The sequence below is a fragment of the Desulfosporosinus sp. FKB genome, from assembly GCF_002196705.1.
GTDB lineage: Bacteria > Bacillota > Desulfitobacteriia > Desulfitobacteriales > Desulfitobacteriaceae > Desulfosporosinus.
Genome location: NZ_NADJ01000006.1, coordinates 1 through 42070, shown reverse-complemented (window position 1 = coordinate 42070; position 42070 = coordinate 1). Strand labels below are relative to the sequence as shown.

Below are 42070 nucleotides of genomic sequence, written 5' to 3'. Positions count from 1 at the left end.
CCGAGATAGGATTTCTCTTCGACCAGATAGACCTCACTTCCCGCTTCGGAAGCTTCTACTGCGGCGGTAAGTCCGCTGATTCCCCCTCCAACCACCAGAATACTCTTATAAGCCATCCTTTTACCTCCCTTAATATGCCAGTAAAATCTCGACGAACGTCGAGCCAGTCAGTCTGGTTTCCCGGACCAACCATATAGCACTCCTCCAAGATGATTATGGAGGTATTTGCTTTCTTCTATAGCGAATTCGGTTTATATTGTAAATATAATATAAATTTAGATTATTAAGATTATTTACGCGTTAAATCTAATCCCCTGGATGGTTAATATCAACCACAGGGAATATGAATACTTTCACATATAGAACTAAAAAAAATAAGTAGACCAGTAAGGCCCCTCTTCTAAGCAGAATAATATAAGTTCAAAAATTAATATACAATTTTTAATGTTTTACCTGTTTGTTTACATATTTAAGATTAGCACTGAGGTTACTAGAAGTCAATATTACTATAATTAATATATTATATAGTGAATTAATTAAATAGATAATTCTATTGGGAATTCAAATAGCAAATTTCCAAAATAAATTAATGTCCAAATTTATTTGTCGAGCTGGGTCGAATCCTGGATGTATTATAATAATAGGGTTGCATTTGGGGATTAATATTCACATGCATCTGCGCGCAAATTAACACATCTAAAATGGCCATATGAATAATGAATTATGGAATTAACAAACCAATGTTGTGAAAGATAAAAGACCACGAAGGAACGTAAGATTAGAATTCCTCCATGGTCCTTATCAATAGTTCTTAATAACTAATTTGTCCGCTTTAGCAACATATAATAATTATTGGTTAACGACTGATGACAAAGAAGTATATAACTTATAGAGACTTTGTGTGCCGCTGTTTTCTTCACCAGCTGCAGCCAATTTGTCATATAAGGATTTTGCAAGCTTCAGGCCCGGAGTCAATAACCCCATTTCATCAGCTGCATTCAAGGCAATTGTCATGTCCTTAATAAAATGCTTGACATAAAATCCGGGAGCAAAATCATTTGCTAGCATACGAGGCGCTAAGTTGCTTAATGACCAGCTTCCGGCGGCGCCTGAAGCGATGCTTTTAAGAACCGTATCAGGATCTAAGCCGGATTTAGAAGCATAGGCCATTGCTTCACACACGCCAATCATATTAGACGCAATAGCAATTTGATTGCACATTTTAGTATGTTGACCCGCTCCAGCTTTTCCCTGATAGACAATATTCTTCCCCAAATAACTCAAAATAGGAAGTAGAACGTTAAAGGCTTCTTCATCACCACCGACCATAATAGCCAGACGTGCTTCCTTAGCACCCACATCCCCTCCGGAAACCGGAGCATCTAACGCAAACATTCCCTTAGCGTGCGCTTCTTTATATAGTTTTTTAGCTAATGATGGCGACGAAGTTGTCATATCTATTAGATAACTTCCGCTTTGAGCATGATTAACAATTCCATGTTCTCCTAAATAGATTTCTTCAACATCTTTAGGATAGCCCACCATAGTAATGATTATATCACTATTTTGAGCTAGCTTTTCAACGGTTTCTTGCCAAACGGCTCCTGCAGATAGGAGAGATTCTGCTTTACTTTTAGTTCTGGTGTAAATATTCACTTCATAGCCTGCTGTTAATAAATGTCCTGCCATGCTTTTGCCCATAACCCCTGTGCCAACAAAGCCAATCTTAGAATTTTGTTTTAATGTTAACAAGATCGTCATACTCCTTCCTATTTCCAAGCTTTAATCTTTCTGCAGAGCGTTAAGCTAGCGAACTCGTATGGGAACCACTCCCACTTGTAAAAGAGGTAGTCTTACGCTTTGATCAAAAATTCACCTCGTTAGAAGTGAGTCAGCTCCTCCTTTTGATTAGACATAACCTACCGTGTTATACAGTATTCTCTAATAATCGGGAATTTCCTTCTCTAAAATAGTTTCTCCTTTATTCTTTAGAGTCCTTTAAACACTAAGCTTGTTCAGCCAAAGCCGAACATTGGGGCCTTGATGGACAACTCTATAAGAGCGGAGAAAACAAACGAGCACTTGATTCTTTCAGACGATTGGAGAAAGGACGATTTTTATAGTCCTCAAGAACTATTTCCTTGCTATCCTGAAGATCTTGATAAAAGTCCTTTTCTAAGCGATGAGCCAAAGGTTCATCATATATAAAAGCACTAATTTCAAAATTCAAACTAAAACTTCGAATATCAAAATTAGTCGAGCCAACAACTCCAATTTCTCCATCCAGAATTAAGATTTTGGCGTGAAGAACTCCTTTTCTATATTGATATATCCGGACTCCAGCTTCTAATAACTCTTCAACGTAGGAAAGAGAGGCCCAATAGGTAATTTTATGATCAGGCACTCCTTGCAGGATAACCCGCACATCTAAGCCACTTAAAGCTGCGGTTTTTAAAGCCATTATTGAACCTTCATCGGGTATAAAATAAGGTGTTTCAATAAAAATCGTTTGTTCAGCACTGGTCAAAGCTACAAAGAAAATTTCCAGCATCGAACCCCAATCAGAATCGGGACCGGTTGCGGCGATTTGCGTCATTTGAACATTCATTGGTTCGGCCTCAGGAAAGTACTCAACATCGAATAGTTTCTGTCGAGTGGTTCCGTTCCAGTCATTTAAAAATACTGCTTGCAGAAAATTAACGGAATCCCCCTCGAGTTTTAGAAAAGTGTCCCGCCAAAAACCAATTCGTTGATTAAGTGATAAATATTCATCTCCGACGTTTAACCCGCCCAGAAAACCAATTCGGCCATCAATAACAACAATTTTACGATGATTGCGCAAATTTAGACGCCGCGATAAAAAAGGAAAGCGGACCGGATAAAACACTTCTGCTTCAACACCTGCTGCTCGTAATTCGCCAAAATGTTTTCGCAAAGAACGATTAACTAAACCATCGACCAGAACTCGGACTTTGACACCTTCAGATACTTTGCGTATCAGTAAATTCAGGAAATCCCGTCCAATGCTATCATTGTGAAATATAAAAAATTCCAGATGAATATGATTCTTGGCGCCTTCGATGGCTTCAAAGATTGCTTTGAAGGTGTCGATACCATTGGTAAGCACTTGTGAACGATTATTAAAGGTTATGGGGGCTGAAGCATCATTCATTAAAATATTTGCAAGTTTGCGATTAATTGTAATGTTTGTGGTCTGATCATCGTCGTCCCCAGCTTGTTTTACCTGTCGTTCCATTAAAATTTCTTCCGTGGGTCCCTGCAAAAGCTGAGTATGATGAGAAAGTTGATGTTTGCGTACCAATCTGCCGAGCATGAGATATATTAGAGCACCTAAAATAGGTAAAGCACCAAGAATTAATAACCAAATAATAGTTTTTGTCGGATCTCTGTTTTCTAAAAATACAACGGACCCGAGAATAATCAATTGGGCTATGGTAATTAAGGCTATGGTTATTACTAGGATGGAAATAGGCAGAACCCTCCTTAAAAAACATCTTTAGCAATTTTTTGCAAGTCATCCGCTGAACGGCAACGATAAGCTTTTCTGAAGAAAGGTTGATAATCTTTCATGATATTATCCGGATCATTCCACTCCTCAACATTTAAAGGATTCAGCCAGAAGATCTGTTTAACTCGTTCAGAAATTTGCGCGACATACTCTTTTTGTGGTGAACGATAATTATTCTTACCATCACCTAGTATAACAATCGTCCCTCTGGCAGACATGTTGCTTAAATAATTTTCGGCGAGTTCTTTAAAAGCCGCTCCATAATCTGAGAACCCAAGACTAATCTTATGTCCCCAACTGGTTATCTTTTGCCTGATATTCTCAAAGTCTTCATCCCAAATGAAATCCGAAACATCCCAAACCGTTTCAATAAAAAAATAAACTCGGATTTTTCGATAACGCTGTTTAAAACAAGAAATTAAAAAGATAAGAAATTCCACAAAAGGTGCCATTGAATTTGAAACGTCACAGAGAACGATTAACTCAGGAGCACGAGGGATCCGCTGGTGATAACTTATCTTAAAAATTAGTCCTTTACACTGAACGCTTTGACGTACAATTCGGGCAATGTCGATTAGCCCTCTCCTCGTACTTGACTTCCAGCGTTGTCCAAGTCGTACGGCTAATTTTCGCGTCCATTTTCGAATACTCGATTTAACTAAATTCTTTTCTACATCTGTTAGATTGCTCAGTGATTTGAAGAGAAAATGTTGCCGAGCTAAAGGCTGCCAGCAGTTTTCTTGATGCACTTGAAGTGCTAATACCTGATGTCTGATTTCAGCAATTATCGATGTGCGAAGGTTTAAATGAGCGTACCATTCCTCTTCGGTCAGTGTTCCTCGTTGGTAAGCCAAATCATAGGAGTTAATCCAAGTATAATAGTTCATATCCGCTAAAACAGTTTTAACTAGCTCTTCAAATGCCTCTTTCTTGTTCATTAATGCTTCAAGTTTCGCTGGATTAATTTTTAGAGCAAGATCTTTAGAACCATTATACCCCTCTGAATTCGATAGACTAATTCCGCCGAACCCTCGACCGACTCCTTGTCCGCCTATACCGGGACTGTTCTTATCCTCAACGTTAATAATCCTGGTTGAACTTTCAGCATCATCAGCCTTACCCAACAAATTTGCGTCAAATATGATTCTCCAAACACTTTCAAACATAATTAGGTCTTGAGGTCTGCGAATTAAAAGAGCCTTCATTATCTGTTTTTCCGCTATCATCGGAAATCGATCAAAACAGATTTGAACATCACGAACGTCTTCAGAAGATATCATAATCGAAGCTTGTCTCAGACCATTAATAACCCTAAGAAAATCCCACCCGTTCATCGTTTAGTCCATCCTAACCTTAAGCTCAGAATCCCACTTTTTTAGGCGTTCCTCCAACTTGACGATGTCCTTAGGGTATTTCAACAATACATTAAGTAACCCCATTAAGTCACCATAATTAACTTTGTCTTTCTGAAGTGCTTTTAAAGCACAGGCAAAATCGATGGATTCTGAAACACTCGGTGACTTTTGCAAGGGGAGCTTGCGAACTTTAGCAACAAATTCGCAGACCTCTAGAACGAGTTGTTCAGAAAGCTCAGGAACCTGTGAGCTTAAGATGGAGATTTCTCGTTCAAGAGATGGATATGTCAGGTAGATATGGATACATCGCCTTCTTAAAGCGTCGCTGAAATCCCGACTATTGTTACTTGTTAAAATTACAATAGGATTGGCTTTTGAAGTTATGGTCCCTAATTCCGGAATTGTAACTTGCTGCTCAGCAAGCAACTCTAAAAGAAAACTTTCGAATTCTTCATCACTTTTATCCAGTTCATCAATTAATAACAGGACAGGTTCCTCAGAACGAATAGATTCCAGAAGTGGACGGGCCAGTAAAAATTCCTCAGAAAACAAATCCAGCTTAATTTCTTCCCAATCGTCTGCTTTAGCAAGCTGAAGACGTAAAAGCTGCTTCGCATAATTCCAATCATAAAGTGCTTTTGTGATATCCAATCCTTCATAGCATTGCAGCCGTATCAATTTTCGGCGTTCTGCCTTTGCCAAGGCTATAGCTAGATGCGTTTTTCCAACACCGGCTGGTCCTTCAATAAGGCAAGGTTTTTTTAAATAAAGGCTTAAGAATAACGTTGTTGCTGTTTCTTCGTCAAGCAAATATCCTTCTTGTTTTAAAGCCTGGGCTAATTCACGTGGAGATGTATGCATTGCTTACCTCCTAAATAAAAGTCTTGCCATAGTCCCATATAATTTATAACTATTGAGTACTCTCTATGCTCACAGAAAATTATATCAATCGTCATTTATATGTACAAAGACCTTTATAAAACCGAAGTAGATCTCAGACCCAAACAAAAATAGTCTATAGTTTATCTTGGATTTTTGGTTCGGGTTTTTGCTCTCCCATAAAATTGCCTTTTCTGCGGATCAGCAATTTTCCCAAAGGCCATCTCTTTAGGATTAATGTTAATTCCATAAACATTTTCCAACTTTTTCAGGTAGGAAATTTCCGATTTCGTAACAAGAGATATAGCTTTTCCGCCTTCCCCTGCCCTGCCGGCCCGCCCCACCCTATGAAGGTAAACTTGATGATCTTCCGGTAAATCAAGATTAAAAATATGACTTATACCTTGTATGTCTAAACCCCGAGATGCTAAATCGGAAGCTACCAAGATGCGTAGTTTCCCCGACCTAAATTCATCCATTGCTTTGTGACGATTTGTTTTGCTTGCTCCCCCATAAATTCCTTCTGCTTCTATTCCATGATATTTAAGTTTCTCAACGGTTTTTTCAATTTCCTCGCTTTTATTGACAAAGATTAGGGCTCTTGTTGGAGATATAATACGGATGAGCTTTCTTAAAACTTCAAATTTATCTCTTTGTTCTGCAACAATATAGTCATGAGAAATTGTCGGGTTAATCTTTATTGTCTTAGTAACTCGCAAAACTTGAGGATTTTTCAAAAACTTCATAGCTCGCTGGATCGTTGTTTCCGGAAGCGTCGCCGAAAATAAAAGAAATTGGGTATCCCTCAAAGCAGTTTTAATAACAGCCGTAACGTCGTGGACATTATCATCATCCAATAAACGATCTGCTTCATCAAGAACAATTGTTTTAATACTCTGAGCCGATATTTTTCTTTTTTTAATGAGCTCCAAAATTCGACCACTTGAGCCTACAAGAATATGTGGTTTTTCTTTTAACTTTTCAATTTGCCTAGTGATATTCACGTTCCCAATTATAGCAGCCGAAGTAACTGGCAGGCCGGAATTTTTAGCAAGTATCCCTATCTCACTGTTAATTTGCAACGCTAATTCATGAGTCGGAGTGAGAATTAAGGCTTGATTCTCTCTTTTTAAACGATCTATTTTCTGAAAAATTGGCAGCAAATAGGCCAAGGTTTTACCTGTTCCTGTTTCAGATTGCCCTACAACATCATGGCGATCTAAAACTAAAGGGATTGCTTGTTCTTGAATAGCAGTTGGCTCATTGATTCCTTGTTGATTCAGGGCAAAAACTAACCTTTCTTCTAATCCGAGTTGGGCAAAGGATGTTGGCATTTTGTTCTCCGTCCTATCCGCTAATATTTCCCTAGCTTAAGCAAAAGACAGTATTTTTTACGACAATTATAGTTGCTTTATTGTTCAAACTCAAATTTCAATTTACCTTCTTCTGGTTTGTCCCAAACCAAATAGGCTGAAAACTTTTTACCGGTATTTGATTTAAAACCTTTGATGAGTGGAGTCCTGCCCTTTTTAAGCAGGCTTTTGACTTGATTTGGAGTTATGGTTTTCCCACAGAGCTGTTTCTTCCAAATTACAAAGTGACATCCATTTTTCCAATTTGAACAGCCGAACCCTTTCTGACCTTCGATCACCTCGTGACCGCACCTTGGACATTTGCCGAGTAAAGTCAATCCTTCGTCCGCCTTTTTAGGTCCTGATTTATCGGTCTTATCCAGTGATCTATGGTCAACTCCCTGTGGAGATTTCGGTGCCAATGGTTTAGAACCTACTGCTATAGGCATCTTCCCATTAGTTTGTTCAAACGTACGCAGCTCCTCAATGATCTGACGGATAGCTATTTCAACCTCTGAAATATAAGCTTCCAAGGTTAATTTACCTTTTTCTACTTTAGAAAGGTTGAATTCCATTTGTCCTGTCATTTCGGCGCTTATCAAAAGCTGAGCTTTGGCAAGGCGTTTCTTAATAAGTTGGATAAGTTCGGTTCCCTTGACAGTAGGTTTCAACACCTTCTGTTCTTGATAAATGTACCCACGATCAATTAAGCTTTCGATAATTGCCGGCCGGGTGGCAACGGTACCCAACCCTTTTCCTTTTAATTGCTGCCGAAGTATCTCATCGTCAACTTGTTTTCCTGCTCCTTCCATTGCTTTGAGTAGGTCTCCCTGAGAATAGCGTTTAGGGGGCTTCGTTGTTTTTTCCTCAATTGAAAGAGCCTTCGTTTCAACCTCTTGACCCTGCTTCAGAGGTGGCAAGACAGTTGTCGTTCCATCCTCGATTTCTTCCTTATCGTAATTGTAAACAGCCTTCCAACCAGAGTTCTCCAGTACCTTTCCCTTTGCAGTAAAATGCTCTCGTTCGATTACTGTGTCCACGTCTGTCTGGCTATACTTCGCCGGAGGATACCATACGGCGATGAAACGTCGTACGATCAAATCATAAAGATTTTGTTCATCTCGTGTAAGTCTATCTTGGGCGGTCTTTTCGGTTGTTGGGATTATGGCATGGTGCGCGGTAATTGTATTGATCACCCTTTTCCCTTTAGGTACTCCGAAACGAATCGCTTCAGTCACTAATTTTCGGTAGGGTTCTTGGTTGACCGCCTCCAAATGATGCGCCAGCTTAGGGATCAGGTCTTTGGAAAGGTATGGACAATCAGTACGAGGATAGGTAATCCCCTTTTTTTCATAAAGAGATTGGGCAATCTTTAACACCTTCTCGGCACTAAATCCATATTTTTTAGATGCAGCAACGGTTAGAGAGGTTAAATCAAAGAGCAAAGGCGGCGGTTCTTGAAGGCCCTTTTTCGTAAGTTTCTCAATAAAAGCGGGTTTTCCCTGAATTCTTTTAATAATTTCCTCAGCCTCTTCGCGCTTTGCTATTCGTTTGGTTTCATTGGTTATATCGTACCATCTACCGATATAGTTCCCCTTGCTTGCTGCAAACTCGGCCCGTATTTCAAAGAACGGCTGAGGGATAAAGGAATGTATTTCCCATTCCCTCTCAACGATGAGAGCTAGGGTCGGGGTTTGGACTCGTCCAATAGATATAACATTTGGCTTTTTTCTTAACGTATCATAACTTCCAAAAAGAGACGTAAATCCTTCGGTTAAATTCATACCAAAATCCCAATCAGCATAAGCTCTTCCATGACCAGCAGCTGCTAAACCTGCCACGGCTTGGGCCGGTTGAAGGTTATTCATGCCTTCCAGAATTGAGGCCACAGTTAAGGATGAGATCCAAAGTCGTTTTAAAGGTTTTTGGCATTTGGAAGCCTCCCAAACTTCCTGGAAAAGCAGCTGTCCTTCTCGATCAGCGTCTGTACCACAAATCACCTCTGCAATCTCTGAGGATCTGAGCAAATGCAAGACAATCTGGTACTGTTTTTCGGCCCCCGCTTTCACAACTCTCCGAAATTCCGCCGCCTTGGGAAGTACAGGTAAACGTTTTAAGCTCCACCGTTTACCAACACGAGCTAAATCCATATAGGTCTCAGGTCGTTCTAATTCTAATAAATGGCCATAACACCAGGTAATTATATACTCCTCATTTTCCAGATAACCATCTGCTCTGCTTTTAACACCTAAGGCATTAGCATATTCACGAGCTTGAGAAGGTTTTTCCGCAATAATGAGTCTTCTTCCCACACCTTAGCCTCCTACTAAATGATTTTAAAAAAACACCGTTTCGTAAACGGTGTTTTCGTTTAGTCGCTGGGCAATTGTTTCAAGTTAATCGGCTTCAGGACTCCAAGAAGCGAGATAAGTCCGTTGTTCTTGGGTCAAAGTGTCAATGGATAAACCTAAAGACTGAAGCTTTAACTGAGCCACCTTTTCATCAATCTCAGAATTCACTTGGTAAACCCCAGGTGCCAATTTATTGTGATTTACCGCCACGTATTCCAGGGACAAAGCTTGGAGAGCAAAGGTCATATCCATAACTTCTGCGGGATGGCCATCTCCGGCAGCCAGATTTACCAGACGCCCTTCTGCTAACAGGTAAAGCTTTTGACCTGTCGGCAATGTGTATTCAGTAATATTATTGCGAGCAGTTCTTTCTGAGAGTGCAATCTCTTTAAGTTGGGCAACATTAACCTCCACATCAAAATGACCTGCATTGCAAAGAATAGCTCCAGACTTCATTTGCCCAAAATGTTCCTTGTTAATGATATTGGTATTCCCGGTAACAGTTATAAAAAAGTCCCCAAACTTTGCTGCCTCGATCATAGGCATGACCTCAAAACCATCCATTAAGGCTTCATTAGCTTTGATAGGATTTATTTCGCAGATAATAACTTTTGCGCCCAGACCTTTAGCCCTCATGGCAACACCCTTGCCACACCAGCCATATCCTGCGATTACAGCTGTCTTTCCGGCAACGACTAAATTTGTTGTCCGCATAATACCATCCCAAACCGATTGACCAGTCCCATAGCGATTATCAAATAAATACTTACATTGAGCGTCATTGACAGCGATCATTGGAAACTTGAGCACTCCGTCCTTCGCCATTGAATGCAGCCGTAAAACGCCAGTCGTTGTTTCTTCTGCCCCGCCTTTGACTTTTTTTAATAATTCTGGCCGGGTAGTATGAATGGTTGAGACAAGATCCCCGCCATCATCTATGATAAAATCAGGCTCTGTATCAAGAGCCAACTGGAGATGATGTTTATATTCCTCATCGGTGGCATTATACCAGGCATGAGCTTGGATTCCTTGTTGAACGAGGGCCGCAACGACATCATCCTGCGTAGAAAGTGGATTGCTGGCAACTACTGTTACATTAGCGCCACCTGCTCGAACCACATGAGCAAGATAGGCGGTTTTAGCTTCTAAATGAAGACAAATAACAACATTCTTACCGGCAAAAGGCTGAGTTTTTTCAAACTCCTGACGAACAATATTAAGGACTTGCATTCTTGGTGCGACCCAATCAATTTTGCTCTGTCCTAAAAGTGCTAAGGATATATCACGAATCGTTGATTTCATAAACTGATACCTTCTTTCTCTTTCTAGAGTTTAATTATACACTAATTCCTGAACTTTTCTCCATAGCTGATCTATAATCGTAAATTATCTCTGCCCATAGCTGTGAAGATAGAAATTCCGCATTCCCTCGACGTCCGTTGGCGACAATTCTACAACTCCGCCCATGAGCTGAGCAACGATTATTATTTCAGCGGCTTTCTCAACAATCTGACAGACTTTAAGTGCCTCATCTAAGGAACTTCCCACACCCAACATGCCATGATTAGCCAGCAATACGGCATTTCGATCTTCAAGTGCCTTTAAGGTATTAAGGCCCAATTGCTCGGTTCCTGGCAGGGCGTACTCGTTAACCCGAACATTTCCTCCCACGATCTGAACCAAGTCTTCAACAGCGCCCGGAATTTCTTTGCGCGCGGCAGCCATGGCAGTGGCATAAGTGCTATGGGTGTGGATGATTGCTTGTACATCCTGCCGACCACGATAGACCGCTAAATGAAGCGGTAATTCAATAGATGGTAAGCGTGCTCCCTTAACGCATACTCCATGATTGTCAAGAACGACAATATCATCAGGAACCAATGTGTCATAGCTCATTCCCGTAGGTGTAATCGCAAACCAATCAGTTTCCGGTACGCGGCAACTAATATTTCCCCATGTTCCAATGGTAAGTTTTGACGCAAGGATTTCTTTTCCTTTAGCAACAACGTTTTGACGGGATATTGATATTTGTTCCATTACCCGTTCGTTTATCATGTCCATGTTTTCCTCCATTAAGCTACGAAAATTAAAATCATCCTATTATTTCTTTAAATAGCCTTTATTGATAGAGTCTTCGATAATTTCTTTTGCTAAGTCCCATAGTTGTGGAACCGGATTCTCGAGAACGGAATTTCGTTTCAGCACTTTTTCACTCGTTACACCAGGTTTTTTCCAGGTATGTCCATTCGTATTATAGTTCAATAGTAAGGGTTGAAGTCGATCTAAACTGGCTGCAAATTTTGACTCAGGTGTTTCCATAGCCTCAAATTCATGCCATAAATTCATAATCTCTTCAGCCTGGTCAGAAGGCAGGAGATTAAACAATTGATTAGCAGACTTTTGTTCACGCTCAAACTTATCAATATTTCCTTTTTCATCATAGCAAAATGTATCACCGGCATGTATCTCAACGAGATCGTGGATAAGAATCATTTTTAGAACTCTTAAGATATTAATTTCCTCTGAGGCATATTCAGACAATAGTATTGCCATAACTGCCATATGCCAAGAATGCTCGGCATCATTTTCCTGTTCAGTCGTACCTATCACAACATTCTGTCTAAAAATTCTTTTTAAACGATCTATCTCCACAATAAACTTAATTTGATCTTCTAACCGTTTATCTTTCATATATAACTCCCCTTTACTGACTTCAAAAACACGTTGATATCTATTTCTTCTATCTTTCTTTGTTTGCATTTTTTATAAATCAGGCCATGTCTTAGAGGAAATTAATTAACTTACTTATTCAAATGCGAAATAAGCAGAATTCCTTTTACCATTGTATGTGTTCTACGTCAAATTTTCAAATTCCTGCCTATACTTTTGGGCTGCAAAATGGAAAGGAGCCGATCATTAACGATCGGCTCCAAACTCCTGAACTCATTATAACCCTGGGGCAGAGAAACTGGCTTAAGCAGTTCTTACACGCAACCAGTCGGTTTCGGTAAGCCAGCAATTTTGCAAGCTCCCTTTCCAGGGCCAGCTGGGAATAATTCATAGATTTTCTTTTGGTCAAAACCTGTGTCTTTGCACATTTTACGAACCATTGGAGCAACACCGAATTGATCATAGTATTCTCTGAGATAATTGATCATTTTCCAGTGCTCTTCACCTAATTCTTCGATTTCTTCAGTTTTGGCAAGGAAATTTGCTACGTCAACGGTCCATTGTTTATGATCCTCTAAGAAACCGTCTTCATCCAATTCTACGACTAAATCCCCCACAGTAATTTGTGACATTTTAAATATCCTCCTTTTATGAGTTTATAAAATTGATATTGATGAGTTTATTTTAATGTTTAACTCAATCATTATCAACAAAAATAACATAAACAAATAACTAAATCCTATGCCTGCTGTTGTTCACGAACAGAGATAGCAACTTTATACAGAACTGTTACGATTAATGCTCCTACCGCATAAACAGCAAGGACAATTGATATTTCATTAGCAGTAGGAATATAATCTACAACTCTATCAAACGAATTAGGAACAAATCCTGCAAGAATCAGAACAACGCCTTTATCGATCCAGTTAGCGAAGTAGATGGATAATAGGGCAATTGGTAATAAAACCGGATTTTTCCTGGTTGGGAAGACCAGCAAAGCAATACCGAGGAACGCTAGAAATGCTGCTGTCCACATCCAAGGCACTAGTGTAGCATGTCCGTCAATTCCAACGAATATATACTTGAATGAAGCCATTTCCTCTGGAACATTACTATAAAATGCAGTAAATACTTCGCAAAGATAGAAAAACACGTTGGCGATCATTGCGTAGCGAATAATTTTAACAAGAGATGGTATTGCATTGCGATCCGGATCAGGATCAAATTTACTAACTTTACGCACAATTAAAGCCAAGATGATTAAAAGAGACGGACCAGCTGCAAAAGCGGAGGCCAAGAAGCGGGCAGCCATAATTGCACTCATCCAGAAACTCCTGCCAGGCAAACCAGCATATAAGAAAGCTGTTACTGTGTGAATGCTAAATGCCCACGGGATTGAGAGATAAATGATCGGCTTAACCCAGTTCGGATAATGAACTCCTTTGCGTTCTGCACCTAAAGTAGTCCAGCCTACGATTAAGTTAATTGCCAGGTAACCACACAAAACACACATATCATAAAACATAACTGAGTGCAACTGTGGGTACAACAACACGTTAAGAATACGCATTGGCTGACCAACGTCAACAAAGATGAATAAGATACACATGATCACGGCGCCAATAGCCAGAAATTCGGCTAAGATAACCATTTTGCCAAAACGTTTGAAATCGTGTAGATAGTAAGGTGTGACTAGCATAACAGCAGCAGCTGCTACACCAACGAGAAAGGTAAACTGGGCTATATACAAACCCCAGGAAACATCACGGCTCATACCTGTGAGTCCGAGACCGTAATTAAACTGTCTCATATAAGAGAAGAAACCAACGGCGATGACAGCTAGCAGAAAAATAATCCAGGCCCAATATTTTTTACTGCCTGATAAAGCTTTTTCAAGCACGGTCCCCACCTCCTACCAGATAATAGACATTCGGTTGGGTTCCAAATTGTGTCTTACGGCGAATCGTAAATTTTGTACTGACAATTTTATAAACCTCAGAATTTTGATCACTTAAATCGCCGAAAATTAATCCTCCATTCGAAGCCTCAGCACAAGCAGGTTGTTCCCCATTTTCCAATCTCTCATAACAACCCAAACATTTTTCCACAACCCCTTGGGTCCTGGTTGGAAAATTCGGGTTGAAATCTTTGATGAAAGGTCTGGGATCTCTAAAATTAAAGCTTCTGGCACCGAAAGGACATGCGCCCATACAGAAACGACAGCCGATGCAGCGATGAAAATCCATCGTTACTATACCATCTTCTCGTTTAAAAGTCGCACCTGTCGGACATGCACGAACACATGCTGGATTTTCACAATGATTACACATCACAATAAATGGCATTTTTTTCATAGTTTCATCGAGATACTCATTCTCAGAATCTGCGAACGTATGCTCATAATCATCGTACCAAATCCATTTGATTTCATCCTTAGAATTGTCCATTTGTGGTATATTATGAATCTTGTCACATGATTGGATAACTCTATTAATATCTTCCTCGGTTTTAAACTTACTCATGTCGACGACCATGGCCCAATGTTTGATTTTATCAGCGTTAGGTGCTTCCTCATACTCCGAAGCAGCTGAAGCCAAACGATCACCGATTCCTATGGTTGCAAATGAACCTCCAAGACCGAGGGCGGTCACAGCCCCGGCTCTTTTTAAGAATTGACGTCTATTGATGCTCATTGATTCGCCCCCTCTGGTAAATTATGGCAACTCCAGCAGGTCGGCTCTACTGATGCATAATTATGACATGTGACACAGAATTGATCAGACGGATTGACTACGGAGTTACTCGCTTCAGTAGTATTAACCGCAGGGTTACTTGCTCCAGTCGTGCTCACCGCCGGGTGACTTACAGCAGTTGCGCTAGTCGTTGACGAATTAGAATAGTGACACTGGAGACAGGTGTCGATATTAATGTTAAATGATTTACCTTGACTGTTTACATACACCGTCTTACCTTGACGCACATATTCATCTCTCCATTGATTGAGCAGCTGCATATGGTTTGCTCTCATATAAGCTACTGGCTCAACACACTGACTGCCTGTTGGGACGTTGATGACAGGACCAGCGTTTGCTTTACCTAAATTATAGAAGAAAGGAAATGCAAGAATAGCAACAAAAACTACCAGCGAAGCAATAATTCTTCCGCCTTTATACATTATTCATTGCCCTCCTTCCCCGGCAAATCCTCACCGCGCAAATTAGTTGTCCGTTCTTTTTCACCCGTCATAACTAAAGCATTGGCTACTAACTCGTGAGTACCTGTAACACCTACGCCTGGAACCCAGTAATCCATAAGTGCCGGGAAAGCAGCTCTGTCTACAGCACAAATATTAGCCAACATGTTCACACCATGTTTATCATGGACATATTTTACAGCGTTGGCGCGGGGGAAACCACCCCTCATACGTTCTTCCATATTTTCCGTTGCATTTAACCCCGAACCACTGCCGCAGCAAAAGGTTTTTTCACGAATTGTATTTTCTGGCATCTCAAAGAAATTATTGCAGACTGATTTGATTACGTATCTCGGCTCTTCAAATAACCCCATACCACGAGCTGGATTACAAGAATCATGGAAAGTCACTCTCAAATGATCATTTCTGGTTGGATCTAATTTGAGTTTATTGTGTTTAATTAAATCAGCTGTAAATTCAGTAATGTGAACCATCTTGGTAGATTTTGCGTTTTCAAATCTCGTACCGGTGATTGGGGAAACTGGCACTTCAAGGAAATCGGCAGGACCATTCCAAGTATCCATATATTGGTTCAAAACACGCCACATATGGCCGCATTCTCCGCCTAAAATCCATTTTACTCCTAGACGTTTAGCTTCGGCATAAATCTTAGAGTTCAATCTCTTAGCCATGTCATTGGAGGTAAAAAACCCAAAGTTCCCCCCCTCTGAAGCATAGGTACTCCAGGTATAATCCAAACCAAGCTCATGGAAAAGCATTAGATAGCCCATACAGGTATAAATCCCCGGCTCGCCCATGTAGTCACCTGAAGGAGTAACAAATAAAATCTCAGCGCCCTTCCGATTAAAGGTTGGATTGACTCTGATTCCTGTTATATCCTCAATATCATCAATCATGAGTTCAATATTACTTTTTAAGGCGTGTGGCTCGATACCCAAGTGATTTCCCTTGCTGTAGCAAGCCGCTACCGGTCCGGCAATCCAGTTGATATTCAAGCCTAACAAATTGAGCAGTTCTCTGCCCATGATTGTTAACTCAGCTGTGTCAATCCCATAAGGGCAAAAGACAGAACAACGTCGGCATTCAGTACATTGAAAGAAATAGTACCACCATTCTTTTAAAACATCAGCATCGAGATCGCGTGCCCCAGCCAATCGGCCTAAAACTTTCCCGGCTTTAGTAAAATACCTTTTGTAAACAGATCTTAATAATTCTGCTCTGACAACCGGCATATTCTTAGGATCGCCTGTACCGATATAGAAATGGCATTTATCGGCACAAGCACCGCATCTTACACAGACATCCATAAATAACTTAAACGAACGATATTTACTTAGTCTCTCTTCAATACCCTTGATAACAGTATCTTCCCAGCCATCCGGCAGGTTCCAATCTTCGTCTTCCGGCGTCCACTGATGAGCATTGGGAAAGCCTACAGTTAACAAATCTTTCTCTTTTGCAGCCGCAGGATAGGTAGCTGGTTTAAACTCAACCGGAATATCCATCCAATCCTTTGCCGGAGGATTATAGTTGATGCTTGATGATAGTTCTCCAGGTTTAGGAAGCTTATATTTCGCCATCCGTGATCACTCCTTTTCCACCGGTATACCAGCTTTTTTCATTTTCTCTCTAAATTCATCTTCATACTCAGCATAGCTATGAACTTCTACAGCATGATTCCAAGGATTAATATGCCGAACCATGCGATTATTACTGATCATATTACGAGTCGGACTCATGAAAATTCCACCCATGTGCATCAGCTTACTTGTTGGGAAATACACAAAGAGGCAGCATATTAAGAATAAATGCACATAGAAAATAGCGCCGATATCCGAAGGTAACACAGGATGTAATGTAGCTATCCCCAAAGCTAATTCCTTAACCGAAATCAAATCCACTTTATCGAAATAACGCATGAGAATTCCAGAAACCGCTATACCGAAAATCAATAAAAGAGGAAAATAATCGGCAGGAAGAGAAATGTATTTGATTCTTGGAACACAAACTCTTCTTAAGAATAGGAACGTAATTGCTGCAAGGAATAATAAGTCTGTAATATATATTTGCGGCAATCCAATTTGAAGCATACTGTCAACGCTGTCAACCATTTGCAAAGCAACTGGGATAGGTTCTAAGAAGAATCTTAGATGTCTTATGACGATAATCAGAAACGACCAGTGAAACGCCAAGCTTCCTAACCAGAGCCATTTTGCCGAGCCGTACGCTAATTGCGGCCCATTTTCCCCTTCCCTTAATTCGGTCTTAGTGTTTCGAAACAGCGAGCGAAACAAGAGTACTTCTGAAGCCATCCTCACTATAACGCCAAGGGCCGATGTCGGATTTTCAATCTTCGCTTGTTTGATCCAAGGTAAGGATTTTTGCTGACCACAAGTTGTTGGAATGCGGTAGGGAACCGGCGAACGACCCCACTTAATAATTCGATAAATAAACCCACCCACAAACAACACAAAGGCCACATACGGTATTATGATACCAAAAAAGAAATGTAAATTTGCGATACTGCCTCCAATAATGGCAACAAGGATAAGAACGATTACTGCGAGGAAAGAATAAAAGGCTTTCACTCTACGACCTCCTTCCTTTACAAATTAAATTTTAATTCTTTGTGCTCAAACTCTTGAGCTGGGATCTCGGACATCAAATTAGCCTTTTTGAGTAGTGTGAATGTCATTCGTTTAAGTTCGTCCGTTTTGAGCTGGTTGAGTTGTTCCCGACAACCCGAATATATATCAAAGGCAAAAAGAGCCAGATCATCAAGTTGAGATTCAAATTTAAAAATTTCTTCGTAGATCTGGTTCTGCCTGATTTCCTTACCGAGTTCTTCTCTAACCACATTTTTAAGCATAAAAATAAAGCTTACTGCTTTTGAAGGGGCGAAATCTTGCACAGCTCTTACTCTTATAATATCATCCAAAAGCTGCTTGCAATCAGTAAAACTTTTTTCGTCTAAGAGAGCTTGAAACAGATTCTGCGTTACATTCGTGATCGTATGCCCTATAGGATTTTCGAATCTGTCTTTTTTGTTTTTCAACATGCCTGATGGATCATTGGGATAGGTGCTGATTATTGCATCAATCCATTTTGAGACAAGTTCTGATCTCTTTTTCTCGAGAAGGTCTTTTAACTTTGAGTCCACGATGACCACTCCTTGTCAATAATTTCTTTAAGACAACTGAGTCGATGCCGAATGGCGTCATGTTCTCCATCCAACACCGACTTTCCCCTTAACTAATATTTGATCTCCAGGCAATTACCAGGGGTAAAAAAACAATTTTGCCAATCAAAATTTGGAGATTTTCAACTATTCGGATTGTGTTTGTTCTTATTATCACTTTCAGTTTAAGGATTTTTGTCCTGCTTGTAAAATTCTTATTCCTAATTGTACTATTAGATAATTCCATAGCAATATAAGTTTAAGCATAGCATAACCTAAGGATTAGCTGGAAATTCCAATAATATTTGTAGTTACAAGGTTGCTTTCCATATAATATTTTTATTACTCGTAGAGAAAGAACAAATATAATTGCTCGTTCTTTCTCCCATTCCTACAAGTAGTTCTCATACCTTGTTTCGGTGGGTAGAGAGTTCATCCTTCAGCGCGATAGCTTTTGTTATGAGCTAGGCGCTTTCGGCGAAAGTGTCCACAGGACAGTTTCGTCACCGAAGCCCCGATGTTCAGCTTTAGCTGAACGAGTTCACTTAGCGAGGGCTCGCTCAATAATTTGATTAAGCCTGTTGACCATACCCCGAGGATCTAGGATTAGCCCTGCTGCAATCTGAGCATTTTCAAAAATCTGTTCTGCGGCGACTTTGGCAAAAGGATCTTCATTAATCCGAGCCGTATCTAACTGTTTGATCATTGGATGAGCAGCATTAATTTCCAGAACACTGGGACCAACACTGTCGAAGTCCTTATTCATAAGCTGCATCATTCTTTGCATACTGTTCGTTCCATAAGGGCTTAACACGACGGCCGGACTGTCAATTAGACGTTTCGATTCCCTTACGTCTGTAACCTTTGCTTCTAATACCTCTTTAAGCCAAGCTGTCAGAGCTGCGACTTGTTCTTCAGGTAAGGCTTCTTTGCTTCGATCTTTCGGTTCTTTGTCGATAAGATCCAGATTGGCTTCATCAGCGGATACAAGCCGTTTACCTTCGAATTCCCCGATCGAGCCAAAAATATAATCGTCAATAGCAGCATAAGTGTAGATAACTTCTAAGCCTTTGTCCCGGAATATTTCTAAATACGGACCAGTTTCGATGGTCTCGCGGGAAGGTCCATTAACATAATAGATTGCTGTTTGACCTTCTTTCATCCGTGAGACATATTGGCTAAGGGTAATGAGTTCACCCGCTTGGGTATTCGACGATTCAAATTGTAAGAGCTTAAGAAGGTCGTTGCGATGAGTAAAGTCATTGGCAGCACCTTCTTTAAGAAATAAGTTGAATTTCTCCCAAAATGTTTTATACTTTTCCGGTTCCGAAGTAATCTGGCCTTCGAGGAATTTTATGAATCGGGTCGTGACTACTTTATTAAGTTTGCCAACCAAGGCACTATCCTGCATAGTTTCCCGAGAAATGTTTAAAGGAAGCTCTTCGCTGTCAATAACGCCTCTTAAAAAGCGCAGCCATTCTGGTAAAATTGCAGTGGATTTCTCTTGAATTAAGACTTTTTTACAATATAAATTAACTCCCGGTTCCATACGTCCAAATCCAACTTGTTCAAAGTTCTCTTGAGGAACAAAAAGCAGCGTATTGATATTTAGAGGAGCATCCGAGGAAAAATGTAAGCGATAAAGAGGCTCATCATGAGCATTAGCGATAAACTTATAAAATTCATTATACTGTTCATCAGTAATTTCATTCTTATTTTTGGTCCATAAGGCATCGACGGTATTGACTTTTTGCCCATTAACGGTTACAGGATAAGGAACAAAACTGGAATATTGCTTAATAATTCGCTGTATTGTTTCAACTTTAGCAAATTCATAGGCGTCCTCTTTTAAATGGAGGACCATCTTCGTACCGCGCTGATAGTCATCGCCGGGTTTTATAGTATAACTTCCTGCCCCGTCTGATTCCCAAATCAGACTTTCTCCTTCCGGCAAAAAGGTCCGAGTATAAATTGTTACCCGCTCTGCAACCATAAAGGCAGAATAAAACCCAACCCCAAATTGACCAATGAGATTTAAATCATTTTGATTCCCTTTTTCGCTTAAATGTTTAATAAATTCTTTGGAACCCGAATGAGCAATGGTTCCGAGGTTCTCAGCAAGTTCTTCGCGGGTCAAACCGACACCGTTATCCGTAATTGTGAGTGTATGTGTCTCTTCAGAAGTATCAATATTGATTTCTAACGGCAAGTCTTTCTGATAAACGTCTTGCCCCGTCAGCTGAGTATACCTGAGTTTCTCCATAGCATCTGCGGAGTTTGAGATAAGTTCCCGCAAAAAAATTTCTCTCTCAGTATAAAGAGAATGAATGACAATGTCTAATAACTGCCGAATTTCGGTTTGAAATTCCTTGGTTTCTACTGCCTTGCTCACTACAAACCCTCCAATTTAAAAATGAAATTCATTAAATAAGGCAGACTAAGATTGATTTGCAGTCTCCTACAATAGTGTAATCAACTTTGTCCAAAAGTGCAAAGCCTTTTAGTTGTTTTTACATCCTTTTATTTAGAAATCTCTCTTGTCTTCACATGATTTCTTTGAATTATTAGTCCATTGTGATCAGTGTTATATCTCATCGTGGCCACTTGTTAATCCATTTATCTCCTGTAATAGTCGTTGTAAACTGTCCTCAAAGAACCGATCGTCTTCAGACTTCCTTTTTTTAGGACCTTTTGTTCTCCCGCCGCCCCTGCGAAACTTTGCTTTAGCTTCACGCTCTTCAAGCAAAAACTCTATTGTGTCATTGCTGAATTCTCTGCCTGTAGGGTTCAGACACCGTACCCCTTTGCCTAATAACATAGCTGCTAACCCCCAGTCTTGAGTTACAGCGACATCACCAGCATGGGCAAGATTCATCAGGCGTATATCTGCTTCTTGAGAAGCATTACCTACAACAATGTGAAAATCCGATTCAATCTTGTGGTTAAAACTAGCAATGGTCCAGACCTGAATAGAATATTCTTTAGCAAGCCTGAGGCATATTTGCAAGACTGACTTTGGACATGCATCAGCATCAACAAGTATTTTCATTGGTATCCCTTCTTGACCGGTTGGGGCTCAAGCAGTTTCTCCTTTAAACCGTCCTCAAACTTTACCACCTTATTTTCTTTAAGCAGCCTGCCTACAGCCCTCTTAAAGGCAGCTTTGCTCATTTGAAGCTGACTCTCTATTTCTAAGGGACTGCTTTTATCATGCAAAGGCAAATAACCATCACCTTGACGAATTTGTTCTAATATTTTCGTTCCATCTTTATCAATTTGCAGATGGGAGAGTTCTCGAAGAGAAAGATCCAATTTCCCATCGTCGCGAACTCTGATCACACGTGCTTCTACTTGATCACCCTCTTTTATGTCAGTATAACACTCAGAGCTTGGTATCAAACCATAATATTTATTGTCAACAGCAACGAAGATACCAATTGGAAGATTGATTCTATAAACAGTCCCTGTGACCTTGTCATTCTTTTGATAGGGAGAATCTGCAGATAAATTCTCATAAATTTCCGTTGTAGCACATAGGCGCTGACTTTTATCCACGTATACCTTAACTAGATAGTATTTATCGACTTGGACGGGAAATTTCTGTTCATGAAAGGGTAATAATAAACCTCGTTCCAGCCCAATATCAAGAAAGGCCCCAATTTTTGTTCTAGCGCTGACTCTAAGATAAGCTAGATCCCCTAATTGAGCATAAGGTTTTTGACGTGTTGCAATCATCCTGTCTTCAGAATCCCTATAAATAAAAACCTCAAGGACATCACCCTCTTTGGCCCCCTCGGGAACCTGTTTCAGGGGCAGAAGGACATTATCCTTCCTTTCTCCTGTTCCGGCATCCAAATAAGCCCCGAAGGGTGTAAAATTATAAATTTTGAGTTGATAGTACCTACCGATTTCCAGCACAATATATACTCCTTTACATGAGTACACAAGGTTGTTAACTATTTATTAACAACCTTGTGTACTGTTTTAGCTTATTATAATTATATCCGGATAGATTGCAGGAATACAAATTATTATTTTTTGAACGTTCTAAACCAACGGCAGCTGAACATGAAACCAAGTCCAGATTAGTCTGCCTTCAGTTTGACTAATGCTCACAGTACCCTTTACTTCGGCCAAGACATGTAGCACATGGGTAAGTCCAATTCCTGTCGATGCAGTTCCCGAATCTGAGTATTTCGTAGTAAATCCCGGCAAATAAATTAATTCTTGAACGTCCGGCGAAATTGGTGTTCCCGTATTGCCAAGATGCAGATACAAGGTCCCCTTTCGTACATGCCACACGACAGCAATTTCTCCCGACCTTGCAATTGCATCTATCCCATTTGCCAAGATATTGTTAACGACAACTAATATAGGAAAGAAATTTTCAACAAAGTAATGATTGGAGCCCGATGAACGCAGCCACTGTACCTCTTTATGATGAGCAAGAGCATAACGCTGCTGACTCTCAGCAACAAGGTCCAGGGCCTCTCCGAGGTCTATTCTTGTGTAATCGTTAGGCTCTATCAACGATTCTAAACTGCTAAAAACGCGTTGCGTATCCTTTTTTATTTCATGTATTTTCTCGGCTAATTTCAAAAGCTCATTCTGCTGGCTAATGCCAACCGTTTCTGGTAAGTAATCTTGGTAAAGCTGAAAGCTTTTTTCCGTTGCTTCTTCAATTTCTTTCATGATTTTTTTCAAAAAGAATCCTTCGGCATAAAGAGTTGCACCCATAAGAAGCTGCCCCTGAAACTTCTCTCTTTCTTTTTCCTGCAAAATTCTTTGGCGAAACAACTCAGTAGTAGCAATAAAGGCTAGGAAAAATAGCCCTTTTACGCCTGCCCCCAAGAGTAAGACATAAATACTATGCCAAGTCGTGTGAACATGCGCCGTAAAAGCCAGTTCTAATAGATTAGCAATAAAATCAAATACCATAAAATACAAACTTGTTTTTATGGTATTTGTTTTCCAATACTTCACTTTTGAAACAAGAATTCCGCCTGTCAAAGCTAGATAGTAAATCAGAGCGGGCGCATTTTCCATGAGAAGAATCTGCCAGGATAATGGGCGAACATAGATGAGACGGTCGGCAATAACTCTGATAAATACAACTGCAATACCTGTTAAACAACCGTTGGCGAGAGTTGCCAATCTTGGGAAAGAGTAGAGACATAAAACATAAAATACACTGCCTAATCCTAAACGAAATGTTGATCCAAAAGGAAAAAAACCTATTTCACCCAATATATACGTTCCCGCGATTAGAGCTGCTCGCTGAGTATCAAACGGCATCTTTTTTTGCAAGTTAGCTAACCAGTTCACCCATTTCTCCAGATTCATTTAACACCCTCCAGATGCAAGAGGATGCAGAGCCGGAAACCCCAGTCTACATCCCCCAAAAGAACAACAATATTTAAATAGTTTCTAGTATACGCTTTGAAGACAAATTTAATGCGCAGTTTATAATTTTATACTATTTTGGCGATCACTTGGCAAAGGATTCTGTCATCGATGATTTTTCATTAAGCTGATCAAGATCTCCAAGATTACTTTCTATGTCTTCTGGTAAGGGTTGTAACGGATAAGTTGCTCTCGAGCGATCAAAGACTCCTTCAAGTCTCGCCATAACGACTGAGGCAAGAGAAACTCCGATGACATTCACTACGGTACGCCCCATGTCCATAATTCTGTCAACTCCGGCAATTAGTGCTAACCCTTCCACCGGGAGACCTGTAGATGCCAATGTCGATGCTAAAACGACGAAGGATACTCCGGGAACTCCAGCCATTCCTTTTGAAGTAATCATCAATACGGCAATAATCGTTAAAGTATGAAGAAAAGTCAAATGAATTCCATACATTTGCGCAATAAAGGGTACGGCCAGCCCTTGATAAAGGGCACTGCCATCTAAATTAAAGGTATAACCGGTTGGAACAACAAAAGTAACGATGGATTTAGGAACTCCAAACTGCTCCATCTTTTTCAGGATTCTTGGAAAAACAGATTCGGAGCTATCTGTTGAGAAAGCGATCAACATCTCGGCACTAAGGTTTCTAAGCATTGTGAATAAATTTATACCTGCAAGCTTGGCGACCAGTCCGAAAACCACCACCACGAAAAAGGCCATGGTCAGATAGAGAATTCCCACCAATTTTCCTAAAGGAAGAAGCACTGCTAAACCAAACTGAGAAACAGTGAATCCCATTAAGGCAAAGACTCCGTAAGGTGCAGCAGCCATAATGATATTTGTCAATTTAAACATCGTTTCGGCAACACCCTGGAAAAAATGAAGGACAGGTTTGCCGATTTCTCCAACTCCGGCCAGAGCCACACCAAAAAGAACGGCGAAAAAGATCACTTGCAGCAAATCCGCACGAGCTAAGGAATCTACGATGTTCGTAGGGATCAGGTTTACAAATAAGTCCGTTGTCGTGTGATGAGTTGCCGTGCTGGTGTAAGCACTAATATCAACCTTTGTGATGCTGCTTAAGTTAATACCGACTCCGGGCTTCGTTACATTGGCTACGGTTACTCCAAGTAAAATAGCAATCGTTGTGATAATCTCGAAATAAATAAGAGTTTTGCCTCCTAGCTTTCCCACCTTCTTCAGGTCACCGACACCTGCGATACCAATAACAATCGTGGAAAAGACAATCGGGACTACGATCATTTTAATAGAGCGAATGAACATGTCTCCAACGGGTTTAAGCCATCCTGAATAGTTGCGGAAAAAATATCCATAGAGAACACCAAGAGCCAAACCAATAATGATTTTTGTTGCCAGTCCCACTTTTTTTCGTTCCGTCATCAGAACCCCCCCAGATAATAATTTTGCGAAAGTTTCTGATAACACTATACAATGAGGACTACAGAATCCTACAGGAACTGACAAACATTCCTGGAGGCATAAGGTTTAGATATCATGAAGCACGTCCATATATAAAGCTATTAAAAATTTGCGGATATTTATTCTTGCCGAACTTGTTCGCTTCTGACGTAATTCCAGCACACGGTCGCGGACTTCAGCATAATCAAAATATTTCGAGGCATACCGTTCAAAATATTCATCATAGAAATCTTCCAGACCTCGTAAAGCTATATTTCCCAGTGCTTGTTTTATAACCCTGCGAATCCTTTGTTCAATGCTTTGTATCTCTTCTTCATTTCCAGCAATTGCTTGATAGATTGATCGTAGGGGCAGATTTATCAGCTCTTCTTCATGATCTTTAAAGCGTAAAACAATGGCTTGTAATTCTCGGCTTCCAGTTTCACCAACAATCCCTAAATCTGCAAAGATGCCTTGAAACCTCTTCTTTATTATCTGCTCGTCCGGTTGATAGCTTTTAACTGGTTTAAGAGCTCGTATTTCCGCCAGCGATTTCTCGATCTGATCAAGAGTGGATTTTAAACGCTGTTTTTCTAATACACGTTCAGCAATGGCTAATATTTCGTTACGATTAATCGGTTTATGAATAAAAAACTCAATCCCTACTGTATAAGCTTTGGCCATTAAGGTCTTTGCTTCAACCTGGGAGATCATAACAAACAAGGTCTCCGGAAACATAGAGAGAACTTTTTCTACGACTTCAATCCCTGAGAGGTCCGGCATCAAGAGATCTATAAAACAAACATCTACTCTGCGACCACTTTCGAAAAATCTCAGAGCCTCTTGCCCTGAAGAAAATTCTGCAATTACGTCCCCTCGAGTATTTAAAATATCTGCAAGCATACGTTGGGACGCCAGATCATCATCAACGACGGCAAACGTTGCGGCCATCTACCCAGCCCCTCTCGCTCATCATACTCACTCATTATAACGAAGTGTGCAGCTTGGTGCAAAACATTCACCTAAATTTGTCTTCACCGGCTATTGCCGCCGTGTGAATCTGAATGATGGTAATCATCAACAAATCCCCTGCTTTCTTCTTATTTAAATGCTGAACTGATTCATGAAATCAGTATCTGTGAAAATACACTTTGAATTACATAAAGTGAACTCATTCAGCTTAAGCTGAACATCGGGGCTTCAGATACAATAATGTCCAGTGGACATTATTGCCGAGCCGCCTTTCCCAAAGGAATACTTAGCGGTGAAGGAGGACTCTACCCCGCCTGAAGTTATCGAAGGACCCACCCCCACTTATAGAAGTGGGGGTCTTAAAAACTCGATAAAACCTTGCCCTTTGTTTAGGGATACAGTATTATTTTGATTTCACTCTTGTCAGATCTTATGTAACGTGATAAATTAAGACTATATTGGATGGAGCAATGACGCTCTTCTTAAAGATTGAAATACAATCTTTAGGGGGGAGTCTTTTTGTTTATCTGAGGAAATTTTGCTAGTTTAGGAAGGGGAAAAGACAGACATGGATATTTTTGGGGAAAACGTTTTTAATGACACAGTTATGAAAGCACGTCTACCGAAGGCCGCTTATAAATCCTTACGTAAAACTATTGAAGAAGGACTCCCTCTGGACCCTAGCATCGCTGATGTTGTTGCTAATGCCATGAAAGATTGGGCTATTGAGAAAGGCGCTACCCATTTTACCCACTGGTTTCAGCCGCTGACTGGCATAACTGCTGAGAAGCATGATTCATTTATTTCTCCAACAAGTGACGGACGAGTTGTAATGGAGTTTTCCGGTAAGGAACTCATCCAAGGTGAACCTGATGCTTCCTCCTTTCCCAGCGGCGGAATTCGGGCTACCTTTGAAGCTAGAGGATACACGGCTTGGGACTGCACCTCACCGGCCTTTCTTAAAGAGGACGGCGGAGGATTAACATTATGTATTCCTACAGCCTTTTGCTCTTATACCGGAGAAGCTCTTGACAAAAAAACACCTCTTTTACGTTCCATGCAAGCACTTTCAAAACAAGCAATTCGTATGTTAAAGCTTTTCGGCAATACTACTTCTACCCAAGTCACCAGTACAGTTGGTGCGGAGCAAGAGTATTTCCTTGTCGATAAAAAGTTTTTTGATAAACGACTTGATCTTATTTTAACAGGTCGTACTTTATTCGGCGCCATGGCTCCAAAAGGACAAGAACTTGAAGATCATTACTTTGGAAGCCTTAAAACACGAGTCGCCGCCTTCATGCGTGAAGCCAATGTAGAACTTTGGAAGTTGGGTGTTCTTGCTAAAACACAACATAACGAAGTTGCCCCCGGACAGTTTGAAATTGCCCCACTCTTTACAACCACAAACATTGCCACCGACCATAATCAAATCATCATGGATACTATGAAAAAAATTGCTCTTAAGCATGACTTGGTCTGCTTGCTCCATGAAAAACCCTTTGCCGGCGTCAATGGCTCAGGTAAACATAACAACTGGTCAATGTCTACCAATGATGGAAGCAACCTTCTTGACCCAGGTAATAACCCGCATGAAAATTACCAATTCCTCACCTTTGTCTCTGCAGTCATTAAAGCCGTAGACGATTATTCTGAACTCTTAAGATTATCTGCTGCAACTCCTGGAAATGACCATCGTCTTGGTGCGAATGAAGCTCCTCCTGCCATTATCTCAATTTTCTTAGGGGATCAGCTTACCGATATCTTTAATCAGCTGCAAAACGGCGGCCTCAAGAGATCTCTCCATGGCGATAAACTATTAAGTGGTGTTGAGACACTTCCTTCTTTCCGTAAAGATTCAACCGACCGCAACCGCACTTCACCTTTCGCCTTCACCGGAAATAAATTCGAGTTCCGTATGGTGGCCTCTTCACAATCAATTTCAGGACCAAACGTCGTTCTTAATTTGATTGTAGCTGAAGTTCTCTCCCAATTTGCTGATCGTCTCGAAAAAGCCGCTGACTTTAACGCAGAACTCAAACAAATTCTCCGCGAAACAGCAACTAACCACAAACGGATTCTCTTCGATGGCAATGGTTATTCCGATGAGTGGGTTGTTGAAGCAACACGCCGCGGATTACCCAATATCACTTCTACCGTTGATGCCTCACTCGTTCTCAAGCGTCAATCAACGATTGACTTGTACGAAAAACACAAGGTTCTGAATAAAACCGAGATTGAATCTCGCTTCGAAATTAATATGGAACAATATATCAAACAGATCAATATCGAAGCACTAACCATGATTGACATGGCTAAACATCAAATTATTCCCGCAGGAGTAAAATATTCCACTCAATTGGCGAACTCAATTAATGCGATTAAATCAGCCTCCAGTGCCGCCGATGTTTCAGTCCAAGAATCTCTGCTTACTAATGTCTCCTCTACGCTCGCATCCTTCCAAGCAAAATTGAACGTCCTAGAGAAAAGTACCCAAGAAGCAGCAGACAAGACTGAAGATGCTTATGAACAAGCCGCTTTCTATCGCGATGTTGTTTTCAAAGCTATGAATAACCTGCGTCAAGACGGAGATCTTCTTGAAACCATGATTGATGCAGATCTCTGGCCAATGCCTACCTATTCTCAAATGTTGTTCATACTCTAATTAAATAACAATTTAAATTCTGGAGAGGGATTATCTGCTTAGCTGCATCATAATCCCTCTTTTTTTGTTTTCACATAGTTATAGTTCAGCTTTATCCCCTTCTAAGACCCTCACTTCTATAGGTGGCGTTTATTATTCCTTCGATGTTCAGCACCAGCTGAACGAGTTCACTATTCATTTATATATTTAGTTCATTGAAGACTCTTTGAAAAGAAATGCGCTCCCTGCTATGATCATCAGATACAAGTAAGGAGCGCGTTTTTTTCTATTCTTTGGAAATAGCCATGCTTGCCGTTTGCTGAAGAGCTAAACCGGAAGCAACCTCAATTGTCTTAAGAATCCCCGAAAGCCCCGGGCAGCTGGGGTGAGGGCTATATTTGGCAAACACTTCGTAAACTTTCCCAGTATGGAGTTTATTAAACATTTCTTGATAAGCATCGACTTCCGTTAATTCAGGGGCTATTTTTTGGAAATTTGGACAATCACTCGTTATCTCCAATTTTATATGTTCATCGCCCTCGCTCGCTGCTTTAACGGTTATTGTAAAGCCACAAATGCCGCTTTTTATAACTCCTGTTGCCATAAATGCCCTCCTTACATTGCCAGAATCATTTCTTAGTCTGAGGAACCTTACTTTCCGGGCGCTTTATTCCCAAAATAGGTGCAGAGTGATCTTTCCCTAAATAGAAATTAGACCAAGAAGACGTTTGATAGAGGTCCCAATTAGCCGGAGGAACCGGAGGGACATCAATATTGGCTTCTTCGCCATACTTCTTAAGTCTGGCGTAAGCTCTTACCCAAATGCATTTTTTCTCATTTGGAAATACTTCACACCAGCCGTTTAAACTTCCTCCACATGCGCCATTTCGCTGATTTTTAGGACACTGGGACATTGGACACAAATAGGCTATATCAAACATTGCACAATCTCCGCAATCCTTGCAATCAAGCATAACGACTTTGGCAATATGCTCAAGAGCATGTAAACGTTTCTCTCTCTTTTTCTTTCCTTCTGCTGCACGATAAAAACTTCGCATGACAGGGAATAACTTTTTGTTGGGAGTAAACATCAAGGCATGCATACCGCGCATCATAGTATAACCGAAATTAACAGGCGCATCCAGCGGCAGGTTAGCACGATTTGCTGGGCGATCGCTATTTAATCCTGTCTTTTCGTCTTTTTCGAAATAATAGAAACCATTCGTTTGCGGATAGTCGAATTCACGAATGTAATCCTGCCAATTTTTGCTCAGTTCTTCCCCTTGATCAATGATATACTCCACTTGTTCATATTTGATGTTATGTCCTCCTATGTGCACACCGGCAAAGCCCATTCCCTTCATGACAGCATACATTTTGGCCGCTCTCAGCATACGTGCTCCAACCCCTTTATCCGGGGCACCTTTTTCAGCCTCAAGCTCAGCTAACAATTTATCGGTTACAACACATCCCGGTAATTGGTTTTGATTCATGATTCGAGCAGCACCATAGGGTAAGATATAGATATTGCCGACGACAGGAGTATCAAAGTTGTTAACTTTTAAAAACTGTAAAACTTCGTGGAACTTTCGTGCATCATAACCAAGCTGACAGACAATAAACTGCGCTCCGCCGGCAATCTTCTTTTTCATTTTATAATATTGAACCATTTGTTCAGCCTCTGCAGCTTTAAAGGGGGAAACTGCCGCCCCGGCAAAAAAATCACTTGCTTTGTGATAAACCGGCCCTTTCATACCTTGGATTTCCAAGCCCTTATTCATATCCGAAATTAATTGAAGAGCGTTTATAGGATCTAGGTCAAAAACAGGTTTCGGCCGCCCTTTAAATCCGGATACCGGATAGTCACCTGTCATTACTAAGAGATTACGGATGTTGGCTCTATCTAAAGCATAAAGTTGACTTTCCATTTGGTTCCGATTTTTATCCTTGCAAGTAAAGTGTACAAGAGGCTCTATCCCAAGTTTCAGAATATCCATTCCTAAATAATCAGCAAGGATTGCCGGATTACCCCCTGGATTATCTGTAATGGTTAGAGCATGCACTCTCCCTCCCTTAGCCGCTTGTTCCGCTGAGGCAATGGCAACCTCCTGGGGTTTTTCATTGGCACCTCTTCCCGGGACAAGCTCCCAAGTTACTGACAATGTATTTTTGTCGAGTAGTGATTCTTTGAACTTGTTTTCCATCTCTTAGTTCCTCTCCCTTTCCTCGATATTCATGTACATACCTTGCCACTTTAATCTTATTATACCTCTTTTTGGACAAGAAATTAAGCTTTAATTTTCAGTCTTTAGATAACATTCTATTTATTCTGTCGAAGTCGTCGTCATTAGCTAGTCTTATAACAAAAATACTATTCGGGAATTCTCCAAAATATGACTGTTATGTAAAAAACAATGCTCAACAGTCAATGTGCGCGACTGTCGAGCATTGCCTAATCCTTTATTATGATTATATTATAATCTGCATAGATAAGACAATCATAGATTGATTACAGCATCAACAACAATTGTTTATAGGTTTCTACAGTCATATCAGATCCCCAATGACCTGTCAGTTTAGCAACAACAATGCTCAACAACCAAAGGCAAAGGATAGCTATTGTGAGCAAAGGAATGGAAAGGGTTTTCTTTCCCCAAGATGCCTTCAATGTTAATGTATCTTTAACAGGACATTGCTGAACACAATTGAGGCAACCCGTACATTCGGGAGAAAAGACACGACTTTCATGTGCAACATCTATGCGGCTTGGACAACTCTTCGTACATTTTCCACATTCGATACAAGTATTTTGATTTCGAGTAATTTTAACTGGACTTAGAAAACTAATCAATCCCAGAAGAGCGCCATAGGGGCAAAGATATCGACACCAGAAATTTTCAATTAAGACCGAAAGCAATGCCAAAACTCCGAACACTGAAAAGCCAATAATGGATAAATGTTCTATAAATTCGAGCATCATGACATCTGACATTCTATTGTACGGTGATTGAACAAAGGAAGCAGCATCTGTCCCACTCATTCCCCAGAAAATGGCTAACAGAAAAAAGAGAAGGAGAACATATTTCAAAGAGCGCAAGATAAGGTCAAGCCAAACAGGTGTTTTAAAATTTCGGCCGAATAAAGCTCGTCCTATCTTTCCAAGCCCCTCAGAAAGGGTTCCTATTGGACAGATCCAGGAACAAAATGTTCTCTTAAATAAAAGGGAAGTTACGAGGATTACCAGAAAAATTACTAAACCTGCCGGATGGACAGGATCGAATCTTCCTGTTGCTAACCATGCCCTCAGACCAACCAAAGCACTTAAAGGCAGAAAGGCTTCAACTCCGGGCGGTCTATTTATAATTGCCGATGTCTGCTTTGTTATTTGATTTACAAACATGATAAAGTCAATACCAATATAAGCAACTATAAGCGCAAAGAACAATTGAACACCATGTCTCCATGACATTTGTTTTTTAAGTTTAGAAAACATGGAATCCCTCATTTCTGAAATATAATTCGATCAAAGATTATTATAACAAATAAGTTTTTAAAAGTATGTGATACAAGTCACAATTTTAAGGGGCATCTGTCACAGAACGTATCCTGTGTACAGTTTCGCTGAAAGCGACTAGCCCATAAGAAATGCTATCGCGCTGAAGGATAGTCTATACCCCACCGAAGCAAGGTATTGGAATCAGGGGCCGTTGCATATGAATATCTATCCGTTTTTATAAATAAAGCCCTGCATATAAGTGGATTTAAGCCACAATTTATGCAGGGTTTTGTTTAATGAGGGGCGTTTATGCATTTTGAAACAGCCCCTCTTACAATTTGATAAATCACCCTGATTATTAATAAAACTAAACTTAAGAATTAATTATTGTACCGCCATTAATATGTAAAATCTGTCCAGAAATGTATGAAGAATCCTCACATGCCAAAAATACATAGGCTGGAGCTAATTCTTTCGGCTGACCTGCTCGCTGCATCGGTGCCGTGCTGCCGAAAACAGCTACTTGTTCCGTTTGAAACGTAGATGGAATTAAGGGAGTCCAGATTGGCCCGGGAGCGATGCCATTAACTCGGATTCCCAATTTGCACAGAGACTCCGAAAGCGAACGGGTGAAAGAAACCACGGCCCCTTTACTAGCGGCGTAATCAATGAGTTGGTCATGCCCTTCATAAGCCGTAATCGAAGTCGTATTGATAATAGTACTTCCAGGGTTGAAATGGGGTAATACTGCCTTAGTTAAATAAAAACAGCCAAATATATTTGTGCGAAATGTACGCTCTAGCTGACTGCTCGATATATCAAGCAAACTGTTTTGAGGATGTTGTTCTCCGGCATTATTCACCAAAATGTCTATTTGGGCAAAGGTCTGAAGAGTAGTATTTACAACCCCTTGACAGAACGATTCATCGCCAACGTCACCAGCTATAAGCAAGCAGCGTTTTCCTAATTCTTCGATTCGGGCTTTCGTTATATTCGCGTCCAGATGTTCATTGTAATAGACAATGACAATATCGGCGCCTTCCTTGGCAAAAGCTATCGAGACAGCTCTTCCAATGCCACTATCCCCGCCCGTAATAATAGCTACTTTTCCCTCTAACTTGCCATTACCTTGATAAGCCGGATCTTCAGCCAAAGGTAATGGATTCATTAACGTTTCGAGGCCAGGCTGCAGTTCTTGATGCTGGGCCGGAAAAGTCGGTTTCGGTAATTTAGCCTGGGTCATTTAAATGACTCCTTTCTACTTGTTCGTTTTTCCCATTCATTGTCGATAATAAAATGACCAATTACGGCTATTATTAATCTTCTACATTTCTCCAAATAAAAAAGCAAGCCTTCCAATTCTATTAATGTGCAATTGGAAGGGCTTACTTTATTTATTTTTTGATTTTATAAAGAGAATTTTTAAACATGTTTTCGAGCGTATTCAATCCCAGCCTTGAAAGCTCTGGAATTCAAATCGGCTAGCTCGGGCTTTTTACCGGCTAATTCAACCAGTGCCTTAATTAGAATCTCATCCTCAAGAGTTGGGGTCAAGGCTTGTATAACTCCCAGCATCACAATATTGGCTACTTTCGCCTCTCCTATTTCATGGGCAATGTCATTAACCGGAACGCGAACAACTTGAATATCATCTCTGCCTGGCAAATCCGGCACGATTGAGGAATTTACATACAAGGTTCCGCCAGGAACCACGCTGGCAATAAATTTTTGGTAGGACGCTTCATTCATAACTAAAGCTATATCTGGTTTACCCACAGTCGGCGAACCAATGCGCTTATTGGAGATAATTACCGAACAGTTAGCTGTCCCACCGCGCATTTCCGGTCCATAAGCAGGAATCCAGGTAACTTGACGCTTAGCAAGCATAGCTGCCTGAGCCATAACTTTGCCGATAAATAAAACCCCTTGGCCCCCAAACCCCGCGAATAAATATTTTGTTATTCCAGAAGTCATGAATTGCTCCCTCCTTCCAGAGCCGGAGTTTTCAGCTCACCCAAGGCAAAATAGGGTTTCATTTTTGTCGTCAACCAATCCAATGCTTCAACCGGATCAACACCCCAGTTCGTCGGACAGGTGGAAAGTATACTGACGAAAGAGTAACCCAAACCATCCAACTGAATTTGAAAGGCTTTTCTCAGAGCTTTTTTGGTTTCTTTAATGGCTTGAGGACTTTCAACAGATACTGAAGCTACGTAAACTGCCCCTTCCACTTGGGTCAAAATCTTAGGGAGATCTAAAGGGAAACCCATCGTTACTGCATCTCGACCATACGGAGAGGTCGATGTTCTTTGTCCTACGAGAGAGGTTGGGGCCATTTGCCCTCCTGTCATTCCATAGATGGCATTATTGACAAAAATGGAACTTATCTTTTCGCCGCGGGCTGCTGCAGATACCGTTTCAGCAAGTCCAATGGAGGCACCGTCACCGTCTCCCTGATAGGTAAAGACAAAACGATCCGGACGGGCTCTTTTGGCTCCTGTCGCTACGGCAACTGCACGTCCATGTGCGGCACCGATCATATCACAAGAAAAGTAGTTTTCACAAAAACCGGCACATCCCACAGGAGCTACGCCTATCGCCTTTTCAATTAGATTCATTTCTTCTAACAATTCACCAATCAGGCGATGAATAATCCCATGGGTACATCCTGGACAATAATGAAAAGGTCGTTCGGTTAGACCTGATGTCTTAGTAAAAATTGTTTTCATCCCTGTCCCCTCCCCAATAATTGTTTCTTAAAGGCATCAACAACCTCTTCCGGCTCGGGAGTCATACCGCCTTGACGTTTGCATAAGCCAACTGGAGCTTGACCGTTTACGATCAGCTTTACGTCTTCCACCATTTGACCAGAACTGAGTTCCACACTCATCAAGCCTTTAATCTGAGGTAATCGAGCTGAAAGACCTTTTTCCGGGAAAGGCCATAACGTAACAGGCCGGAAAAGACCAACTTTTATGCCTTCTTCACGCAACATGTCCACAGCTGTTTCAGTGATGCGGGCACTTGTCCCAAAGGCCACAAATGCAAATTCGGCATCATCCATGAGATACTCGGAAAAACGTTGTTCAGATTCTTTCATTAGGGATATTTTTTGGCCCCAGCGAAGGTTTTCCGATTCGCCCAGATCCGGAGTAAGATAATAACTGATTACATTATTTTTAGGCCGTCCTTCAGCTCCGCTGGCAGCCCAGGTTTTCGGACTTAGCTTTCTGCCTTGATAAGGAGGAAACTCCACTGGTTCCATCATTTGTCCCAAAATCCCATCGACAGCGACAATCACTAAATTCCGATAATAGTCTGCGATATCAAAGGCTTCTTTCGTCAAATCCACCATTTCCTGAACTGATGCGGGGGCTAAAACGATGCCGTGGTAATCTCCATGACCTCCGCCTTTTGTTAGTTGAAAATAGTCTGCTTGTGTGGGACCTAAACCACCCAAGCCCGGCCCACTTCTCATAACATCTACAATGACACAGGGAATTTCTGCAGCAAACAGATAGGAAAGTCCTTCTTGCATTAAACTGAAGCCAGGACTTGAGGTTCCTGTCATGACTCGTTCGCCGACCGCTCCAGCACCATAGACCATATTAATGGCTGCCACTTCACTCTCAGCTTGTAAATAGGTTCCTCCTGAACTTTTCATTTTTTTGGACATGTATTCCGGAATTTCTGTTGAAGGAGTGATCGGGTACCCATAAAACAAACGGCAGCCCGCTTGAATCGCAGCTTCGGCGATTGCTTCATTTCCCTTCATTAACATTGCCATACCAGACTCACTCTCCTTTCTCCTCACGATAAATTTCTAAAGCCAGGTCAGGACAGATTAAACCACAAAAAGCACAACCTATACATAAGCTTTGATCGGTCATTTCTACGGCATAAAAGCCCTTACTGTTTGGCTTGTCACCGATCTTTAAGATTTTCTTAGGACAAGTATGGACACAGAGGCCACAACTCTTGCAGCGTTCCACGTTAATTTTAACAACATTCTTCATCAAACTCTCCTCCTTTACTCGGTTTATGAACGTTTCCCTGGAGTTTTCCAGCCAAGATTTAAGAACCGCTGAACGGGAATCCAATCAGATTCCCAAGGAAGACCCACTTTCTCAGCCCATTGCGGATTCATCCCGCAAGCAACCTTTGGTATCTTAGTTTGAGCCTCTAGTTCATGCAAAAGTTCTTCAGATTTACGCCAATCTTCTACTGTCGTCCACTCTTGCAGGTTTGAATTATTGATCCACCCTTGAACCTTCAAGTGCGATTTAAGTTCCATGTCGCGCCTCAAGTTTTCAATTTCCTCCAGAGTACTGCTAAAGGGACGAAACACGTTTAGTACCTGAAGAACAGCGACATCCTCTCTCTCCAGAAAGGTATGATATCTTCCAACTACTGTTGCGCCGGTTTCATTCCCACCAACATCAAGGAGAACTCGCTTGTTCGTATCTCTTAAGGCGCCTTCTATTTGGGGAGTTAGAGAGGGATTTTCAGCCAAAGCTAAATCACCTTGTGGACGGATCACTTCAACCCCAACGTTTTCCAAAGGAATTGCAGCTTCCCGCGAACGAAAATAAGGATTAATCAAATCAAGATCTACTAAAGCTGCTCGTTGATTCTTTTTCGCCCATTGGGACGCTAAATTTATGGCCAGCTGGGTTTTGCCGGCACCATATCCTCCCATTAAAACTACAATTCTGCGATCAAGTAGATTTATTTCTGACGTACACTTACCCTCCCAGTTAAAGTTAGTTGACTGATCTTAGTCAGGGCAACCTCTGTCCTTTTTGACTTAAGGCAGCCATCGTTAAGGCCATTAGTTTACTTCTTGGAGTATCATTTCGTGACGTTAAAACTATGGGAACTTGTGCACCCAGGATAATTCCGGCCATCGTTGCGCCTGCGAAATAGACCAGAGACTTCCCCAAGACATTTCCAACTTCAATCGAAGGTACTAAAAACAAGTCAACATTTCCATTAATCCTACTGGAAATTCCTTTATGCTTTAAAGCAACTGCGCTGACTGCACCATCAAGGGCAAGAGGACCTTCCACCACAGCATTGGAAAACTCTCCGTTTAGGTTCATTTCTTCTAATGCCTTAGCATCAACGGTTGCCGGCATTTTAGGATTTACAACTTCATTGGCAGTTAAAACAATAACTTTTACCAATTCCATTCCAATTCCTTCTAAATACAATAGGCTATTTTCTAAAATTTCTATCTTTTGTTTTAAGTCCGGAGCAATATTCATTCCGCCATCCGTTACAAAAAGCAAGCGGGTATAACCCGGTATTTGAAAGGCAGCCATATGACTGAGCAGACGGCCTGTTCTTAGCCCCCTTTCCGGTCTTAAAACCGCCCGAAGAAAATCAGAACTATTAATTAAGCCTTTCATTAAAAAACTAGCTTGTCCGTCAATGACAGCATCTACCGCTTTATGGGCCGCATCAATAGGATTTGGTTCATGGATTAGCTCTGTCTGGTCTAACCTGAATTCTATTTCTGCGGCATATTGTTTAATGACTTCTGTATCCCCGATCAGAAGAGGAGAAATAAGGCCTTCTATTTCGGCAAGCTTAATTGCTTCTAAAACTTCTTTATCAGCGGCGGCGGCAACTGCAACTTTTGTCCGCCCCATACTTTTCGCTTTTTCAAGCAGGGACTCAAACCCGGAATACCGCAATGTTATCACTCCATTTTCAGTCCAAAGGTTTCACGCCATAGATTTATGCCTGATAAACCAGCGCCTGTTCTTCACCTCTTAAAACTCTTAAAGCCCCTAAAGCCAGGGCTTCCATTTCCTCTTCGCCAGGAACCACTTCTACCTTGGCAATAAAAGCTATTCGTCGACTGATTTCTTCAATGATGAATTGTGAATGAGCAAGTCCGCCGGTCAATACGATTCGATCCACGTTGCCGGCCATAACGGCGGCCATAGCTCCGATTTCCTTAGAAACTTGATAACAGAGTGCTTCTAATACCAATTTTGCCTGAGAGTCACCTTCGCTCATCCGCTTTTCCGCCAAACGGGCATCTTTCGTCTTAAGATACGCAAACATGCCGCCTTCTTTGGTAATTTTGTTCAGCATTTCCTGTTCACTATAGTTACCTGAATAACAGAGTTTTACAAGTTGATAAGCAGGTAAAGTACCGCATCTTTCCACAGAAAAGGGGCCTTCATTATTGGCATTGTTGACATCAATCATCCTGCCTTTAAAATGAGCAGCTACGGAAATCCCCCCACCTAAATGAACGACAATATAATTGACTTCTTGATATGTTTTTCCCAGCTGACGAGCAACCTTGCGGGCAACAGCCTTCATATTCAAAGCATGTGACAGACTTATTCGAGGTAATTCAGGCATCCCGGAAAGACGGGCCAGAGGCTCCATTTCATCAACAGCAACGGGATCAACAATAAAAGCGGGTACATTAATCCGTCGACCAAGATGGTAGGCAATAATTCCCCCTAGATTCGATGCGTGTTCTCCGACTGGTGCATCCTGTAAGACACGGACAAGGTTATCATCTACAAAATATGTGCCGCCGATCAGGGGAGCAAGCAAGCCGCCTCGTCCCGCTATAGCGTTAAAAGATTCCAGGACATCACCTTTTAAGGCAAGGGTTTTCAGAACAGCTGTAATCCGATATTCATATTGGTCTCCAACCCGGGCAAAAGCTTCAATTTCTTGGGACGGATGATCAATTCCCGTTTTCCAGAGACATGTTTCGTTTTCAAAGGCCGCAATTTTTGTCGATGTCGACCCTGGATTTATAACGAGTACTCTCAAACGTATCCTCCTTCGATAATTAATCCTACCAGCCTATCAATTGACAACTTAAAATGATCGAATAAATTATTGACTAAATATTAAGTATACGTTTAATTATAACATAAATCGCTGAAAAGACATGCTTCCTATTGTTGTCAGTGGTTCCCGTCATGCGAGATATGGTATCTAAGAAAGGCACTCTTGATTTCAGAGTGCCTGAAAAAATAACACGCCATTTAAATTCAATGAGCAAATTACAATCTCATGGAATTTTAAGGCGTGTTCAAATTTTATTGAGCGATTACACGACGAGCTCCTAAGTAACGCACTGACCAATATGAATTTGTCATATCATCGTAAGAAACACCGCCGTTAGAAGAATTAAGCATTGTATTATTTCCAACATATATCCCAACGTGTGATGCATCAGAGGCATACGTATGGAAAAACACTAAATCACCTGGTCGCAAATCTGATCTGGAAACGGCTACTCCATTTGTAAACTGTCCTTCAGAAGTTCGACTTAAGGAAATGCCAAAATGGCGATATACATATTGGACATATCCCGAACAATCGAATCCAGGAGACGGAGATGTCCCTCCCCAGACATAAGGAATACCCATAAATTGAGAAGCATAGCTTATTATTTGCTTCGCGCCGCCGGAGACTGTGACTGTCCCAGATACCCCACCGGTATCACCCTGTCCAATAGCCCCTGGGTCTCTCGCAGCATTGGCAGCTTCTATCTCTTGTTGTTGTATTAATTGTTGAATTCTGTTAACTTTTGCCTTTGCATTTACGGATTGGGTGAGCGTTGCTTTTTCCTCAGAACTTAACTGTGAAAGAATTTGCTGCTGCTTGGCTAAAGCCACTTGAACAGACTGTTGAGACTGTGCTTTTTCTTGGATTGTCGATTGAATAGACATTTTCTTTTGATTTATTAATTCTTTTTGGCCATCTAAGGACTTATTCAGAGTGGCTATTTCATTTTGGATTTTACCATATGTTCCTACGATCATTTTAACCTGTTCCGCTCTATCTATGAAATCCGATAAACTGGTAGCATCAAGCAATACAGAAATGTAAGCCGTTACACCATCTTCATAATTGCTTTTTACGAACTGCCCCAAAGCTTTTACATGTTCCTGACGTTGATCTTCAAGTTTCTTTTGTTGATTTTCTAAATCCTGAAGATGACTTTGCTCCTGATTCAATAATTTTTGTTGTTGAGCAATGCTGTCATTTAAAACTTGAACAGATTGTTTTAAGCCTAAGACTTGTGCCGAAGCTTTTGAAACGTTGTCTTTTTGTGCACTCAAGGTCCCATTTAATGACTCAACTTGCTGCTGTGATTGTATTAACTGTTGGTGCAAATCATCTGCTTGTGCTGGAATAACTGAAGATACGAGTAGAAAGGTACCGACTGTTGTTACAACTGCTGACTTATATAAAAATAACTTCTTTTTCATCCATCAAACTCCTCAACGATCCTTAATAATTAAGAATTCGCCACAAATCTCTAAATTCCTTGTCAAAGAATTCAGAATTTGCCCAGAAGAGTTCATCTTCTATAAAATTGATTTTTGTAAAGCACTGTGAGGTGTCGGCAGCACAAGCTGATCAACCCTGCTGACCTGTCCCAAAATACTGGCGCGCAAATTAGCGCCCAGGCCTGCACCTTCAGGAATTACAGCAATAAGATCCCCTTTGACGACGTTATCTCCGGCTTTCACAACCGCTTGAGCAGGAGCTCCAAGGCGTTGTGAAAAAAACAGTTTTACTTCACTCGCCCAAACCTCTTGTTCACTGAGAGGGGCTTTAACGTCATAGGCGGAAATACCTAGACGAGCAACCAATCGTTTCGTGGGAATCATATCTTTCATGAAACACAGACAGACTGCCAATATGACAGTCTATCGCTTGTTTTACCTGGCGATGACCTACTTTCCCAGGGGCAATGCCCCAAGTATCCTTGGCCCTGGAACGAAAGGCGGATGAGCCTTTCGCCACACTGCGTCCCGATACGCAGACTCCTGCAGTGTGGATCCTTAACTTCCGTGTTCGATATACGAAAAGCACGAAAGCCTCCGGTGGAGGGTTTCGCCGAGCCACCAACCCCAGAGAATCACTTCATGGCGAAGTACGAGCTTTTCGCCACATTGCGACTTGTGACACATTCTCCAGCAATGTGGATCCGAACGGGTGGAGCCCCGGACTTCTTCCCTAAACACTTATTATATTTACTTTAACTTAACCTTTACTTTCATGAAACACAGATAGACTGCCAATATGGCAGTCTATCGCTTGTTTTACCTGGCGATGACCTACTTTCCCAGGGGCAATGCCCCAAGTATCCTTGGCCCTGGAACGAAAGGCGGATGAGCCTTTCGCCACACTGCGTCCCGATACGCAGACTCCTGCAGTGTGGATCCTTAACTTCCGTGTTCGATATACGAAAAGCACGAAAGCCTCCGGTGGAGGGTTTCGCCGAGCCACCAACCCCAGAGAATCACTTCATGGCGAAGTACGAGCTTTTCGCCACATTGCGACTTGTGACACATTCTCCAGCAATGTGGATCCGAACGGGTGGAGCCCCGGACTTCTTCCCTAAACACTTATTATATTTACTTTAACTTAACCTTTACTTTCATGAAACACAGATAGACTGCCAATATGGCAGTCTATCGCTTGTTTTACCTGGCGATGACCTACTTTCCCAGGGGCAATGCCCCAAGTATTCTCGGCCCTGGAGGTCTTAACTTCCGTGTTCGATATGGGAACGGGTGGAACCCCTCCGGCATGATCACCAGATCTC

38 protein-coding genes and 1 rRNA gene are annotated in these 42070 nt (G+C 41.2%); 1 reads left to right on the top strand and 38 read right to left on the bottom strand.

All coding sequences use genetic code 11. The features are described from left to right. The 23 genes from B5Y67_RS00760 to B5Y67_RS00650 form a co-directional block, all read right to left on the bottom strand. Nucleotides 1–116, bottom strand: a 116-nt coding sequence (locus tag B5Y67_RS00760; RefSeq protein WP_140419028.1) for an FAD-dependent oxidoreductase, incomplete at its 3' end; no start/stop codon positions are given. Between the two features lie 733 nt (nt 117–849). Further along, complete coding sequence (locus B5Y67_RS00755) at nt 850–1761, bottom strand: NAD(P)-dependent oxidoreductase (protein WP_088224684.1); 912 nt, start codon at nt 1759–1761, stop codon at nt 850–852. Nucleotides 1762–2053: 292 nt separating this feature from the next. After that, nucleotides 2054–3475 carry a cardiolipin synthase gene (gene cls, locus B5Y67_RS00750; protein WP_282432737.1) on the bottom strand — a complete coding sequence of 474 codons (1422 nt, stop codon included), beginning with the start codon at nt 3473–3475 and terminating at the stop codon, nt 2054–2056. 29 nt (nt 3476–3504) lie between these two features. Then, nucleotides 3505–4863: a VWA domain-containing protein gene (locus B5Y67_RS00745; RefSeq protein WP_088224682.1), complete on the bottom strand. Its 1359-nt coding sequence runs from the start codon at nt 4861–4863 to the stop codon at nt 3505–3507. 3 nt (nt 4864–4866) lie between these two features. Next, a complete protein-coding gene (locus B5Y67_RS00740) occupies nt 4867–5745 on the bottom strand; it encodes a MoxR family ATPase (RefSeq protein ID WP_088224681.1) in 879 nt (292 codons plus the stop codon). A 161-nt stretch (nt 5746–5906) separates the two neighbouring features. Then, nucleotides 5907–7097, bottom strand: coding sequence for a DEAD/DEAH box helicase (locus B5Y67_RS00735; protein WP_088224680.1), 1191 nt, complete (start codon nt 7095–7097; stop codon nt 5907–5909). A 77-nt stretch (nt 7098–7174) separates the two neighbouring features. Next, complete coding sequence (locus B5Y67_RS00730; protein WP_088224679.1) at nt 7175–9427, bottom strand: type IA DNA topoisomerase; 2253 nt, start codon at nt 9425–9427, stop codon at nt 7175–7177. Between the two features lie 84 nt (nt 9428–9511). Next, on the bottom strand, nt 9512–10768 hold the full coding sequence (locus B5Y67_RS00725; RefSeq protein WP_088224678.1) for an adenosylhomocysteinase: 1257 nt from the start codon (nt 10766–10768) through the stop codon (nt 9512–9514). Nucleotides 10769–10852: 84 nt separating this feature from the next. Then, nucleotides 10853–11503: a class II aldolase/adducin family protein gene (locus tag B5Y67_RS00720; protein WP_088224685.1), complete on the bottom strand. Its 651-nt coding sequence runs from the start codon at nt 11501–11503 to the stop codon at nt 10853–10855. Nucleotides 11504–11566: 63 nt separating this feature from the next. After that, a complete protein-coding gene (locus B5Y67_RS00715; RefSeq protein WP_088224677.1) occupies nt 11567–12157 on the bottom strand; it encodes an HD domain-containing protein in 591 nt (196 codons plus the stop codon). Nucleotides 12158–12450: 293 nt separating this feature from the next. After that, entirely contained in the window at nt 12451–12768 is a 318-nt protein-coding gene (locus tag B5Y67_RS00710) for a TusE/DsrC/DsvC family sulfur relay protein (protein WP_088224676.1), read from the bottom strand. 107 nt (nt 12769–12875) lie between these two features. After that, nucleotides 12876–14036 carry a sulfate reduction electron transfer complex DsrMKJOP subunit DsrP gene (gene dsrP / locus B5Y67_RS00705; RefSeq protein WP_088224675.1) on the bottom strand — a complete coding sequence of 387 codons (1161 nt, stop codon included), beginning with the start codon at nt 14034–14036 and terminating at the stop codon, nt 12876–12878. Continuing rightward, a complete protein-coding gene (gene dsrO, locus B5Y67_RS00700) occupies nt 14029–14829 on the bottom strand; it encodes a sulfate reduction electron transfer complex DsrMKJOP subunit DsrO (protein WP_088224674.1) in 801 nt (266 codons plus the stop codon). Before dsrO ends, dsrP begins: the two co-directional genes overlap by 8 nt. After that, complete coding sequence (gene dsrJ / locus B5Y67_RS00695) at nt 14826–15311, bottom strand: sulfate reduction electron transfer complex DsrMKJOP subunit DsrJ (protein ID WP_088224673.1); 486 nt, start codon at nt 15309–15311, stop codon at nt 14826–14828. Before dsrJ ends, dsrO begins: the two co-directional genes overlap by 4 nt. Further along, nucleotides 15311–16930: a sulfate reduction electron transfer complex DsrMKJOP subunit DsrK gene (gene dsrK / locus B5Y67_RS00690; RefSeq protein ID WP_088224672.1), complete on the bottom strand. Its 1620-nt coding sequence runs from the start codon at nt 16928–16930 to the stop codon at nt 15311–15313. Before dsrK ends, dsrJ begins: the two co-directional genes overlap by 1 nt. A 6-nt stretch (nt 16931–16936) precedes the next feature. Beyond that, the gene (gene dsrM / locus B5Y67_RS00685; protein WP_088224671.1) at nt 16937–17938 is read right to left on the bottom strand and encodes a sulfate reduction electron transfer complex DsrMKJOP subunit DsrM; all 1002 of its coding nucleotides are present in this window, start codon (nt 17936–17938) and stop codon (nt 16937–16939) included. Nucleotides 17939–17955: 17 nt separating this feature from the next. Next, on the bottom strand, nt 17956–18510 hold the full coding sequence (locus B5Y67_RS00680) for an RsbRD N-terminal domain-containing protein (protein WP_088224670.1): 555 nt from the start codon (nt 18508–18510) through the stop codon (nt 17956–17958). Between the two features lie 559 nt (nt 18511–19069). Next, nucleotides 19070–20920 (bottom strand): molecular chaperone HtpG, encoded by a 1851-nt coding sequence (htpG, locus tag B5Y67_RS00675; protein WP_088224669.1) that lies wholly within the window; start codon nt 20918–20920, stop codon nt 19070–19072. Nucleotides 20921–21112: 192 nt separating this feature from the next. Beyond that, nucleotides 21113–21577 carry a DUF188 domain-containing protein gene (locus tag B5Y67_RS00670; RefSeq protein WP_088224668.1) on the bottom strand — a complete coding sequence of 155 codons (465 nt, stop codon included), beginning with the start codon at nt 21575–21577 and terminating at the stop codon, nt 21113–21115. After that, nucleotides 21574–22446 carry a S1-like domain-containing RNA-binding protein gene (locus tag B5Y67_RS00665; protein ID WP_088224667.1) on the bottom strand — a complete coding sequence of 291 codons (873 nt, stop codon included), beginning with the start codon at nt 22444–22446 and terminating at the stop codon, nt 21574–21576. The genes B5Y67_RS00670 and B5Y67_RS00665 overlap by 4 nt, the downstream gene beginning before the upstream one ends. A 129-nt stretch (nt 22447–22575) precedes the next feature. Then, nucleotides 22576–23871: a sensor histidine kinase gene (locus B5Y67_RS00660; protein WP_088224666.1), complete on the bottom strand. Its 1296-nt coding sequence runs from the start codon at nt 23869–23871 to the stop codon at nt 22576–22578. 145 nt (nt 23872–24016) lie between these two features. Continuing rightward, a complete protein-coding gene (locus tag B5Y67_RS00655; RefSeq protein WP_088224665.1) occupies nt 24017–25339 on the bottom strand; it encodes a cation:dicarboxylase symporter family transporter in 1323 nt (440 codons plus the stop codon). Nucleotides 25340–25444: 105 nt separating this feature from the next. Next, a complete protein-coding gene (locus B5Y67_RS00650; protein WP_088224664.1) occupies nt 25445–26308 on the bottom strand; it encodes a response regulator in 864 nt (287 codons plus the stop codon). Between the two features lie 589 nt (nt 26309–26897). On the opposite strand from B5Y67_RS00650, the gene B5Y67_RS00645 reads away from it, so the two are divergent. Next, nucleotides 26898–28991 (top strand): glutamine synthetase III, encoded by a 2094-nt coding sequence (locus B5Y67_RS00645; protein ID WP_088224663.1) that lies wholly within the window; start codon nt 26898–26900, stop codon nt 28989–28991. 265 nt (nt 28992–29256) lie between these two features. On the opposite strand, the gene B5Y67_RS00640 is transcribed toward B5Y67_RS00645, so the two are convergent. From B5Y67_RS00640 to rrf, 15 genes are all read right to left on the bottom strand, one after another. After that, nucleotides 29257–29574, bottom strand: coding sequence for a hypothetical protein (locus tag B5Y67_RS00640; RefSeq protein WP_088224662.1), 318 nt, complete (start codon nt 29572–29574; stop codon nt 29257–29259). Between the two features lie 25 nt (nt 29575–29599). Beyond that, entirely contained in the window at nt 29600–31174 is a 1575-nt protein-coding gene (locus B5Y67_RS00635; RefSeq protein WP_088224661.1) for a methylenetetrahydrofolate reductase C-terminal domain-containing protein, read from the bottom strand. A gap of 305 nt (nt 31175–31479) precedes the next feature. Beyond that, nucleotides 31480–32463 (bottom strand): 4Fe-4S binding protein, encoded by a 984-nt coding sequence (locus B5Y67_RS00630; RefSeq protein ID WP_088224660.1) that lies wholly within the window; start codon nt 32461–32463, stop codon nt 31480–31482. Nucleotides 32464–32839: 376 nt separating this feature from the next. Continuing rightward, entirely contained in the window at nt 32840–33709 is an 870-nt protein-coding gene (locus B5Y67_RS00625) for an SDR family oxidoreductase (protein WP_088224659.1), read from the bottom strand. Between the two features lie 179 nt (nt 33710–33888). Then, nucleotides 33889–34440 (bottom strand): 2-oxoacid:acceptor oxidoreductase family protein, encoded by a 552-nt coding sequence (locus B5Y67_RS00620; RefSeq protein ID WP_088224658.1) that lies wholly within the window; start codon nt 34438–34440, stop codon nt 33889–33891. Then, entirely contained in the window at nt 34437–35195 is a 759-nt protein-coding gene (locus B5Y67_RS00615; protein WP_088224657.1) for a thiamine pyrophosphate-dependent enzyme, read from the bottom strand. Before B5Y67_RS00615 ends, B5Y67_RS00620 begins: the two co-directional genes overlap by 4 nt. Further along, nucleotides 35192–36253 (bottom strand): 3-methyl-2-oxobutanoate dehydrogenase subunit VorB, encoded by a 1062-nt coding sequence (gene vorB / locus B5Y67_RS00610; protein ID WP_088224656.1) that lies wholly within the window; start codon nt 36251–36253, stop codon nt 35192–35194. The genes B5Y67_RS00615 and vorB overlap by 4 nt, the downstream gene beginning before the upstream one ends. Before the next feature lie 7 nt (nt 36254–36260). Continuing rightward, on the bottom strand, nt 36261–36482 hold the full coding sequence (locus tag B5Y67_RS00605; protein ID WP_088224655.1) for a 4Fe-4S binding protein: 222 nt from the start codon (nt 36480–36482) through the stop codon (nt 36261–36263). 23 nt (nt 36483–36505) lie between these two features. Beyond that, nucleotides 36506–37165 (bottom strand): hypothetical protein, encoded by a 660-nt coding sequence (locus B5Y67_RS00600; RefSeq protein ID WP_088224654.1) that lies wholly within the window; start codon nt 37163–37165, stop codon nt 36506–36508. A gap of 82 nt (nt 37166–37247) precedes the next feature. Next, nucleotides 37248–38165 (bottom strand): bifunctional enoyl-CoA hydratase/phosphate acetyltransferase, encoded by a 918-nt coding sequence (locus B5Y67_RS00595; protein ID WP_088224653.1) that lies wholly within the window; start codon nt 38163–38165, stop codon nt 37248–37250. 43 nt (nt 38166–38208) lie between these two features. Beyond that, complete coding sequence (gene buk / locus B5Y67_RS00590) at nt 38209–39273, bottom strand: butyrate kinase (protein WP_088224652.1); 1065 nt, start codon at nt 39271–39273, stop codon at nt 38209–38211. 272 nt (nt 39274–39545) lie between these two features. Continuing rightward, entirely contained in the window at nt 39546–40724 is a 1179-nt protein-coding gene (locus tag B5Y67_RS00585; protein ID WP_088224651.1) for a C40 family peptidase, read from the bottom strand. A 99-nt stretch (nt 40725–40823) separates the two neighbouring features. Further along, nucleotides 40824–41138: a hypothetical protein gene (locus B5Y67_RS00580; protein ID WP_088224650.1), complete on the bottom strand. Its 315-nt coding sequence runs from the start codon at nt 41136–41138 to the stop codon at nt 40824–40826. A 367-nt stretch (nt 41139–41505) separates the two neighbouring features. Further along, the gene (locus tag B5Y67_RS24775) at nt 41506–41718 is read right to left on the bottom strand and encodes a hypothetical protein (RefSeq protein ID WP_140419027.1); all 213 of its coding nucleotides are present in this window, start codon (nt 41716–41718) and stop codon (nt 41506–41508) included. A gap of 232 nt (nt 41719–41950) precedes the next feature. Next, nucleotides 41951–42066, bottom strand: a 5S ribosomal RNA gene (rrf, locus tag B5Y67_RS00575). Nucleotides 42067–42070: the final 4 nt, after the last annotated feature.

Coding starts and splice junctions, on each gene's coding strand:
- B5Y67_RS00755 (WP_088224684.1), bottom strand. CDS start 1,761: ATGACGATCTTGTTAACATTAAAACAAAATTCTAAGATTGGCTTTGTT.
- B5Y67_RS00745 (WP_088224682.1), bottom strand. CDS start 4,863: ATGAACGGGTGGGATTTTCTTAGGGTTATTAATGGTCTGAGACAAGCT.
- B5Y67_RS00740 (WP_088224681.1), bottom strand. CDS start 5,745: ATGCATACATCTCCACGTGAATTAGCCCAGGCTTTAAAACAAGAAGGA.
- B5Y67_RS00735 (WP_088224680.1), bottom strand. CDS start 7,097: ATGCCAACATCCTTTGCCCAACTCGGATTAGAAGAAAGGTTAGTTTTT.
- B5Y67_RS00725 (WP_088224678.1), bottom strand. CDS start 10,768: ATGAAATCAACGATTCGTGATATATCCTTAGCACTTTTAGGACAGAGC.
- B5Y67_RS00720 (WP_088224685.1), bottom strand. CDS start 11,503: ATGGAACAAATATCAATATCCCGTCAAAACGTTGTTGCTAAAGGAAAA.
- B5Y67_RS00715 (WP_088224677.1), bottom strand. CDS start 12,157: ATGAAAGATAAACGGTTAGAAGATCAAATTAAGTTTATTGTGGAGATA.
- B5Y67_RS00710 (WP_088224676.1), bottom strand. CDS start 12,768: ATGTCACAAATTACTGTGGGGGATTTAGTCGTAGAATTGGATGAAGAC.
- dsrO (WP_088224674.1), bottom strand. CDS start 14,829: ATGAGCATCAATAGACGTCAATTCTTAAAAAGAGCCGGGGCTGTGACC.
- dsrJ (WP_088224673.1), bottom strand. CDS start 15,311: ATGTATAAAGGCGGAAGAATTATTGCTTCGCTGGTAGTTTTTGTTGCT.
- dsrK (WP_088224672.1), bottom strand. CDS start 16,930: ATGGCGAAATATAAGCTTCCTAAACCTGGAGAACTATCATCAAGCATC.
- B5Y67_RS00670 (WP_088224668.1), bottom strand. CDS start 21,577: ATGAAAATACTTGTTGATGCTGATGCATGTCCAAAGTCAGTCTTGCAA.
- B5Y67_RS00660 (WP_088224666.1), bottom strand. CDS start 23,871: ATGAATCTGGAGAAATGGGTGAACTGGTTAGCTAACTTGCAAAAAAAG.
- B5Y67_RS00655 (WP_088224665.1), bottom strand. CDS start 25,339: ATGACGGAACGAAAAAAAGTGGGACTGGCAACAAAAATCATTATTGGT.
- B5Y67_RS00650 (WP_088224664.1), bottom strand. CDS start 26,308: ATGGCCGCAACGTTTGCCGTCGTTGATGATGATCTGGCGTCCCAACGT.
- B5Y67_RS00645 (WP_088224663.1), top strand. CDS start 26,898: ATGGATATTTTTGGGGAAAACGTTTTTAATGACACAGTTATGAAAGCA.
- B5Y67_RS00640 (WP_088224662.1), bottom strand. CDS start 29,574: ATGGCAACAGGAGTTATAAAAAGCGGCATTTGTGGCTTTACAATAACC.
- B5Y67_RS00635 (WP_088224661.1), bottom strand. CDS start 31,174: ATGGAAAACAAGTTCAAAGAATCACTACTCGACAAAAATACATTGTCA.
- B5Y67_RS00630 (WP_088224660.1), bottom strand. CDS start 32,463: ATGTTTTCTAAACTTAAAAAACAAATGTCATGGAGACATGGTGTTCAA.
- B5Y67_RS00625 (WP_088224659.1), bottom strand. CDS start 33,709: ATGACCCAGGCTAAATTACCGAAACCGACTTTTCCGGCCCAGCATCAA.
- B5Y67_RS00620 (WP_088224658.1), bottom strand. CDS start 34,440: ATGACTTCTGGAATAACAAAATATTTATTCGCGGGGTTTGGGGGCCAA.
- B5Y67_RS00615 (WP_088224657.1), bottom strand. CDS start 35,195: ATGAAAACAATTTTTACTAAGACATCAGGTCTAACCGAACGACCTTTT.
- vorB (WP_088224656.1), bottom strand. CDS start 36,253: ATGGCAATGTTAATGAAGGGAAATGAAGCAATCGCCGAAGCTGCGATT.
- B5Y67_RS00605 (WP_088224655.1), bottom strand. CDS start 36,482: ATGAAGAATGTTGTTAAAATTAACGTGGAACGCTGCAAGAGTTGTGGC.
- B5Y67_RS00600 (WP_088224654.1), bottom strand. CDS start 37,165: ATGGGAGGATATGGTGCCGGCAAAACCCAGCTGGCCATAAATTTAGCG.
- B5Y67_RS00585 (WP_088224651.1), bottom strand. CDS start 40,724: ATGAAAAAGAAGTTATTTTTATATAAGTCAGCAGTTGTAACAACAGTC.
- B5Y67_RS00580 (WP_088224650.1), bottom strand. CDS start 41,138: ATGAAAGATATGATTCCCACGAAACGATTGGTTGCTCGTCTAGGTATT.